The organism is Thioalkalivibrio halophilus, from assembly GCF_001995255.1.
In the GTDB taxonomy this organism is placed as follows: Bacteria; Pseudomonadota; Gammaproteobacteria; order Ectothiorhodospirales; family Ectothiorhodospiraceae; genus Thioalkalivibrio; species Thioalkalivibrio halophilus.
Window position 1 is genome coordinate 1 of sequence record NZ_MUZR01000058.1, and the last position, 54450, is coordinate 54450.

General features: G+C 68.4%; 51 protein-coding genes, 3 tRNA genes, 1 other RNA gene and 1 pseudogene. 13 read left to right on the forward strand and 43 right to left on the reverse strand.

The genetic code is table 11. The features are described 5' to 3' along the window. Positions 1-88: 88 nt before the first annotated feature. The 3 genes from B1A74_RS12185 to B1A74_RS12195 all read right to left on the reverse strand — a co-directional run bounded on the left by B1A74_RS12185 (position 89) and on the right by B1A74_RS12195 (position 395). Positions 89-164: transfer RNA gene (locus B1A74_RS12185), tRNA-Thr, on the reverse strand. 20 nt (positions 165-184) lie between these two features. Continuing rightward, positions 185-258, reverse strand: a tRNA-Gly gene (locus tag B1A74_RS12190). Positions 259-310: 52 nt separating this feature from the next. After that, positions 311-395 (reverse strand) — tRNA-Tyr (locus tag B1A74_RS12195). A gap of 259 nt (positions 396-654) precedes the next feature. On the opposite strand from B1A74_RS12195, the gene pilB reads away from it, so the two are divergent. Genes pilB through zapD form a run of 5 tightly spaced genes read left to right on the forward strand, consistent with a single transcriptional unit; the run spans position 655 to position 5936 of the window. After that, positions 655-2370 (forward strand): type IV-A pilus assembly ATPase PilB, encoded by a 1716-nt coding sequence (pilB, locus tag B1A74_RS12200; protein ID WP_018947357.1) that lies wholly within the window; start codon positions 655-657, stop codon positions 2368-2370. A gap of 19 nt (positions 2371-2389) precedes the next feature. Then, positions 2390-3601: a type II secretion system F family protein gene (locus B1A74_RS12205; protein ID WP_018869890.1), complete on the forward strand. Its 1212-nt coding sequence runs from the start codon at positions 2390-2392 to the stop codon at positions 3599-3601. A 22-nt stretch (positions 3602-3623) separates the two neighbouring features. Beyond that, positions 3624-4490 (forward strand): prepilin peptidase, encoded by an 867-nt coding sequence (locus B1A74_RS12210; protein WP_077244784.1) that lies wholly within the window; start codon positions 3624-3626, stop codon positions 4488-4490. Between the two features lie 8 nt (positions 4491-4498). Beyond that, positions 4499-5110, forward strand: a complete 612-nt coding sequence (coaE, locus tag B1A74_RS12215; RefSeq protein WP_077244785.1) for a dephospho-CoA kinase — start codon at positions 4499-4501, stop codon at positions 5108-5110. Between the two features lie 55 nt (positions 5111-5165). After that, a complete protein-coding gene (gene zapD, locus B1A74_RS12220) occupies positions 5166-5936 on the forward strand; it encodes a cell division protein ZapD (RefSeq protein ID WP_077244786.1) in 771 nt (256 codons plus the stop codon). Positions 5937-5964: 28 nt separating this feature from the next. Here zapD and B1A74_RS12225 read toward each other — a convergent pair whose 3' ends face one another. Genes B1A74_RS12225 through B1A74_RS12240 form a run of 4 tightly spaced genes read right to left on the reverse strand, consistent with a single transcriptional unit; the run spans position 5965 to position 11906 of the window. After that, positions 5965-6951, reverse strand: a complete 987-nt coding sequence (locus B1A74_RS12225) for a Nudix family hydrolase (RefSeq protein WP_167769419.1) — start codon at positions 6949-6951, stop codon at positions 5965-5967. After that, positions 6932-8149, reverse strand: a complete 1218-nt coding sequence (argJ, locus tag B1A74_RS12230; RefSeq protein ID WP_077244787.1) for a bifunctional glutamate N-acetyltransferase/amino-acid acetyltransferase ArgJ — start codon at positions 8147-8149, stop codon at positions 6932-6934. Before argJ ends, B1A74_RS12225 begins: the two co-directional genes overlap by 20 nt. 24 nt (positions 8150-8173) lie before the next feature. Further along, entirely contained in the window at positions 8174-10978 is a 2805-nt protein-coding gene (secA, locus tag B1A74_RS12235) for a preprotein translocase subunit SecA (RefSeq protein ID WP_077244788.1), read from the reverse strand. 58 nt (positions 10979-11036) lie between these two features. After that, entirely contained in the window at positions 11037-11906 is an 870-nt protein-coding gene (locus B1A74_RS12240) for a M23 family metallopeptidase (RefSeq protein ID WP_077244789.1), read from the reverse strand. 51 nt (positions 11907-11957) lie between these two features. Here B1A74_RS12240 and B1A74_RS12245 point away from each other — a divergent pair, with 51 nt between their 5' ends. Continuing rightward, the gene (locus B1A74_RS12245) at positions 11958-12401 is read left to right on the forward strand and encodes a DciA family protein (protein ID WP_018947366.1); all 444 of its coding nucleotides are present in this window, start codon (positions 11958-11960) and stop codon (positions 12399-12401) included. A 6-nt stretch (positions 12402-12407) separates the two neighbouring features. Here the strand turns inward: B1A74_RS12245 and lpxC are convergent, their stop codons facing one another. The 19 genes from lpxC to rsmI all read right to left on the reverse strand — a co-directional run bounded on the left by lpxC (position 12408) and on the right by rsmI (position 32593). Next, positions 12408-13328, reverse strand: coding sequence for a UDP-3-O-acyl-N-acetylglucosamine deacetylase (gene lpxC / locus B1A74_RS12250; protein WP_077244790.1), 921 nt, complete (start codon positions 13326-13328; stop codon positions 12408-12410). A gap of 119 nt (positions 13329-13447) precedes the next feature. Beyond that, positions 13448-14617: a cell division protein FtsZ gene (gene ftsZ / locus B1A74_RS12255; RefSeq protein WP_018947368.1), complete on the reverse strand. Its 1170-nt coding sequence runs from the start codon at positions 14615-14617 to the stop codon at positions 13448-13450. A 77-nt stretch (positions 14618-14694) separates the two neighbouring features. Beyond that, complete coding sequence (ftsA, locus tag B1A74_RS12260) at positions 14695-15930, reverse strand: cell division protein FtsA (protein WP_018869879.1); 1236 nt, start codon at positions 15928-15930, stop codon at positions 14695-14697. 14 nt (positions 15931-15944) lie between these two features. Continuing rightward, positions 15945-16673 carry a cell division protein FtsQ/DivIB gene (locus tag B1A74_RS12265; RefSeq protein WP_208855998.1) on the reverse strand — a complete coding sequence of 243 codons (729 nt, stop codon included), beginning with the start codon at positions 16671-16673 and terminating at the stop codon, positions 15945-15947. 47 nt (positions 16674-16720) lie between these two features. Further along, positions 16721-17671, reverse strand: coding sequence for a D-alanine--D-alanine ligase (locus B1A74_RS12270; protein WP_018947369.1), 951 nt, complete (start codon positions 17669-17671; stop codon positions 16721-16723). Continuing rightward, positions 17668-18642 (reverse strand): UDP-N-acetylmuramate dehydrogenase, encoded by a 975-nt coding sequence (gene murB, locus B1A74_RS12275; RefSeq protein WP_077244792.1) that lies wholly within the window; start codon positions 18640-18642, stop codon positions 17668-17670. The genes B1A74_RS12270 and murB overlap by 4 nt, the downstream gene beginning before the upstream one ends. Then, on the reverse strand, positions 18639-20063 hold the full coding sequence (gene murC / locus B1A74_RS12280; protein ID WP_024328181.1) for a UDP-N-acetylmuramate--L-alanine ligase: 1425 nt from the start codon (positions 20061-20063) through the stop codon (positions 18639-18641). Before murC ends, murB begins: the two co-directional genes overlap by 4 nt. Then, positions 20060-21157: an undecaprenyldiphospho-muramoylpentapeptide beta-N-acetylglucosaminyltransferase gene (gene murG, locus B1A74_RS12285; RefSeq protein WP_077244793.1), complete on the reverse strand. Its 1098-nt coding sequence runs from the start codon at positions 21155-21157 to the stop codon at positions 20060-20062. Before murG ends, murC begins: the two co-directional genes overlap by 4 nt. Further along, positions 21154-22362: a putative lipid II flippase FtsW gene (gene ftsW / locus B1A74_RS12290; protein ID WP_077244794.1), complete on the reverse strand. Its 1209-nt coding sequence runs from the start codon at positions 22360-22362 to the stop codon at positions 21154-21156. The genes murG and ftsW overlap by 4 nt, the downstream gene beginning before the upstream one ends. Further along, a complete protein-coding gene (gene murD / locus B1A74_RS12295; protein ID WP_077244795.1) occupies positions 22359-23711 on the reverse strand; it encodes a UDP-N-acetylmuramoyl-L-alanine--D-glutamate ligase in 1353 nt (450 codons plus the stop codon). Before murD ends, ftsW begins: the two co-directional genes overlap by 4 nt. After that, a complete protein-coding gene (mraY, locus tag B1A74_RS12300; RefSeq protein WP_024328184.1) occupies positions 23711-24793 on the reverse strand; it encodes a phospho-N-acetylmuramoyl-pentapeptide-transferase in 1083 nt (360 codons plus the stop codon). Before mraY ends, murD begins: the two co-directional genes overlap by 1 nt. Beyond that, the gene (locus B1A74_RS12305; RefSeq protein ID WP_077244796.1) at positions 24774-26147 is read right to left on the reverse strand and encodes a UDP-N-acetylmuramoyl-tripeptide--D-alanyl-D-alanine ligase; all 1374 of its coding nucleotides are present in this window, start codon (positions 26145-26147) and stop codon (positions 24774-24776) included. Before B1A74_RS12305 ends, mraY begins: the two co-directional genes overlap by 20 nt. Further along, the gene (locus tag B1A74_RS12310; RefSeq protein WP_018947377.1) at positions 26144-27661 is read right to left on the reverse strand and encodes a UDP-N-acetylmuramoyl-L-alanyl-D-glutamate--2,6-diaminopimelate ligase; all 1518 of its coding nucleotides are present in this window, start codon (positions 27659-27661) and stop codon (positions 26144-26146) included. The genes B1A74_RS12305 and B1A74_RS12310 overlap by 4 nt, the downstream gene beginning before the upstream one ends. Next, positions 27658-29370 carry a peptidoglycan D,D-transpeptidase FtsI family protein gene (locus B1A74_RS12315; protein WP_018947378.1) on the reverse strand — a complete coding sequence of 571 codons (1713 nt, stop codon included), beginning with the start codon at positions 29368-29370 and terminating at the stop codon, positions 27658-27660. The genes B1A74_RS12310 and B1A74_RS12315 overlap by 4 nt, the downstream gene beginning before the upstream one ends. After that, positions 29358-29642 carry a cell division protein FtsL gene (gene ftsL / locus B1A74_RS12320; protein WP_018947379.1) on the reverse strand — a complete coding sequence of 95 codons (285 nt, stop codon included), beginning with the start codon at positions 29640-29642 and terminating at the stop codon, positions 29358-29360. The genes B1A74_RS12315 and ftsL overlap by 13 nt, the downstream gene beginning before the upstream one ends. Then, the gene (rsmH, locus tag B1A74_RS12325; RefSeq protein WP_018947380.1) at positions 29642-30577 is read right to left on the reverse strand and encodes a 16S rRNA (cytosine(1402)-N(4))-methyltransferase RsmH; all 936 of its coding nucleotides are present in this window, start codon (positions 30575-30577) and stop codon (positions 29642-29644) included. Before rsmH ends, ftsL begins: the two co-directional genes overlap by 1 nt. Beyond that, the gene (gene mraZ, locus B1A74_RS12330; protein ID WP_018947381.1) at positions 30577-31017 is read right to left on the reverse strand and encodes a division/cell wall cluster transcriptional repressor MraZ; all 441 of its coding nucleotides are present in this window, start codon (positions 31015-31017) and stop codon (positions 30577-30579) included. The genes rsmH and mraZ overlap by 1 nt, the downstream gene beginning before the upstream one ends. Before the next feature lie 273 nt (positions 31018-31290). Further along, positions 31291-31645: RNase P RNA component class A (gene rnpB / locus B1A74_RS12335), an RNA gene on the reverse strand. 51 nt (positions 31646-31696) lie between these two features. Next, positions 31697-32593, reverse strand: a complete 897-nt coding sequence (rsmI, locus tag B1A74_RS12340) for a 16S rRNA (cytidine(1402)-2'-O)-methyltransferase (protein WP_018947382.1) — start codon at positions 32591-32593, stop codon at positions 31697-31699. A gap of 105 nt (positions 32594-32698) precedes the next feature. Between rsmI and B1A74_RS12345 the strand changes: the two genes are divergently transcribed. From B1A74_RS12345 to B1A74_RS12355, 3 genes are read left to right on the forward strand one after another with little or no spacing between them, the layout of a single operon-like run. Next, positions 32699-34522, forward strand: coding sequence for a penicillin-binding protein activator (locus B1A74_RS12345; protein ID WP_077244797.1), 1824 nt, complete (start codon positions 32699-32701; stop codon positions 34520-34522). Next, positions 34522-34878, forward strand: coding sequence for a YraN family protein (locus B1A74_RS12350; protein ID WP_018947384.1), 357 nt, complete (start codon positions 34522-34524; stop codon positions 34876-34878). Before B1A74_RS12345 ends, B1A74_RS12350 begins: the two co-directional genes overlap by 1 nt. Next, a complete protein-coding gene (locus tag B1A74_RS12355; protein WP_077244798.1) occupies positions 34875-36248 on the forward strand; it encodes an FAD-binding oxidoreductase in 1374 nt (457 codons plus the stop codon). The genes B1A74_RS12350 and B1A74_RS12355 overlap by 4 nt, the downstream gene beginning before the upstream one ends. A gap of 9 nt (positions 36249-36257) precedes the next feature. On the opposite strand, the gene B1A74_RS12360 is transcribed toward B1A74_RS12355, so the two are convergent. From B1A74_RS12360 to B1A74_RS12385, 6 genes are all read right to left on the reverse strand, one after another. Further along, a complete protein-coding gene (locus B1A74_RS12360) occupies positions 36258-36695 on the reverse strand; it encodes a ClpXP protease specificity-enhancing factor (RefSeq protein WP_018947386.1) in 438 nt (145 codons plus the stop codon). Beyond that, positions 36692-37318 (reverse strand): glutathione S-transferase N-terminal domain-containing protein, encoded by a 627-nt coding sequence (locus B1A74_RS12365; RefSeq protein WP_018947387.1) that lies wholly within the window; start codon positions 37316-37318, stop codon positions 36692-36694. The genes B1A74_RS12360 and B1A74_RS12365 overlap by 4 nt, the downstream gene beginning before the upstream one ends. 100 nt (positions 37319-37418) lie before the next feature. Continuing rightward, entirely contained in the window at positions 37419-38162 is a 744-nt protein-coding gene (locus B1A74_RS12370; RefSeq protein ID WP_077244799.1) for a cytochrome c1, read from the reverse strand. Continuing rightward, positions 38162-39571 carry a cytochrome b gene (locus B1A74_RS12375; protein ID WP_019570425.1) on the reverse strand — a complete coding sequence of 470 codons (1410 nt, stop codon included), beginning with the start codon at positions 39569-39571 and terminating at the stop codon, positions 38162-38164. Before B1A74_RS12375 ends, B1A74_RS12370 begins: the two co-directional genes overlap by 1 nt. Then, positions 39571-40176 (reverse strand): ubiquinol-cytochrome c reductase iron-sulfur subunit, encoded by a 606-nt coding sequence (gene petA / locus B1A74_RS12380; protein ID WP_099049996.1) that lies wholly within the window; start codon positions 40174-40176, stop codon positions 39571-39573. Before petA ends, B1A74_RS12375 begins: the two co-directional genes overlap by 1 nt. Positions 40177-40409: 233 nt before the next feature. After that, a complete protein-coding gene (locus B1A74_RS12385; RefSeq protein WP_018947391.1) occupies positions 40410-41156 on the reverse strand; it encodes a Nif3-like dinuclear metal center hexameric protein in 747 nt (248 codons plus the stop codon). Between the two features lie 125 nt (positions 41157-41281). Here B1A74_RS12385 and B1A74_RS12390 point away from each other — a divergent pair, with 125 nt between their 5' ends. Next, a complete protein-coding gene (locus B1A74_RS12390; RefSeq protein WP_077244806.1) occupies positions 41282-42403 on the forward strand; it encodes a trypsin-like peptidase domain-containing protein in 1122 nt (373 codons plus the stop codon). 36 nt (positions 42404-42439) lie between these two features. On the opposite strand, the gene hisC is transcribed toward B1A74_RS12390, so the two are convergent. From hisC to B1A74_RS12445, 11 genes are all read right to left on the reverse strand, one after another. After that, on the reverse strand, positions 42440-43501 hold the full coding sequence (hisC, locus tag B1A74_RS12395) for a histidinol-phosphate transaminase (protein ID WP_244269215.1): 1062 nt from the start codon (positions 43499-43501) through the stop codon (positions 42440-42442). Between the two features lie 32 nt (positions 43502-43533). After that, positions 43534-44838, reverse strand: coding sequence for a histidinol dehydrogenase (hisD, locus tag B1A74_RS12400; RefSeq protein ID WP_018947394.1), 1305 nt, complete (start codon positions 44836-44838; stop codon positions 43534-43536). A 22-nt stretch (positions 44839-44860) separates the two neighbouring features. Next, positions 44861-45928 carry a 3-deoxy-7-phosphoheptulonate synthase gene (locus tag B1A74_RS12405; RefSeq protein ID WP_018947395.1) on the reverse strand — a complete coding sequence of 356 codons (1068 nt, stop codon included), beginning with the start codon at positions 45926-45928 and terminating at the stop codon, positions 44861-44863. A gap of 11 nt (positions 45929-45939) precedes the next feature. Further along, on the reverse strand, positions 45940-46590 hold the full coding sequence (gene hisG / locus B1A74_RS12410; protein ID WP_018947396.1) for an ATP phosphoribosyltransferase: 651 nt from the start codon (positions 46588-46590) through the stop codon (positions 45940-45942). Between the two features lies 1 nt (position 46591). Next, positions 46592-47851 carry a UDP-N-acetylglucosamine 1-carboxyvinyltransferase gene (gene murA, locus B1A74_RS12415; protein ID WP_018947397.1) on the reverse strand — a complete coding sequence of 420 codons (1260 nt, stop codon included), beginning with the start codon at positions 47849-47851 and terminating at the stop codon, positions 46592-46594. Between the two features lie 99 nt (positions 47852-47950). Beyond that, complete coding sequence (locus B1A74_RS12420) at positions 47951-48283, reverse strand: STAS domain-containing protein (RefSeq protein ID WP_018947398.1); 333 nt, start codon at positions 48281-48283, stop codon at positions 47951-47953. Beyond that, the gene (locus B1A74_RS12425) at positions 48280-48972 is read right to left on the reverse strand and encodes an MlaC/ttg2D family ABC transporter substrate-binding protein (protein ID WP_024328193.1); all 693 of its coding nucleotides are present in this window, start codon (positions 48970-48972) and stop codon (positions 48280-48282) included. Before B1A74_RS12425 ends, B1A74_RS12420 begins: the two co-directional genes overlap by 4 nt. Positions 48973-49007: 35 nt before the next feature. Continuing rightward, on the reverse strand, positions 49008-49466 hold the full coding sequence (gene mlaD, locus B1A74_RS12430; RefSeq protein WP_018947400.1) for an outer membrane lipid asymmetry maintenance protein MlaD: 459 nt from the start codon (positions 49464-49466) through the stop codon (positions 49008-49010). Positions 49467-49483: 17 nt separating this feature from the next. After that, complete coding sequence (gene mlaE, locus B1A74_RS12435) at positions 49484-50266, reverse strand: lipid asymmetry maintenance ABC transporter permease subunit MlaE (protein ID WP_018947401.1); 783 nt, start codon at positions 50264-50266, stop codon at positions 49484-49486. Next, positions 50259-51146, reverse strand: coding sequence for an ABC transporter ATP-binding protein (locus B1A74_RS12440; RefSeq protein WP_371180231.1), 888 nt, complete (start codon positions 51144-51146; stop codon positions 50259-50261). Before B1A74_RS12440 ends, mlaE begins: the two co-directional genes overlap by 8 nt. Before the next feature lie 55 nt (positions 51147-51201). Further along, on the reverse strand, positions 51202-51828 hold the full coding sequence (locus tag B1A74_RS12445; RefSeq protein ID WP_077244801.1) for a hypothetical protein: 627 nt from the start codon (positions 51826-51828) through the stop codon (positions 51202-51204). A 99-nt stretch (positions 51829-51927) separates the two neighbouring features. Here B1A74_RS12445 and B1A74_RS12450 point away from each other — a divergent pair, with 99 nt between their 5' ends. The 3 genes and pseudogenes from B1A74_RS12450 to B1A74_RS12460 all read left to right on the forward strand — a co-directional run. Continuing rightward, positions 51928-53013 carry an LLM class flavin-dependent oxidoreductase gene (locus B1A74_RS12450; protein WP_077244802.1) on the forward strand — a complete coding sequence of 362 codons (1086 nt, stop codon included), beginning with the start codon at positions 51928-51930 and terminating at the stop codon, positions 53011-53013. A gap of 4 nt (positions 53014-53017) precedes the next feature. Continuing rightward, on the forward strand, positions 53018-53965 hold the full coding sequence (locus B1A74_RS12455) for an NAD-dependent epimerase/dehydratase family protein (protein ID WP_167769420.1): 948 nt from the start codon (positions 53018-53020) through the stop codon (positions 53963-53965). Positions 53966-53983: 18 nt separating this feature from the next. Then, a pseudogene (locus B1A74_RS12460) lies at positions 53984-54450 on the forward strand (calcium/sodium antiporter); the annotation flags it as partial.

Here is a 54450-nt window from a genome sequence, read left to right on the forward strand (position 1 = left end):
TTCGAACTTTTCCTTGGACATATCTCGCTTCCCCGGATCGTGACGCTGTCGCTACGACGGCAGCACTGACGTTGCTACGTACCAAAAATGGAGCTCATGACCGGACTCGAACCGGTGACCTCTTCCTTACCAAGGAAGTGCTCTACCTGCTGAGCTACATGAGCCTGACCTGCAAGCCAGAATCTGGAGCGGGTGATGGGAATCGAACCCACATCATCAGCTTGGAAGGCTGAGGTTCTACCATTGAACTACACCCGCAGAACCTGGCTTTCTCGCCATCGCCCGCTCGGGTCGCTGGCATGAAACTGGGTGGTGGAGGGAGGAGGATTCGAACCTCCGAAGGCTGTGCCAGCAGATTTACAGTCTGCCCCCGTTGGCCGCTTGGGTATCCCTCCTGAACCAAGCCGTGCATTCTGAGAGACGAATCGAGGCAAGTCAACCCCGCCCGAGACGCCGTTCGCAGAACCGTCGACTGGCCCGCATCGAGGGCGCGGACAGCGAAAAACCTTGTTCCCATCCTTGTAATCCGCCGAATAACCGCTCTAATATCGGGCCAATGTGAGGAACAACCGCAGCGCCAGCTCGGCATGCGTTTCCATTCCGGACCGCGCCACGTACAGTGTGGATCACCCCCAATAACGTCTGCGAACACCCATGGCCAACAGCAACACGACCCCCCGACTGCCGGGGCTGGCAAAACGCCTCGTCGACAACGGGCTGATTGCACAGGACATCGCCCAACAGCTGGTCGAACAGGCGCGGACCCAACAGACCCCACTCATGGCGCTGCTGGCCGACAAGGGCGACGTGCCGGAACCACGACTCGTCGAAGCGGCGGCGGAGGAGTTCGGGCTTCCGGTACTGGACATGGCCGCCTTTGACGAGGAAGTCATTCCGCGCGACCACCTGAACGAGAAGCTGATCCAGAAGCATCATGCCCTGCCTCTGATGCAACGCGGGAATCGGTTGTTCATCGCGGTATCCGATCCCACCAACCTGGTGGCCACCGACGAATTCAAATTCGCCACCGGGATGCCCGTCGATGCGGTGCTGGTCGAACCGAAGAAACTGGACAAGGCCATCGACGACGCACTGAATGCCTCGTCCCAGTTGATGGAAGATCTCGGCGATGACGAGCTCGACAGTCTGAATGTCGAAGCCGATTCCGATACCGAGAGTGCCTCGGATGAAGGTGATGCCGTTGATGACGCCCCGGTAGTTCGGTTCGTCAACAAGCTGCTGATGGACGCGATCAACCGTAAGGCATCGGACATCCACCTGGAACCTTTCGAGAAGGATTTCCGGGTTCGTTTTCGCATTGACGGCGTGCTGCATGAGGTGGCTCACCCGCCGAACTCGCTGGCTCCCCGCATCCTGGCCCGCGTCAAGGTCATGTCGCGCATGGATATCGCCGAACGCCGCATCCCGCAGGACGGGCGCATCAAGCTGAAGCTCTCACGCACCCGCGCGATCGACTTCCGTGTCAGCTCCCTGCCCACGCTGTTCGGCGAAAAAATCGTACTGCGCATCCTCGACCCGAGCTCGGCCTCGATGGGCATCGATCAGCTCGGTTACGAGGAGGAGCAGAAGGCGCAGTACCTGGAGGCCCTCGGGCGCCCGTACGGGATGATCCTGGTGACCGGACCGACCGGCTCCGGCAAGACCGTCTCCCTCTACACCGGTCTGGGCATCCTCAACACGTCGGACCGCAACATCTCCACTGCGGAAGACCCGTCCGAAATCAACATGCCCGGGGTGAACCAGGTCAACATCAACCCCAAGGTCGGACTGACGTTCGCCAGCGCACTGCGCGCCTTCCTGCGCCAAGACCCCGACGTGATCATGGTCGGCGAGATCCGCGACCTGGAAACCGCCGAGATCGCCATCAAGGCCGCTCAGACCGGGCATCTGGTACTCTCCACCCTGCACACCAACGATGCGCCGCAAACCCTGACGCGCCTGGCCAACATGGGGGTGCCGCCGTACAACATCGCCTCGTCCATCCTGCTGATCATCGCGCAGCGACTGGCGCGCCGTCTGTGCCCCAACTGCAAGGCACCCGAGGATCTGCCGGAGGAAACGCTGCGCGACGAGGGCTTTACCGACGAGGAGCTCGAACAGGGCTTCACGGTGTACCGGCCGGTGGGCTGCGATCAGTGCACCAATGGCTACAAGGGCCGGCTCGGGATCTACCAGGTTATGCCGATCTCGGAGGAACTTGAACGGATCATCCTTGAAAATGGCAACAGCACCGAACTCGCCCGCCAGGCCGAAAAAGAAGGCATCAAGGACCTGCGGCGGGCGGGCCTGCACAAGGTCATCGAAGGGCTGACCAGCCTGGAAGAAGTCAACCGCGTGACCATCGACTAGCGGCTAAGGGGGACAGGGAATGGCCGATTCCGGCACGATCTACACTTGGGAAGGCCTCAACAAGAACGGGGACCGCGTCAAGGGCGAAGTGCCCGCGGAGAACGAGACCTCCGCGCGCGCCGAACTGCGCAAGAACGGCGTCAACGTTCTGAAGATCAAGAAGAAGCCGAAACCCCTTCTGGGTGGCGGGCAGAAGAAGATCATCCCCGCCGACATCGCGTATTTCCTGCGCCAGATGACCACCATGCTGCAGTCGGGGGTGCCGCTGGTGCAGGCGTTCGAGATCGTGGGTCGGGGCAACGAAAAGGCCTCGATGCGCGATCTGATCATGCAGATCAAGACCGACGTCGAGGGCGGCGACACCTTCGCCACCGCCCTGTCGAAGCACCCGAAGCACTTCGACGACCTCGTGGTGAATCTGGTCGAGTCCGGCGAGCAGTCCGGGACCCTGGAAACGCTGCTCGACAAGATCGCGACCTACAAGGAAAAGACGGAGGCCCTCAAGGCCAAGATCCGCAAGGCCCTGTTCTATCCGGCGGCGGTCATCGTGGTGGCCATCGTGGTAACGGCGATCCTGCTGATCTACGTGGTGCCGCAGTTCGAATCCCTGTTCCAGGGCTTCGGCGCAGACCTCCCGGTGTTCACCCGCATGGTCATTAACATGTCGGAGTTCGTACAGGCCTGGTGGTGGGCCCTGCTGGGCGGGGCCGTTCTGGCCGGTTTCCTCTTTGTCCAGGCACGCCAGCGTCTCCCGAAATTCGATCGCTTCCTCGACATCGCGATCCTGCGCGCCCCGGCGTTCGGGCCGATCCTGCGCAAGGCTGCGGTGGCGCGTTTCGCCCGCACACTGTCCACCATGTTCGCCGCCGGCGTGCCTTTGGTGGACGCCCTCAATTCGGTCTCCGGCGCCACGGGCAACGCCGTGTATCGCGAAGCGACCGAGCGCATGCGCGATGAGACCGCGGCCGGCGGCCAGCTGCAATGGTCGATGCGCAATACCGCCGTGTTCCCCAACATGGTGGTGCAGATGGTCGCGATCGGCGAGGAATCCGGCTCGCTGGACACCATGCTGGGCAAGGTCGCCGACTTCTACGAAGAAGAAGTCGACAACGCGGTGGACAGCCTGTCCAGCCTGCTCGAGCCGCTGATCATGGTCGTGCTGGGCGTGCTGGTCGGCGGCCTGGTGATCGCCATGTACCTGCCGATCTTCCACATGGGGCAGGTTCTGTGACGGCCATCCGCAGCCGCCGGCCATGAGCGATCTGCTGGCCAATCCGGCGATCGCGATCGCGGTCGCCGCCGTTCTCGGGCTCGTGATCGGCAGCTTCATCAACGTCGTCATTGCGCGGCTGCCGGTGATGCTCGAACGAGAGTGGCAGGCCGAGGCCCGCTACGTCCTGGATGGCGAGGAACCGCCGGCGGATACCACCGCGGAACGTTTCGACCTGATCCGTCCCCGCTCGCGCTGTCCGAACTGCCAGCGCGCCATCCGCGCGATCGAGAACATCCCGCTGTTCAGCTTTGCGTTCCTGCGTGGCCGCTGTCCCGGCTGTGGTGTGCGCATCAGCTGGCAGTATCCGGCGGTGGAACTGCTCACCGGGATTCTGTTCGCAGTCACCGTCTGGTATTTCGGCGCGGGCATCGAAGCCGGCATGGCCCTGATCCTGACGGCCGTCCTGATCGCGGCCGGGGGCGTCGACGCCCGCACCACCCTGCTGCCGGACCAGCTGACGCTGCCGCTGCTGTGGCTTGGCCTGCTGGTCAACAGCTTCGGGCTGTTCACCGATCTGCAGTCCGCGGTGTTCGGGGCCATGGCCGGTTACCTTCTCCTGTGGCTGATCTTCCACGGCTTCCGCCTGCTCACCGGGAAGGAAGGGATGGGCTACGGCGATTTCAAGCTGCTGGCGGCCCTGGGGGCGTGGCTGGGCTGGCAGGCCCTCCCGGTCATTTTGCTCCTCGCGTCTCTGGTGGGCGCGGTGGTCGGGATCGCCCTGATTGCCCTGCGCGGACGCGACCGCAACATCCCCATCCCTTTCGGCCCGTACCTCGCCGCCGCCGGCTGGCTGACGCTGATCACCGGCGACGCATTGCTGCGCATCTATTTCCCTCACGGCCTATAATCGGGGGCATGGAACGGGCGGGCCTGACCGGCGGCATTGGATCCGGGAAAACCCGGGTGGCGGCATTGTTTGCGGAACTGGGGGTACCGGTTCTGGATGCCGACCGCGTCACCCGCGAACTGCAGGAACCCGGCCAGCCCCTGCACGGAGCCATCGTTGAACACTTCGGCCCCGGCGTGCTCGATCCGCGAGGTCACCTTGATCGCCGCGCGCTGGCAGCACGTGTGTTTGCCGACCCGACCGAGCGCGAAGCGCTGGAAGCCATCGTTCACCCGCGAGTCCACCGGGAGATCCACGCCCGCCTCGAGCGCGGCGACACGGATGCCCCGTATGCCCTGATCGTGGTGCCGTTGCTGTTCGAGGCTGGCTGGGAAGACGACTTTGTTCGAGTGATCACCGTCGAATGCACGCCCGAGGAGCAGATCGAGCGCGTCACCCGCCGCGACGACCGGACCCGGGAGGAGGTCGCCGCCATCATGGAGCGTCAGCTCGGGGCCAACGAACGGCGCCGGCGGGCCGATGTCTGGATCGACAACCGGGACACCGTGGACGACCGCCAGCTTCGCGCACAGGTGCTGACCATCGACCGCGAATTGCGCTCCCTCACGTCCGACGGGTAGAAACCATGCCCCCCAATGTTCGATACTGCAGGATCTTCAATCCAATGGCGCCACCGTGACCCGTCCGCTGATCTTCGAACAGCCCCTCCACGAACGGATCCGCCTCCTGCTCCGGCTGGAGGCGCTCACGCAACGTTTCGGTGACGCCCTGCAGGCAGGGCAACCTTACGACCACCACGAAGCCCTGGTTTCTCTGGTCGACATCTATGCGCTGGTCACGCGCGTCGACATCAAGCGCGAGCTGATGGGCGAGATCGAGCGCCAGACGGCCAATCTGCAGCGGCTGGCCGACCAGCCCGGGATCGATTCCAGCCGTTTCCGGAGCACGATGGACGACCAGCGACGCCTGCATTCCGCACTGGAAGAACAGGCCGGAGCCCTGGACGGCGCCGTCCGCGAAAACGAATTCTTCAACAGTGTGCGCCAACGGATGGCCCTGCCCGGTGGCGCCTTCGACTTCGATCTGCCGATCTACCACCACTGGCTGTCACAGCCAGTGGAAGCGCGCACCGAGCTGCTGCGGGAGTGGTTCCGGCCGCTGGAGAGCGTGACCGAGGCCACACAGCACGTGCTGCGCTATATCCGCGGATCCGGCAACGACCGCAGCGTCACCGCGGAGGAGGGATTCCTGGAACAGCCCCTGGACAGCCAGCACGCCTGGCAGATGATTCGGGTCAGCGTGGACCCGCAGCTGGGCATCTACCCCGAGATCTCGGGCGGGCGTCAGCGCTTCACCGTGCGCTTCATGGATCCCGGCGATTTCCGCTCGCGCCCGAATCCGGTGCGCGAGGATGTGACATTCGGCCTTTGCTGCTGCGCCCTGTAGGCAGCCCAGGGCGGCACCGCCCGTGACGTCACTCCCGGCCGCCCGGCGGCTCTCCGAGCAGACCACGGATGGCTGCGATCCCGCAGGCGCCGGCGGCGCGGGCCGGCGCGAGGCTGCCCGCGTCCAGCCCCCCCAGGGCGTAGACCGGCACCGGACTCGCCGCGGTCAGACGTGCCAGACCGTCCCAGCCCAGCGGCGTCGCCCCCGGGTGCGTCCGCGTCGGCCGGACCGGTCCGACCACGGCCAGATCGGGCGCCAGTCCCCTCGCCTCCCGGAGACCCGTGACATCGTGCGCGGACACGCTGATCCGGCCGGCCACCGCGGGGCGCCGGGACAGCGCCCGCCAGCGCCGCTCCGGCAGATGCACCCCGGCCGGCGGTAGCTCGTCCAGCCAGTCCAGCGGCGCGTTCAGGAGCACTTCAGTGCCCAGCGACTGCGCGACCGTCACCAGGTCATGGGCAAAGCGGAGATAGTCGTCCCGTGCCAGCCCCGGCGCACGGACCTGCAACAGCCCCACATCCCCGTGCCGGAGGCGGGCCGCCACACGGTCCACCACGGCGGCGATGCCGTCGGACCCGGCCGGGTCGGGCGTCACCAGAAGGAAATCGGGGAGCTGCAACAGGCGCAGAATCGGGCCGTTGGCGGCCGGGAAATCCGCCGGATCCAGCGCGGTCGCCTCGCGCCAGCGCAGGGCGCAGCCTTCGCACTCCCGGACCTCGCCGCTCCAGTCCGGCACCCGGAACACGTGCAACCTGACGCGGCGGTCGCCGTAGTCATGCTCCAGCCGCAGGCAGGGGATGGCATGGGCCACCTCCAGCGCGGTCTCCTCCCGGATCTCGCGCACCAGGCCCGCGGCCGGGGACTCGTCCGCCTCCAGCTTGCCGCCGGGGAATTCGAGGCGGTCCGGCTGATGCTGCCCGGCCCCGCGTTGACCGACCAGGACCCGGCCCGCCCCGTCCTCGATCACGCCCAGCGCCACATCGAGCGGTGCCGCCTCAGGAGCGGTATTCGGCATTGATGCGCACGTACTCGTGGGAGAAATCGCAGGTGTACTTGCGCGCCCGCGCATCGCCCCGTCCGAGGTCGATGGCGATGGTGATCTCGTCGGCCGCGAAGGCGGCCTGCCCGTCTTCCTCACGGTATTCGGGCGCGCGGCCGCCACCGCGCACGATCGCCAGACCGTTGATGTCGACCGTGACCCCCTCGATCCGGAGATCGCTGACGCCGGCCCGTCCCACGGCCGCGAGGATGCGCCCCCAGTTCGGGTCACTGGCGTACAGCGCGGTCTTCACCAGAGGGGACAACGCGACCGTCTCGGCAACGCGCTCGGCTTCCGCCCGCTCGCATGCGCCCGTCACCTCCACGGTCACGAACTTGGTCGCCCCCTCCCCGTCGCGCACGATCGCGGTCGCCAGTTCCAGACACAGTGACCCCAGCGCCTGCGCGAACGCGGTGCGGTCGGCATCGCCGACCAGACGGACACCGCTGGCCCCGCTGGCCATGCAGACCAGCGCGTCATTGGTCGAGGTATCGCCATCCACGGTAATGGCGTTGAAACTGTCACGGTTCGCCTCGCGCAGCAGCGCGTCCAGCTCGTCCGCATCGGTGGCCAGGTCCGTGCCGACAAAACCCAGCATCGTCGCCATGTCGGGATGGATCATCCCCGATCCCTTCGCCATGCCTGTCAGCCGCACGCACCCTTCGGACAGACGGACGTCGCGGCTCGCGACTTTCGTCACCGTGTCAGTGGTCATGATCGCCCGCGCCGCCCGCAGCCAGCTTTCGCCATCCTCCACGAGTCCGTCGTAGAGCCCCGGCAGGGCCGCCTCCAGCCGCTCCAGCGGAAACGGCTCGCCGATCACCCCGGTGGAAAACGGCAGCACCGCCGAGGCCTCGCAGCCGGCCAGCCGGGCCAGGGCCGTGCAGCTCGCCTCGGCCGCACGCAGCCCGGGCTCACCGGTACCCGCGTTGGCGTTCCCGGCATTGATCAGAAGCCAGCGGGGACGCCCCTCCGCCTGATGCCGTCGGGCGACTTCCACCGGCGCAGCGCGAAAGGCGCTGGTTGTGTACAACGCGGCGACCACTGCGTGTTCGCCACCGTCCATCAGCACCAGGTCATCACGACCGGCATACCGGATGCCGGCCGCCCCGGCTGCCAGACGGATGCCCGGCACGGCCGGCGGCGCCGACGGTTCCTGCAGTCCCACGGCCATCAGCGCGTCTCCCCGGACCGGCCGTCAGAGACGGCCGTGGCAGTGCTTGTATTTCTTGCCGGAACCGCACCAGCAGGGCTCGTTGCGGCCGAGCTTGGGCTCCTCCCGCCGGTACGTCTCGTCACCACCGGCGACCTTGCGCGCGTCATCTTCCGCGGCACCCCCATCGTCCTCGTCCGCGGCCAGCGGACTGTCGGGGTTCTCGTGGCGGAAATTCATGGCTCCGGTGTCCGGTGCCCGGCGTTCCGGCTGCAGCTGTTCGGCGTCCTCGGCGGAGCGCAGCTGGATACGCAGCAGCATCTTGATCACGTCGTGCTTGATGCGCTCCAGCAGCGACTGGAACATCGCGAACGCTTCTTTCTTGTATTCCTGCTTGGGATTTCGGTTGGCATACCCGCGCAGGCCGATCCCCTGGCGCAGATAGTCCATCGCCGCCAGGTGCTCCTTCCACTGCGAATCCAGCACCTGCAGCATCACGTCTCGTTGCAGGCGGTTCATGGTGGCATCGCCCAGCTGTTCGCGCTTGCCGTTGAGGGTCTCGCGCGCCCGCTCGATGATGCGCTCGCGCAGGGGTTCCTCGTGCAGGTCGTCCTCGTCATCCAGCCACTGCTTGACCGGCAGTTCCAGGCCGAATTCGTTGCGCAGCGCCTGCTCCAGCCCTTCCGGATCCCAGATATCCTCGATGCTGCCGGGCGGGATGTATTCGCTGATCTGCGCATTCATCACGTCGGCCACGAGGGCATCAATGGTGTCGCTGATGTCTTCGGTGGTCAGCAGTTCCGCGCGCTGCTCGTAGATGACCTGGCGCTGGTCGTTGGCGACGTCGTCGTATTCCAGCAACTGCTTGCGGATGTCGAAGTTGTGCGCCTCAACCTTGCGCTGGGCGTTCTCGATCGCCCGCGAGACCCATGCGTTTTCGATCGCCTCGCCTTCCTTCATCCCCAGGCGGCTCATCAGCGACTTGACGCGCTCGGAGGCGAACACCCGCATCAGGTTATCCTCCAGCGACAGGAAGAAACGGCTGGAGCCCGGATCCCCCTGGCGCCCGGAGCGTCCGCGCAGCTGGTTGTCGATGCGCCGCGACTCGTGCCGTTCGGAGCCGATGATGTGCAGGCCGCCGGAGGCCAGGACCTCGTCGTGACGCTTCTGCCATGCCTCGCGAATCCGCTCGCGCTGCTCGGTGTCCTCCGGATCCACCTCGGCCAGCTCGGCATCCAGGCTGCCGCCCAGAACGATGTCGGTACCGCGACCGGCCATGTTAGTGGCCAGGGTCACTGCGCCGGGCTGCCCGGCCTGGGCAATGATGTGCGCCTCCCGCTCGTGCTGCTTGGCGTTGAGCACCTCGAACTCGACCCCCTTCTCCTTGAGCGACTTCGCCAGCCGCTCGGAGCTGTCCACCGAGGCCGTGCCGACCAGCACCGGCTGGCCGCGCTCGACGCACCACTGGATCTCCTTCGCGATCGCGTCGTACTTCTCGTCCTGGGTCAGGTACACCAGGTCCTGCATGTCCTCGCGGATCAGCGGCTTGTTCCCGGGGACCACCACGACCTCCAGGCCGTAGATGGTCTGGAACTCGTAGGCTTCGGTATCGGCGGTGCCGGTCATGCCCGCCAGCTTGTCGTACTGGCGGAAATAGTTCTGGAAGGTGATCGAGGCAAGCGTCTGGTTCTCGCGCTGGATCGGCACGCCCTCCTTGGCCTCGATCGCCTGATGCAGCCCCTCGGACCAGCGCCGACCGGTCATGATGCGGCCGGTGAATTCGTCGATGATCTGGACCTGGTTGTCGCGCACCAGATAGTCGACATCCCGATGGAACAGGGCATGCGCGCGCAGCGCCGCGTTCAGATGGTGCAGGACCGCGATCGCGCCGGCGTCGTACAGCGACTGGTCCTCCTCCAGCAGGCCGGCCTCGCGCAGCAGGGCCTCGGCCTTCTCGTGGCCGTCCTCGCTGAGGAAGACCTGTTTGGCCTTCTCGTCAACGAAGTAGTCGCCCTCGCTCTCTTCGTCTTCCTGACGCGTCAGCTGCGGCGGGATCGCATTCATGCGCTCGTACAGCTCGGAGTCCGAGCCGGACGGGCCGGAAATGATCAGGGGCGTGCGCGCCTCGTCGATCAGGATCGAGTCCACCTCGTCGACCAGCGCGTAGTTCAGGCCCCGCTGCACGCGCTGTTCGGCCGAGAAGGCCATGTTGTCGCGCAGATAGTCGAAACCGAACTCGTTGTTCGTGCCATAGGTGATGTCGGCCGCGTAGGCCTCGGTACGGGTGACCGGCCGCAGGCCGTCCATGCCGTCCTCACCCGCCACATGGTCGGGGTCGAACACGAACGAGGAGGCACCGCCCGACTGCCCGCCGGAGGAGTTGATGACGCCGACCGTCAGTCCCAGGGCCTGGTAGAGCCGTCCCATCCAGGCCGCATCGCGGCGGGCGAGATAGTCGTTCACGGTCACCACGTGCACGCCATCACCCGGCAGCGCATTGAGATAGGCCGTCAGGGTCGCGACCAGGGTCTTGCCCTCGCCGGTGCGCATTTCCGCGATCCGTCCGTCGTGCAGGACCATCCCGCCCATCAGCTGGACATCGAAGTGGCGCAGGCCGAGTACGCGGTCGCTCATCGCTCGGCAGACCGCGAAGGCTTCGGGCAGCAGCGCATCCAGGTCCTCGCCCGACTGCAGCCGTCGGCGGAATTCATCGGTCTTGTGCCGCAGTTCTTCCTGCGGCAGATCGTCGATGGCCGGGGCCAGGGCATTGATGCGCTCGGCCTTTTTCGCGTAGCGCTTGATGATGCGGTCGTTGCGACTGCCGAAGAACTTGCGTACGAGCTGCTTCATGGGGATCCGGAAGATTGGCTGAAACCGACCTAGGATAAACGATCCGCGGAGGTCACGCTCAGCGATGGACGTAGTCGGCCGGATTTTCCGACCCGCCGGGACCGTGAACTTCGAAATGGAGGTGGGTATCCGTCGTCCGTCCGGTACTGCCCATACGGGCGATGGGCTGGCCTGCTTCCACCCGTTCCCCGGGATCGACCAGCAACTCCGCATTATGCGCGTAACGGGTCAGCAACCCGTCGGCATGAACGATGTCGACGCTGCGCCCGAACCCACCGTTGGTGTCCGCCCGCACCACGATCCCGTCCGCGGCCGCCCGGATCTCGGAGCCCTCGCGCCCGGCGTAGTCCATGCCGGAATGAAAACGCCGCTCGCCGGTGAACGGATCGTCGCGGTATCCAAAGGCCGAGCTGACCCAGGCCTCGGATTCCACCGGCCGCACGCCGGGGCGCATCCGCTCGTCCCGGGCATCGCCGCGCACCGCCTCGTCCAGGCGCGCGACAGTCGTGTCGCGCTGCCCCAGCAGGTGATCCAGCGCGGCGATGCGACGGTCCATCGCGGCCGCGGAGTCCGGCGGCGCGGGTCCGCCACGACCGCCGGTCTTCGGTTCCAGCGCCTCCGGGTCCAGATCCAGGGCGTCGCCCAGACCGGACATGCGCAGGTCCAGGCGCACCTGGCGGTTTTCCAGCTCGACCAGACGGGACGCCAGCGACTCCACCCCCTCGCGCGCGAGCTCGCGTTCCGCGAGTTCGAGATCGGGCGAGCCCACGGTCGGGAGCACGGGGATTTCGACCACGTCACGCTGCTGCTGGCCCAGCTGATAGCCGGCGGTCACGACCGCGGCCAGCACCCCCAGCAGCACCGGAACCACCAGCCACAGCGGGATCCGGGTACAGACACCGCCCGCTCGTAGTAGCATCAGGTCCATGCAACCTCCGTTGATTCCTGCAAGACCCGACCGGGAGGCGCCATGTCAGCCATGACGCCGCCCCGCATCGGCCGATACATCCGCGCCGCGTGGCAGAGCCACGTCACCCCGGACCGGGCACTGGAACGGGCACTGGCCGGGCTGGTCGGAACGCACGTCGCCAGTGGGCGACTCCAGCTGGTGCGCCACGACACCACCCTGGTGGCAGTCTGCCGCGACCGCGCCCTGTGCACCGAGATGCGCTTCCAGCAGCGCGAGATCCTCAAGACCCTGCAGGCGGCCGGCTACCCCGAAGTGGAGCGCGTGCGGGTCGCCCTGGGCGGTGCGGCCCGCTCTACCGAACCGGAGCCGGTGCGCAGTCGTCCGCCGATCCCGGACAGCGCCCGCCAAACCCTGGAACAGACGGCCGGCGAGGTCGACGATCCCCGCCTGGCGGGAGCACTGCGACGGCTGGCCCGCACCCGTCCCCGCGATTCGGGGAACGATGCGGGGTGACGTCCCTCAGCCGGTGGCGCCCGGCTCCAGCTGCCCGAACGAGATCGGCAGCGGCTCCGCAGGGTCCTCGAAGGTGACCTTTTCCCAGGCCGTCCGGTCCGCGGCCAGCTGACGGATGAGCTGGTTGTTCAGGGCATGACCGGACTTGTGCCCGGTGAAAGCCCCGATCAGGCTGTGGCCCAGCAGGTAGAGATCGCCGACCACGTCGAGGATCTTGTGCTTGACCAGTTCGTTGTCGTAGCGCAGTCCGGTTTCGTTGAGGATCCTGAAATCGTCCAGCACCACGGCGTTGTCGAGGCTGCCACCCAGTGCCAGCTGGTTCGCCCGCAGGGCCTCGATGTCGCGCATGAACCCGAATGTCCGGGCGCGCGAGACTTCCTTCACGAATGAGGTGGACGAGAAATCCAGCTCGGCGCGCTGGCTCCCGTCGGTGAACATGGGGTGTTCAAAGTCGATGCAGAAACCGACCTTGAACCCTTCATAGGGATCGAAGCGCACCCATTTGTCGCCGTCGCGAACCTCCACGCTGCGCTTCACCCGGATGAATTCCTTGGGAGCATCCTGCTCCTTGAGACCCGCGGACTGCAGCAGAAACACGAACGGTCCCGCGCTGCCGTCCATGATCGGGACCTCCGCCGCGCTCACGTCGACGAAGAGATTGTCGATGCCCAGACCGGCCACCGCCGACAGCAGATGTTCCACGGTGGAGACCCGCGCATCGCCGTTGACCAGGGTCGTGGACAGCCGCGTGTCCCCGACGTTCTCGGCCCGTGCCGGGATTTCCACCGGCGGGTCGAGGTCATCGCGGTGAAACACGATTCCGGTATTGGGGGGGGCCGGACGCAGCGTAAGGACCACCTTCTCGCCCGTATGGAGCCCGACTCCGGTCGCCCGGATGCTGTTCTTGAGCGTTCTTTGCCTGATCAACGCACTGCCTCTTCTGCGAGAGCGCATGGAGGGGAGCCCGGGCCCTCCCGGGCTCCGTTCATGCACACAACGAATGCTCCATTATTGCAGGATTCCGCTCCTCCTGCATGTCAAGCCCCTCAATCCGCCTGCTTGCGCAGGAAAGCCGGGATGTCGAGCACATCGATGTTCGACTGCTGGTTACCGCTGCCGTAATCCGTCGCGACCTCGTCCTGGCTCCGGCGCTGACGCTGGTGCGTAGGGCGATCGAAATCCACGTCGGAACCGGCCGCCGCCTGCTGCGGCTGGGCATCCACCACGCGCACCTGCGGGCGTTCGGGCTGCTCGGTCTGCGCGCCCAGGCCGGTGGCCACCAACGTGACCCGCATCTCGTCGCTCATCTCGGGATCGATGACAGTACCCACCACCACGGTGGCGTCCTCGGAGGCCAGCGCCTTCACCGCTTCGCCGACTTCCTCGAATTCGCCGATACCGACATCCATGCCCCCGGTCACGTTGACCAGGATGCCGCGCGCCCCGGAGATGTCGATGTCCTCCAGCAGCGGGCTGGCAATCGCGGCCTCGGCGGCCTGGCGCGCACGGTCTTCGCCGGAACCGGTGCCGGTCCCCATCATCGCCATGCCCATCTCGCGCATCACGTTGCGTACGTCGGCGAAGTCGACGTTGATCAGGCCCGGACGGGTGATCAGCTCGGCGATGCCCTGCACCGCGCCGAACAGCACGTCGTTGGCGGCCTTGAAGGCATCCAGCAGGGTGGTGTTCTTGCCCATCACCGTGAGCAGCTTCTCGTTGGGGATGGTGATCAGGGAGTCCACCTGCTCGGTCAGCGCCTTGATCCCGGACATTGCGACCTGCATGCGCTTCTTGCCCTCGAACGGGAACGGCTTGGTCACCACGGCCACGGTCAGGATGCCCATCTCCTTGGCGATCTGTGCCACCACCGGGGCCGCGCCGGTGCCCGTGCCGCCGCCCATGCCGGCGGTGATGAACACCATGTCCGCGCCGTGCAGCAGGTCCTGCACCCGCTCGCGATCCTCCAGTGCGGCCTCGCGGCCCACCGACGGATCGGCGCCGGCGCCCAGGCCCTTGGTGATGTCCCCGCCCAGCTGCAGCAGGGTCTTGGAATCCAGACTCTTGAGCGCCTGGGCATCGGTATTGGCGCAGATAAAATCCACGCCATCCAGCTGCGAATGAACCATGTGCTGTACGGCGTTGCCGCCGCCGCCACCCACGCCCACGACCTTGATCGTGGCGCTCTGGCTAAAGGTATCCATCAGTTCGAACGTCATGATTGCGTCCTCTTGTTTCGTGTGTACATGTCCTTCCTTCTCGGTAGCCGGAGAGCGGTCCGGCCCTTCGGTCCGGCCTAGAACTGGCCGGTAAACCAGCGCTTCATGCGCGCCCAGATCCCCTGGAACCCGGATTCCACCGGGCGGGCCTCCTGCAGGGCCCGTGACTCGCGGGCATACAGCAGCAGGCCCACCCCGGTGGCATGCACCGGGTTGCGCACCACGTCCAGCAGCCCGGTCACGTGCTGCGGAACACCCAGGCGAACGGGCATGTGGAAGACCTCCTCGGCCAGGTCCACCCCACCTTCCATCCGCGACGACCCGCCGGTCAGCACCACCCCGGCGGCGATCATTTCCTCGGTCCCGGAACGGCGCAGTTCGGCCTGCACCAGTTGCAGAAGCTCCTCGTAACGCGGTTCCACCACCGACGCCAGGGTCTGCCGCGAGAGCCGGCGCGCCTCGCGGTCGCCCACCCCCGGGACCTCGATGGACTCCCCGGGGTCGGCCAGCGAGCGCAGCGCGCAGGCGTATTTCATCTTCAGTTCCTCGGCGTACTGCGTGGGCGTGCGCAGCGCGACCGCGATGTCGTTGGTCACCTGGTCACCGGCGATCGGCAGCACCGCGGTGTGCGCGATCGCGCCGTGGGAGAACACCGCGATATCGGTGGTGCCGCCCCCGACATCCACCAGGCAGACCCCCAGGTCCTTCTCGTCCTCGGTCAGCACCGAATACGACGACGCCAGCTGTTCGAGGATGATGTCGTCCACCCGCAGGCCGCAGCGCTCCACGCACTTCACGATGTTCTGCGCCGCCGACACCGCGCCGGTGACCAGATGGACCTTCGCCTCCAGGCGCACGCCGGACATCCCCACCGGTTCGCGGATGCCCTCCTGCTCGTCGATGATGTATTCCTGCGGGAGCACGTGGAGGATGCGCTGGTCGGCGGGGATCGCGATGGCCCGCGCGGCGTCGATGACCCGCTCGACGTCGCCCGGCCCCACCTCGCCGTCCTTGATGGCCACCACGCCGGTCGAGTTGTAGCTCTTCACGTGACTCCCGGCGATACCGGTGTACACCGAGTGGATCTCGCAGCCGGCCATCAGCTCGGCCTCCTCCACCGCGCGCTGGATCGACTGCACGGTGGACTCGATGTTGACCACCACGCCCTTCTTCAGTCCGCGCGAGGGCGACGAGCCGATGCCGATGATCTCGATCTCGCCATCGTCCTTCAGCTCGCCGACGATGGCCTCGATCTTCGAGGTCCCGACATCCAGCCCGACGATCAGACCCGATTCCGCCTTCTTTGCCATCATCTCCCCGCGTCCTTTCACTGTGTCCCGGGATCGCCGGCGGCGCCCCCGTCTTCTTCGGCCCAGGCCACCGCCATGCCATGCGGATAGCGCAGGTCCCAGCGTTCCACCGGCGCGTCACGGCGCTCGCGCACGACGTTGGCCGCCCGTACCAGAGCATTCAGGCGGGCCGCCTCGGCGTCCCGCCCCATCAGGATCCGGCCCCCGGACTCCAGACGGATGGTCCAGTCATGCCGACGCCCCTCGGCTACGCCGGCCACTTCCAGGCCGGCATCCGCCAGACGTGCCGACACCTCGAGGTAACGGCGCATCAGCACCACCTGGCGCCCGTCCTGCCCCTCCAGCGCGGGCAGGTAGTCCCACTCGGCCTGATCCACCGGCCCGAACACCCGGCCATGCCGGTCGACCAGCTGCTCCTCGCCCCAGCGCGCCACCGGTACCGGTTCGCGCACCTCGACCACCAGCGTCCCCGGCCATTGCCGGCGCAGCTGCACGCCATCGATCCAGGGCTCGGCCACCAGCGAACGTTCCAGCGCCGCCAGATCGGCGGTAATGAACCCCGGCGCGTGGCGACGCGCGAGTTCACGCACCCTCTCCACGTCGGCGTAGCGCGGCTCGCCGGCGATCTCGATGCTCTCCACCGGCACCAGCGCGTCCGGCTCGAACCGGGTCGTCGCCAGCAGGACCAGCACGATCGCCGCGGCCAGCGCCATTCCGGCCAGCAGACGCAGGGCCGGACCGGACACGCTGCGCAGCCGCGCGAAGCGCGCTGCCGGCGGGGTGCGCCGGCGATTCATCGCAGCCCTCCGCACTGGAAACTGGAGTCCAGGATGCGCAGGCACAGGGTGTCGAAATCGATCCCCGCCTCGGCCGCCGCCTTGGGCACCAGGCTGTGATCCGTCATGCCGGGCACGGTGTTGATCTCGATCAGATGGTTGTCGCCGTGCTCGTCCTGCAGGATGTCGACCCGTCCCCAGCCGCAGGCTTCCAGCGCGGCAAACGCACCCAGCGCCAGTGACTGCAATTCCAGCAACGAGCTTTCATCCAGCGGCGGCGGGCAGACATACCCGGTGCGGTCCGACTCGTATTTCGCGTGGTAGTCGTAGAACCCGCCGTCGGCACGGATCTCGACCACCGGAAGCGGCTGGTTGTCGAGGATGGCCACGGTGTATTCGTGGCCCTCGATCCACTGTTCGGCGAAGACCTGCCCGGGCTGGCTGCGCGCCGCCTCCCAGGCGGCCGGGAGATCGGCCGCCCGATCCACCCGGGTAATGCCCAGGCTCGAGCCCCCGCGGGCCGGCTTCACGATCAGGGGCAGCCCCAGCGCCTCGGCCACCGCATCCGGGTCGAACCCCGGGTTCAGCAACCGGTAGGGCGCACTGGGCAGGTTGCTCCCGGTCCACAGTCGCTTGCAGGCCAGCTTGTCCATCCCCAGGGCGGAACCCAGCACGCCGGTGCCGGTGTAAGGCATGCCGGCCAGGTCCAGGCAGCCCTGCAGGGCCCCGTCCTCGCCACACTCTCCATGCAGCGCGATGAAGACCCGGTCGAACCCCTCCAGGGGGAGGTGCAAATGCCCCATGTGCGCCCGCGTGAGATCGACCGGATGCGCATCCACGCCCTGACGTCGCAGGGCCGCCAGCACGGCGTTGCCGCTGGCCAGCGAGACCTCGCGCTCGCCGGACCAGCCGCCCATCAATACCGCCACCCGGCCATAGTCGCGGGGCTCTGCGTCGTTACGATTCATGCCGTTCCCTCGCTGTCGTCGCCCGGGTCGATGAAGCGGCCCAGGATGCGTACCTCCGGCTCCAGGCGGACGCCGAACCGCTGCTCCACCGTATTGCGCACGGTGTCGATCAGGCGCTCGATATCTTCCGCCCGCGCCGTACCGTCGTGGGTGATGAAATTGGCATGCACCGGCGAGACCTCGGCCGCGCCGGCGCGCAGGCCCTTGAGCCCGGCGGCCTCGATCAGGCGTGCAGCGTGATCGCCTTCCGGATTGCGGAACACCGAACCGCACGACGGCTGACCCAGCGGCTGTTTCGCCGAGCGTTCGCGCAGCAGTTCGCGGATGCGCCGGGTACCGGCCTCCGGGTCGCCCGGGCTCAGACGCAGAGTCGCCCCGGTGAACCACAGGCGCTCGCGCGGATCGAGCCCCTGGACCCGGCGGTAACCCACCCGGAACGCATCCGGGCGGCGGGTTTCCAGGCGACCCTCACGATCGATCACCTCCACCGATTCCACCAGGGGCCAGGTCTCGCCGCCCCAGGCCCCGGCGTTCATCTGCAGGGCGCCGCCCACGGTGCCGGGGATGCCGGCAAGGAACTCCGCCCCCACCAGGCCCTCGCGGGCACAGAAGCGCGCAGCCTGGGCACAGGCCAGCCCGCCGCCCAGGAACACCCGGTCGCCGTCCAGGCGTTTCCGCTCGGCCAGAACGCCCTGCAGATGCACCACCAGCCCGGCAATGCCGCCGTCGCGCACCAGGACGTTGCTGCCGAGGCCAAGAAAGGTGATCGGAAGGTCCGGCGCGAGGCGGGCGACCTGCGCCAGCAGGTTCGCGAGATCCTCGCGGTCCGCCGGGCGGAACAGCCAGTCGGCGTGCCCGCCGGCACGCCATGAGGTCAGCGGCGCCAGCGGTGCCCGCGCCTGCAGTTCGCCGCGTGGCTGCAGCTCGTGCAGATGACGCGCCGCGGCCAGGGCAGGGTCCAGCGGTGTCATGCGCCACCTCCGGTTAGCTCTTGCGGCAGCAGGGCCGCCAGGCGACCGATGTCGCCCGCCCCCTGAGCGATGATCACGTCATCCGCCTGCAGCAGCCCCTCCAGCACGCCGGCCACGTCCGCGGCCTGTTCCACGAAAATCGGCTCGACCTGGCCGCGCAGACGGATGGCCCGCGCCAGGCTGCGCCCGTCTGCGCTCGCGATCGGCGCCTCGCCCGCGGCATACACCTCCAGCAGGATCAGCACGTCGGTCTCCGACAGCGCCTCCACGAAGTCCTCGAACAGGTCGCGGGTGCGGGTGTAGCGATGCGGCTGAAACACGGTGATCCGCCGGCGACCGGGCCAGGCATCCCGCGCCGCGGCCTGGGTCGCGGCGATCTCGCGCGGGTGATGACCGTAATCGTCGACCAGCGTCACCGGCCCGGCCGGCCCCGCCCACTCGTGGACCTGGAACCGCCGCCCGATGCCCTGGAAGCGTTCGAGCGCCGTGGCGATCGCCTCGCGCGGGGCCTCCAGCTCCCAGGCCACGGCCGCCGCGGCCAGGGCATTGAGCACGTTGTGGCGCCCCGGGAGATTCAGGGTGACCGGGAACGGCTCACCGGCCTCCGGCAGTTGCAGGCGGAAATGCGTCTGCACGCCTTCCTGGCGCACATCGAGGGCACGCACGTCGGCCTCGGCATCGATCGCGTAGGTCAGCCGCGGGCGTTCCAGCTCCGGCATCAGCTCGCGCACCTGCGGGTCATCGGCGCACAGGATCGCCAGCCCGTAGAAGGGCAGGTGGTGCAGGAACTCGAGAAAGGTCTCGTGCAGCTGGCGAAAATCATTGCCATAGGTCCCCAGGTGATCGGCATCGATGTTGGTCACGATCGCGAGCAGCGGCTGCAGATGCAGGAACGAGGCATCGCTCTCGTCGGCCTCGGCCACCAGGTAGTCACCGGCGCCCAGGCTCGAGTGGCTGGCGGTGGAATTGAGCCGCCCGCCGATCACGAAGGTCGGATCCATGCCCGCCTCCGCCAGCACGCTGGCCACCAGACTGGTCGTGGTGGTCTTGCCATGGGTCCCGGCGACCGCAATCCCGAAGCGGAAACGCATCAGTTCCGCCAGCATCTCGGCACGCCGCACGATCGGGATACCGCGCTCGCGCGCCGCGGCGACCTCGGGATTGGACGGATCGATGGCCGAAGACACCACCAGCACGTCGGCCTCGGCCACGTTCTCCGGCCGGTGCTCGCCGACCACGCGCACGCCCATCTCCACCAGGCGGTCGATCATCGGCGAGCGGCCCAGGTCCGAACCGGAGACCCGGTAACCCAGCTGATGCAGCACCTCCGCGATGCCGCTCATCCCGGAGCCGCCGATCCCCACGCAGTGGATCCGGCGGATGCGGCGCATCGCATGTTCCGGCAGGCGCGCGTGGCTCATGATCCCTCCCCCGCGGGGCCCGGCCCCGCCAGTTCCACACAGACATCGGCGAGGCGCGCGGCACTGTCGGGGCAGGCCAGCGCCCGCGCGCGTTCGGCACGGTCGCGCAGGGTCTCGCGGTCCAGCGAGCCCAGCAGCTTCGCCAGCGCCTGCGGCTCCAGCTCGGCATCGCGGAAACGCCAGGCCGCCCCGGCGTCCACCAGGGCCTCGGCATTCGCATACTGGTGATCGTCCACCGCATGCGGATACGGCACGAACACCGCGGCCACACCGGCGGCCGCCACTTCGGCTACGGTCAGCGCTCCGGCGCGACAGATCACCAGATCCGCCTCGGCCCAGGCCGCCTCCATGTCCGCGATAAACTCGGTGACCGTGGCTTCCACCCCGGCGTCGGCATACGCCGCGCGGGCTTCTTCCAGGGTGCGTGAGCCGGCCTGGTGCAGGACCTGCGGGCGCTGCTCCGACGGCAGCAGGCCGAGCGCGGCGGGCACCGCGTGATTCAGCGAACGCGCGCCCAGGCTGCCCCCCAGGACCAGCACATTGAGCGGCCCGCCGCGTGCGGCGTAGCGCTCGCCCGGGGCGGGCAGGGCCGCGATCGCGGAGCGCACGGGATTGCCAACCCGCGTGGCGCGCACCCCGGGCGGGAACGCACCGTCGAAACCGGCGAACACGCGGTCGGCGACCTTCGCCAGCCAGCGATTGGTCAGGCCGGCCACCGCATTCTGTTCGTGAATCACCAGGGGGCGTCCCAGGGCCGCGGCCATCAGCCCGCCGGGTCCCGCGGCAAACCCGCCGAAACCGATCACCGCATGCGGGCGAATGCGCCGGAGCAGCAACAGGGCCGCCCACAACGACAGCCCCAGGCGCCAGGGGGCGAAGGCCAGCCCGAGCAGCCCCTTGCCACGCAGGCCCGTGATCGGGAGGGTATGCAGGTCAATCCCGGCCTGCGGCACCAGGCGCGCCTCCACGCCCGCACGAGTCCCCAGCCAGACCGCCTCGACCCCGCGCTCGCGCAGGGCCTCGGCCACCGCCAGCCCGGGGAAGACATGGCCGCCGGTACCGCCGGCCATGATCAGCACGCGCGGGGCCGTCATGCCGCACCTCCGCTCTGCCGGGCGGCGCGCGAACGCCGGCGAGGCACCGGGGCCGGCGCCGGGGTCCGCGCCTCGCGGGCCACCCGCAGTACCAGACCGACCGCAATCATACTGACGATCAGCGAACTGCCGCCGTAGGACAAAAACGGCAGGGTCATCCCCTTGGTCGGCAGCAGCCCCATGTTCACGCCCATGTTCAGGGCCGCCTGCAGGCCCAGCCAGATCGCCACGCCGAAGCTCAGATGGGCACCGAAGGCATGACCGCTGCGCTGGGCCTCCAGGCCGATGCGCAGGCAGCGCCAGACCAGTCCTGCGAACAGTGCGATCAGCACCAGCACGCCGAAGAAACCGAACTCCTCGGCGAACACCGCGAACAGGAAATCGTTATGCGCCTCCGGCAGGTAGAACAGCTTCTGCACGCTGCCGCCCAGCCCCGACCCGGTCACCCCGCCGGAGCCGATCGCGATCAGCGACTGGGTCAGCTGAAAACCGCTCGCGAACGGGTCCTGCCACGGGTCCATGAAGGCCGTCAGGCGAGCCATGCGGTAAGGCGCCGCAACCGCGGCGACCGCCATGCCCGCCGCGATCGTGCCCCCCAGCGCGAGGAACTGCGACAGGCGAGCGCCGGCGAGGAACAGCATGCCCATGCCGATCGCCAGCATGATCGCGGCCCCGCCGAAATCCGGCTGCAGCAACAGCAGGACGGTACCGGCCCCCAGCACCACCAGCGGACGCACGAACCCGGCCAGCTGCAGGCGCAGGGTGGAATAATGACGCACGATGTAGCCCGCCAGGTACATCACCACCAGCAGCTTGGCCAGCTCGGCCACCTGCAGGTTGAACGCTCCGATCGGGATCCAGCGGGTTGCCCCGTTGACCGTGCGTCCGACGCCGGGCAGCAGGACCACCACCAGGATCAGCAGGAACAGCGCCAGCAGCCACGGGCCAGCGCGTTCCCAGCGCGCCAGCGGCACGTTCCATGCCGCCACCGCGGCCATCGTACCCAGCGCGGCAAACAACACCTGGCGCTGCAGAAAGTGCCAGGCATTGCCGAAATCACGCGCGCCCATCTCCATGGAGGCCGAAGCGACCATCACCAGCCCCAGCGCGACCAGCGCCGCGGTCAACGCCAGCAGCGGCAGGTCCACCTCCTGCTGCAGGCGCCGGACCATGGGCGAAGTCGGCTGGCTGACCGGGGCGCTCATGCGGCCAGCTCCCGCACGGCCCGGGCGAAGTCATCACCCCGGGCGCGATAGTCCGGATACATGTCCAGGCTGGCGCAGGCGGGCGACAGCAACACGGTGTCACCCGGCTGCGCCCATTCCGCGGCATGCGCCACCGCCGCATCCATGTCGTCGACCCGCTGCACTGGCACCACCGGGGCGAGGGCACGCGCGATCAACGGCGCGTCCTCGCCCAGCAGCACCGCGCCGCGCACCTTGCCGGCCAGTTGATCGGCCAGCGGGGCAAAATCCTGCCCCTTGGCCTGCCCGCCCGCGATCAGGACCAGCGGCCCGGGCGTGCCGCGCAGTGCGGCCAGGGTGGCACCGAGGTTGGTGCCCTTGGAATCGTTGATCCAGTCCACGCCGTCGACCGAGGCGATCCACTGCGAGCGATGCGGCAGCCCCGGGAAATCGGCCAGCGCCGCCAGGGCCCGCGCCCGGCGCCCCGCCGAGTCCAGCCACGGCCAGACCAGGCCCAGTGCGGCCAGGGCGTTGGCCCAGTTGTGCTGGCCGCGCATGCGCAGGCGCGCGGTCTCCAGCAGGGCCTGGCCGCCGCGACACAGTTGCGGTCCCTCCCCGTGACCGCCGACACACACGCCCCAGTCGGCGTCCGCCGCCGGCGCGCCCAGACCGAAGGTCTCGCGCGCCATGCCCGGCGGGGTGGTCAGCTCCGCCACCATCGGGTCGTCACGATTGAGCAGTCCGCGCCGCGCGCCGCGGAACACCCGCTGCTTGGCGCGCAGGTAGGCGGCCATGTCGGGATGGCGATCGAGGTGATCCGGCGACAGGTTGAGCACTACGGCAGCAGCGGGCGCAAGCTCGTGACACCGTTCCAGCTGGAAGCTGGACAGCTCCAGCACGAACACCTCCGGGTCACGTTCCAGCAGGTCCAGCGCCGGGGTCCCGTAGTTGCCCCCCACCGCCACCGCGTAGCCGGCCGCATCCAGCAGCTCGCCGACCAGCGCGGTCACCGTGCTCTTGCCGTTGGAACCGGTGATCGCGATCACCGGGGCTCCGGCCTCGCGGGCGAACAGGTCGATATCCCCGGTGACTTCGGCGCCGGCCTCACTGGCGGCGGCGATCACCGGGTGCTCCAGGGCCACCCCGGGCGAGACGATCAGGCGACGCACCCCGCTCGCATCCAGGCCGTCCAGCGGGCCGACCCAACGCTCGTTCAGGATCCGCGCCAGTTCGGGATCGTCACAGGCCGGCGGCTCGCGACGGGTATCGGTGACCGCGAACGACATCCCGCGCGCGAGCAGGTAACGCGCCACCGACTGCCCGGTGGCGCCCAGCCCGACGATCAGGTTGTCGCTTCGCACCCGTTCCATCAGCGCACCTTCAGGGTCGCCAGACCGATGAGGACGAACACCACGGTCAGGATCCAGAAACGCACGATCACGCGCGGCTCCGGCCAGCCCTTGAGTTCGAAGTGGTGATGCAGCGGCGCCATGCGGAACATCCGCCGTCCGGTCAGCTTGAACGAGGCGACCTGCAGCATGACCGAGACGGTCTCCAGCACGAACACGCCGCCCATGATCAGCAGCACGATCTCCTGGCGGGTCAAGATCGCCATCATCCCCAGCGCCGCGCCCAGGGCGAGGGCCCCGACATCGCCCATGAACACCTGCGCGGGATAGGTGTTGAACCACAGGAAGCCGAGCCCCGCCCCCACCAGCGAGGCGGCGAAGATGCCCACCTCGCCAACCCCGGGGACCGCGGGAATGCCGAGATAGTCGGCGAACACCGCATGGCCCGCGGCATAGGCGAAGATGCCCAGCGCACCGGCCACCAGCACCGCCGGCATGATGGCCAGCCCGTCGAGCCCGTCGGTCAGGTTGACCGCATTGGACGAGCCCACCACCACCAGCCACACCAGCGGGATGAACAGCCAGCCCAGACTGAATTCGATGTCCTTGAACACCGGCAGATAGAAGGTGGTTTCCACCGGATCCTGGGCCGTGAGCATGATCACCCCGGCGGCCACCAGGGCGAACAGGGTCTGCCACAGCAGCTTGGATTTCGCCGACAGCCCCTGGCTGTTGCCGTAACGCAGCTTGAGGTAGTCATCCCAGCCGCCGACGGCGCCGAAGGCCAGCGTGGTCAGCAGCACGATCCAGACGAAACGATTCGTCAGGTCGCTCCACAGCAGGGTGGCCACCGCCACGGCCACCAGGATCAGCGCACCGCCCATGGTGGGCGTGCCGGCCTTGCTCAGGTGCGATTCGGGGCCGTCCTCGCGGATGTTCTGGCCCACCTTGCCCAGGGTCAGACGGCGAATCACCGAGGGACCGATCAGGAGCGCGATCGCCAGCGCCGTGACCACCCCGAGGATGGCGCGCAGGGTCAGGTACTGGAAGACCGTGAACCCGGTATGGAACTGGGCGAGATATTCAGTCAGTGCGAACAGCATCCGCCGCCTCCGGGTTCAGGGGCTGCGCGTCCAGCGCCTCCACGATGGATTCCATGTGCTGGCTGCGCGAACCCTTGACCAGCACGGTGGTTCGCTCGTCCAGCAACCCCTGCAGACGCGCGACCAGTGCGGCATGATCGGGGAACCACTCGCCCTGCTCGCCGAAGGCATCAGCGGTTTCGCGGCCCAGCTCGCCGAGCGCCAGGCAGAAATCGATCCCCATTGCTCGGGCCTCCCGCCCGGTGGCCACGTGCAGGGCCGCTGCATCGCCGCCCAGCTCGCCCATTTCCCCCAGCACCAGGATGCGCCGACCGGGCACCGCCGCCAGCACCTCCAGACCGGCCCGCAGAGAATCGGGGTTGGCGTTGTAGCTGTCGTCCCAGATGCGGGCACCGCCTGCGTGCTGCAGTGCCTGCAGGCGGCCGGCCACCGGGCGCCAGTCGCTCAGTCCCTGCGCGATGATGTCGATCGCGGCGCCCGCGGCATTGGCGGCGGCAGCGGCCGCCACGGCATTCGCCGCGACATGGCGGCCGGGACCGGCAAGGCGGATCTCGCGGCTGGCACCGAGGATCGTGAGGCGCAGGCGATCCGGGGCGACCCACACGCCCTCGACCTCGCCGCCCCCCTCGAGGGAGAAGCGCTGCAGATGATGATGCTCGTTGAGCGACAGCCAGTAGTCGGCGAACGGGTCGTCCAGATTCACCACCGCGGTCCCGCCCTGGGCCGGCAGGCCCGAGTAGATCTCGGCCTTGGCGTGGGCCACGCCTTCCAGGCTGCCGAAGCCTTCGAGGTGCGCATGACCGGCGTTGGTGATCATGGCGACGTGCGGCTGAGTCCATGCGGCCATGCGGCCGATCTCGCCGGCGTGGTTGGCGCCCAGTTCGATCACCGCGAAATCGGTATCCTCCGGCATCGCCAGCAGGGTCAGCGGTGTCCCGATCTCGTTGTTCAGGTTGCCTTCGGTGGCATGCACCCGCCCCATGCGCGCGAGGATCGAGCGCAGCATCTCGCGGGTGGTGGTTTTGCCGTTGGAGCCGGTCAGCGCGATCACCCGCGCGCGGCACCGCCTGCGCCAGGTCGCGGCCAGCCGCCCCAGGGCCTCGCCGGTGTCGGGCACCACCACCTGGGTCTGCGGCAGGTCTTCGCGGGCGCGGCGGACCAGCAGCACCGGTGCCGGCAAGTCGGCGTGCAGATGGTCATGGGCATCAAAGTTCGGACCGCGCAGGGCGACGAACAGCCCGCCTTCACGCGGGGTACGCGTGTCGCTGAACACGCCGGTGAATGCCACCCCGGCGTCCCCCTGCAGGCGCCCGCCCACGGCGGTCGCCAGTTCTCCGGCCGTCATCCGGATCATCGCTCCCCCTCCCCGGAAATCCCCTCGCGCGCCAGCCGGGCGGCCAGCTCGCGATCACTGAATGGATGAAACCGGTCACCGATCTGCTGGGTGGTTTCGTGCCCCTTGCCCGCCAGCAGCACGATGTCGCCCGGCCCGGCATCGGCGACCGCGGTACGCACCGCGGCTTCGCGGTCGCCCATCTCGCGGCAGCGCGCGGGATCGTCACAGCCCTGCAGCACCGCCTGGCGGATGGCCGCCGCATCCTCGTGGCGCGGATTGTCATCGGTCACGATCACCCGGTCCGCGGCACGCATGGCCACGCGCCCCATCGCCGGACGCTTGCCCCGGTCGCGATCGCCGCCGCAGCCGAAGACCACAAAGAGGCGGCCACGCACGTGCGGACGCAACGCACTCAATGCGGCCTCCAGGGCCTGCGCGGTGTGGGCGTAATCGACCACCAGCTGGGCTCCGCCCGGCAGATCGTGGCGCTCCATGCGGCCGGGGACCCCGGGCAGCTCGGCCACCGCGTCCGCGGCGGCCTCCCAGGCATGTCCGAGGGCATGCAGGGCGGCCAGAGTGGCCAGCAGGTTCTCGACCTGAAACCGTCCGTACAGCCGCGACCGCACCGGCACGCGCCGCCCGTCGGCAACGAGGACGAAGTGCAGTCCCTCCGGGCCGGCCTGGATGGCCTCGGCGCGCGCCATCGCTGCGGAAGACTCCAGCCCCCAGGTGACGTCGGTGATGCCCTCGGGCACCGGACGGCGCAGGAGCTCGTGACCAAGCTCGTCATCGGCGTTGATCACCCGCGTGCACAGTCCCGGGCGGTCGAACAGCGTGGCCTTGGCCTCGGCATATGCGGCCTGGCTGCCATGGAAGTCCAGATGATCCGTGCCCAGGCGGGTCAGCACCGCGACGCGCACCGGGACCCCGTCCAGACGCCCCTGGACGAGCCCGTGCGAAGAGGCCTCCAGCGCCGCGGCTTCGCAGCCTTCGCGCGCCAGCCCGGCCAGATGCCGGTGGAGCTCGAGCACGCCCGGGGTCGTGTGCCCGGCCGGGTGCAGCTGCCCCGGACGCCCGACGCCCAGGGTGCCGACCAGGCCGGCCGGGGTACCCAGACGTTCGAGTGCCGCTGCGATCAGATGTGTCACCGAGGTCTTGCCATCGGTGCCGGTCACCGCGACGATCGGCGCGGCCTCCGGCCAGGCACCGAATACCCGCTGCGCCATGGCTGGCAGCAGAGCACGCAGCCCCGGAACATGAACGCAGGGCGCGCCAGGCGAGGCGGCGGAGGGGCCCGCATCGGCCTCGTCCCACAGGATCACGCCGGCGCCGCGCGCCGCGGCATCCTCGGCGTGGGCCAGACCGTGCTCGCGGGTTCCCCGGAGGGCCACGAACCCGGCGCCCGGGGTCACCGCGCGGCTGTCCTGCACAAGGTCGGTCACGACCAGCGGGCCGTGACCATCCAGAGCCTCGGGGAACTGCGCGTGCAGATCCACCCCGGCCACCCGTGGATCGGTCGCCGCGGCGGTCATGGCTGCGCCTCCTCGCCGGTGGCGAGCTGCATCGGGATCTCGGGCATCGCGTCCGGACGCACGTTGTACATGCGCAGGGCCGAGGCGGTGACCTCGCGGAACACCGGCGCCGCCACCGCCCCGCCGTAATGCACGTCGGCGGGTTCGTCCACGACCACCGCCATGACGAACCGTGGCTCGGATGCCGGGACCAGACCGACGAAACTGGAGTAGTAACGGTCCTCGGCATAACCGCCGCGCACCGCCTTGCGCGCGGTGCCGGTCTTGCCGGCGACCCGATATCCGTCGATCACGGCCTGGCGCGCGGTGCCCTCGCTGCCCACGGTGTGTTCCATCATCGCGCGCAGGCGTCCGGCGGTGTCCGCGGTCATCACCCGTTGCGGCTCGCGGGCATCATCCGCGGTCTCGACCAGGCGCACCGGCAGGCGACGCCCGTCATTGGCAAAGGCCGTATAGCCGGCAGCCAGCTGCAGCGGCGTGACCGCGAGCCCGTAACCGTAACCGAGCGTGGCCTGCTCGACCTCGCGCCAGGCGGTGAAGTCGCGCAGGGTGCCACGCGCCTCGCCCGGAAAATGCAGGCCGGTTGCCTGTCCGAAACCGGCGCGGTGCAGCGTCTGCCAGAAATCGGCCGGCTCGGTGTCCAGGGCGAGACGCGTTGCGCCCACGTTGGAGGACCGCGCGATCAGCGTAGTCAGGTCGATGGTGCCGTAGTCGCGCAGATCGCGGACCGTCAGACGCCCCACCTGCATGGTGCCGGGCGCGGTGTCCAGGGTCACGTGTGGGTCGACCGCATCGGCATCCAGGGCCGCCGCGACGGTAAACGGCTTGATGACCGAGCCGGGTTCGAACGCGTCCACGACCGCCCGGTTGCGAGCGCGGTCGGAGCGGATTGAACTGCGATTGTTGGGGTTGAAACCGGGCTGATTGACCATTGCGAGGATGTCGCCGCTGCGCGCATCCAGCAGCACGGCCGATCCGCCGCGCGCATCGTGACGCTGCACCGCAGCCTTGAGTTCGCGGTAGGCGAGGAACTGCAGCCGCGCGTCCAGCGTCAGCTGCAGGGGATTGCCTTCACGCGCCGGACGGATGCTGGCAACGTCGCGGATGGTGCGACCATGCCGGTCGCGCAACACCCGTTTGGCGCCCGGCTGCCCCGAGAGCCAGTAGTCGAACGCGAGCTCGACCCCTTCCTGGCCCTGGTCGTCGATGTCGGTGTAGCCCAGCACATGCGCTACCGCCTCACCATGCGGATAGTAACGGCGGAACTCGCGCGTCAGGGACACTCCGGGCACGCGCAGGGCGGCCACGGCTTCGGCCCGCGCCGGCAGCATGTGCCGACGCAGATAGACGAACTCGCGGTCGGCGCGGCTCTCGATCCGCTCCGCCAGGATCTCGCGGTCCATATCCAGGGCCGCGGCCAGCTCGCCCCAGCGCTCGCGCGCCTCCAGCAGCGCCCCCGGATGCGCCCACACGGTCTGCACCGGTGCGGAGATCGCCAGCGGTTCGCCATGGCGATCGGTGATCGCACCGCGGTGGGCGGTCTCGGTCAGCGTGCGCACCTGACGCGCCTCCCCCTGGGCGGACAGGAACTCGCTCTTGAACATCTGCAGATCGGCGGCGCGCAGTACCAGCGCGATCAGCACCAGGACCAGCAGGACGACCAGCGTCCGCAGCCGACCCATTGAGATTTCGCGTTTCAGCGCACCCATGCGTCCCTCCCGATCACCACGAGGCGATCCGCATCGGGGCGCGACATGCCAAGTTCCTCGCGCGCGTGACGCTCGATACGCCCGGGCGTCGCCCAGGTAGACTGCTCGATCTGCAGCCGGGTCCATTCCAGGTTGAGCCGGTCGCGCTCGGCCAGCACCGCCTGCTGCTCGACAAACGCCTGACGCGCCTCGTGGCGCGCCACCACCACGCCAATCGCCGACGCAAACGCGCCCACCGACAGCGCGACGATCGCGAGCCCGCGCCAGACCATCAGTTGCGCTCCGCCACGCGCAGCACGGCCGAGCGTGCCCGCGGATTGCGTTGCTGTTCCCCGGCGTCGGCCCGCACCGGCTTGCCCAGCGGGCGCAGCGGGGGCGCTTCGACCTCCGGCATGACCGGCAGCCCGCGCGGGATGCGCGGCGCATCGTCACGGTCCCCGCGGAAGGCCCGCTTGACCATGCGGTCCTCCAGCGAATGGAAGGCAATAACCACCAGGCGCGCCCCGGACGGCAGAACCTCGGGGATGGTTTCAAGCCAGGTCTCCAGCTCCCGCAGCTCCGCGTTCACGAAGATGCGCAGGGCCTGGAAGGTTCGCGTCGCGGGGTGCTTGCCGGGTTCGCGGCGCGGCACCGCGCCACGCACCAGATCCGCCAGACGCGCAGTGCGAGTGATCGGACCCTCGGCACGGGCGCGCACGATCGCGCGGGCGATGCGCCGCGAGAAACGCTCCTCGCCGTACTGGTAGATCACGTCCGCGATCTCCTTTTCCTCCGCGCGCGCCAGCCAGTCGGCCGCGCTTTCACCGGACGACGGGTCCATTCGCATGTCCAGCGGGCCGTCATGCTGGAAACTGAAACCGCGCGCGGCATCGTCCAGCTGCGGCGATGACACCCCGAGATCGAGGAACACGCCATCCGGCCGGCGATCGGGGTAGCGCTGCCGCAGCACCTCGGCCATGGACGAGAAAGGCGCCGACTCGAACGCGAAACGCGGGTCCCCCAGAAACGAAGAGGCGGCCTCGGCCGCCTCGGGATCCCGGTCCATCGCCAGCAGGCGACCGTCCGGCCCCAGACGGTCAAGCAAGGCGCGGCTGTGCCCGCCCCGTCCGAAAGTACCGTCCACGTAAAAACCATCAGCGCGCACCGCCAGCCCCTCGAGCACGGTGTCCAGCATGACCGGGACATGGGCCTGTCGCTGTTCCTGCATCACAGCGAGATCGACTCGAGTTCATTTGCATCGATGCCTTCATCGAACATCTCCTCGCAGCGCTGATCCCACGTAGCCTGGTCCCAGATCTCGAACTTCTTGCCCTGCCCCAGCAGGGCGACCTGCTTGTCCATGCCGGCGAACTTGCGCAGCGGCTGCGGCAACAGCAGACGACCGTTGCCGTCGAGCTCGCAGTCGGAGGCATGACCGACCAGAAGCCGCTGCAGCCGGACTACGGCTGGCTTGAGATTGGGGCGCGACATCAGGTTCTGCTCGACCCGTTCCCATTCGGGCCGCGGGTACATCAGGAGACAGCGATCGGGATGAACGGTCACCACCAGCTGGCCATCACAGGACGCCACAAGCTCGTCGCGATAGCGCGCCGGCATGGCGAGGCGCCCCTTCGCATCCAGATTGAGCTGACTGACGCCTCGGAACATGGCCGTGTACGGTGGATTCCCACCTTCTCCCACTTTTTCCCACTTCAATCCACTATAGGTACACCCCTGTTGAGGGTCAAGGAAAAACGGGCTTGCCAGAGAAAAATAAGCCTTGCATCACAGAGACTTATGAGCCTCTGCACAAGAGATACAGGAACGGGGAAAGATACGTTCAAAACCAGATGCCTGGCTCGAACTCTTGAGAAATCACTTGATCATTTCGCGAGCGCCCGGCCGGGGCACGCGAGAGACGCGGGGACAATGGTGGGGAAAAGTGGGAGCCGGCCTGTAAGCCGGGTTCTGTCGAGAACGATCATTCATCTGGGACGTCCGTCACCAGACGCCTCAAGCAGCCTACCCGGGTGCGATGCGGGCCACACCATGCACCCCTATTTGGCCTTGCTCCGGACGGGGTTTACCGTGCCACGGACTGTTACCAGCCGTGCGGTGCGCTCTTACCGCACCATTTCACCCTTGCCTGTGCCCGGACGAGCCGGGCCATCGGCGGTATGTTTTCTGCTGCACTTTCCGTCGGCTCGCGCCGCCCAGGTGTTACCTGGCGTCCTGCCCTGCGGAGCCCGGACTTTCCTCCACGCCACACGGACGCAGCGACCGCCCGGCCGACTCCCGCCTCCCTTTTACCCGCGCCCTGCTCCGGATGCAAGGATATCCGAGGCAGTCAGGCGGGATCATCGCCCTCTTCGCGGTCCGCCTGCTGCAGTTCCAGCGCGCGGGCGTAGAGCCGATTGCGCGGCAGCCCGGTGGCGTCCGCCAGCAGGCGCGCGGCCCGCTTGACCGGAAGCTCGGCGACCAGGCCGGCAAGCAGCCGTTCCTGTTCACCCGACAGCGCGTCGCCGTCTTCGTCGACGGCCGGCGCCGGGGCCAGCACCAGCACGAATTCGCCGCGCGTACGCCAGGCATCCGCCTCCAGCCATTCGGGCAGGCGGCCGGCCGGACCGTAATAATGTTCCTCGTATTGCTTGGTCAGCTCGCGCCCCAGGAACACGGAGCGGTCCGGGGCCTGCGCCGCCAGCTCCCGGGCCGCCGCAAGGATGCGATGCGCGGACTCGAACACGATGCCGGTCTGCGGACGCGCCAGCAGTTCGGCCAGGCGTCTTTCGCGCGCGCCGGCGGCGTGCGGCAGGAAACCGTCAAAACAGAACCGGTCGCTCGGCATCCCCGAGACCGCCAGCGCGGCCAGGGGGGCGCTCGGGCCGGGCACGGCGCGCAGGGCATGGCCGGCTTCGCGGGCCCCGCGGACCAGGCGAAACCCGGGATCCGACACCAGCGGGGTGCCCGCATCCGAGATCAGCGCCACATCTTCGCCCGCGGCCAGCTGCGCGAGCAGGCCCGCGACGCGCTGTTCTTCGTTGTGTTCGTGCAGACTGACCAGCGGCGTGTCGATGCCCAGCGGCGCCAGCAGCGCGCGGCTGTGACGCGTATCCTCCGCCGCGATGCGCGAGACATGCGACAATACATCCCGGGCGCGCTGCCCCAGATCGGCCCGGTTGCCGATCGGGGTGGCCACCACCCACAGGGTTCCGCCCTGCGTTGACACTGTTTCGCGCGCTTCCAATACTGACTCCTTATCGCCAATCCGATGTCTGCCGTGAACCGACTCCCGCTCCCCCTCCGCCCGTTACACCGCTCCGTGCCGGGCCCGGGCCTGACGCGCCCGCTCATGGTACTGCTGGCGGCCGGCCTGATGGCCGCCTGCGCTGCGCCGCAACCGGATCCCGCGGCGACACCGGACCCGGACCCCGAAATCCCGGCCGAGATCGAACTGGCCCCCGAGCCGCTGGCCGAGCATCGGCTCGAGCGGATCGAGGCGTTGCCGGACGAGCAGGCCGAGCCGGAGGAATTGCGGGCCGCAATCGACGCGGTGCTGGCGCTGGACCCGGTCCCGGAACCGCTGCTGGAACGCGCGGAGGCGGCCTGGAACCGCTTGCCCGACGCGAAGCCACGCCCGCTTGCCGACCGCGTGCGCGGCGGCTGGCTGGCCTGGCACCGCGGGGAGGCCGACCTCGCGGCCGAGCGCCTGGGGGCCGACGATCCGGATGATCCGACACGCACCCCGGAATTCCATCGGCGCGGCATGGAGCTGCATGCCCGGCTGCTGGAATGGGAACAGCAATGGTATCAGGCCCTGAATGTGCGCTTTCGGCTGGATCCGCTGCTGACCCTGGAACCCGATCTGCAGACCGCCAACCATGAGCGGATCTGGGGCCTGATGGCCGCCCTGCGCCCGACCCAGCGGGAACGACTCGGGCGCGAGAACATCGTCGGGGCCGATGGCTGGCACGATCTGTTCCGGGGACTGGGCCGGGCGGACGATGCCGCTGCGGCGGAAACGTTCGCCCGACGCTGGCAGCAAGCCTTCCCCCGGCATCCCGCGAACAGCCATCTCCCGGAACTGCTCGCCGCGTCACCCGCCAGCGCGGATCCGGCCGGAGATACGGTGGTCCTGCTGCCATTGTCGGGCAATCTGGCCGGCCTGGGAGAGGCGGTTCTCGACGGCATCACCCGGGCACATTATGCCGACGGCCAGGGGCAGCTCCGGGTGCGCGACACCCGGGGCGATCCACGCCAGGCCGTTGCGCTTTACCGGGATGCAGTACTCGAAGGTGCCGATCACATTATCGGCCCGCTGCAGCGCGATGCCGTCGCCGCGGTCGCCGACCTCGAGGAACATCGGCCCGGGGTGCTCCTCAACCGCACCGCCAACGCCCTGCCGCGCGGCGTGACCGCACTGGCGCTGGATCCCGAGGCCGACGCCCGTGCCGTTGCCGACCGCGCGGCTCGCACCGGCTGGGGCGCCGGCCTCGGCATCATCGCCGAGGGGGCCTTCGGTGATCGCCTGGCATCCGCATGGTCACTGGCCGCCGAGGAACACGGGGCATCCCCACGGGAGGTGGCGCGAGTGGACACCCGTGCCGGGGACCTCAACGACCGCATCGCCGCCCACGTCGGGATTGATCGCAGTCGCGAGCGCATTGCGTCGGTGTCCCGGCGCCTCGGACTCGGTCTTGAAGGCGACCCGCAGATTCGCGCCGATGTCGGTTACATCTTCGTCGCGGGCAGCGCTGCCGACGTACGCCGCATCGCGCCGCATCTGCACTTCCACCAGGCGTCGCGCCTGCCGATGATGTCCACGCCACATGTCTATCCGGGCCGCCCCGACGCCTCGCGCGACCGCGATCTCAACGGGATCGCATTTCCGGATGCGCCCGGTCTGTTCAGTGAAATCGCCGCGCTCGGGAACACCGGAGCCGAGCCGCTGCGGGAACAATCCGGGCTGCCGCGCTTCTATGCCCTGGGCATGGACGCCCGGCGCCTGGCCGTACGCGCCGACACTAGCTACGCGGCCCCGCATACGACGCTCGTCGGTACCGCCGGCGAGTGGCAACTCAACCCGTTGACCGGTGACTGGCAGCGGACGCCGGCCTGGGCGCGGTTCGTTCGTGGTGAACCCCGGCGGCTGGACGCCGCGACTCCCTCGGACTGATGTTCCGTCCGGGAGAATCCGGCCAGCAGGCCGAACAACGCGCCGCGCGCTATCTCCAGGATCGCGGGCTGCGCCTGGTGGCCAGCAATGTCCGGCGGCCCTGGGGCGAGCTGGACCTGGTTCTGCGTGAGGGGGACACCGTGGTCTTCGTCGAGGTCCGCATGCGCAGCAATCAGGATTACGGAGGCGGACTGGAGAGCGTCGACCGGCGCAAGCGCCGCAAGCTGGTGCGCATGGCGGAAACCTGGATGCTGGAGGAAGACTGGAACGGCCCGGCGCGCTTCGACGTGGTGGCGCTGGACGGTGATGGCGGGGTGGAATGGATCGTGGACGCGATCCGGGCGGACGACTCATGAGCGATCTGGCGCGCGAGATCGAACGTCTGCTGCCGCCGGAGGACCGCCTGCTGGACCCGGCGGACTGCTGGGCCTATGGCGCCGACAATTCGCGCCTGCACGCCGCGCCCGAAGCCGTGGCGTTCGCCCGCGACAGTCAGACCGTCGTGGAACTTGTACGCCTGTGCCGGCGCCTCGGGGCGCCGCTGGTGGCGCGCGGCCGGGGCACGGGCACAACCGGCGCGGCGGTTCCCGACCGCGGCGGACTGGTGCTGTCACTGGAGCGCATGAACCGCATCGTGGATGTGGATCCCGCGAATCGGTGGCTGATTGCCGAACCCGGGGTCACCAACGCCGAGATTCAGGCCGCGGCAGGCGAACACGGGTTCTTCTGGCCCCCCGATCCGACCAGTGCCGCGTATTGCACCCTGGGAGGGAATCTTGCCTACAACTCGGCCGGGCCGCACGCGGTGAAGTACGGTACACCGCGCGACAATACGCTGGGTCTGGAGGCCGTCGCAGGCACCGGGGAGCACTTTCGCACCGGCGTACGCACCAACAAGGGCGTGGTCGGCTACGACCTCACCCGCCTGCTGATCGGCTCGGAGGGAACTCTGGGGATCATCACCCAAGCGACCCTCAAGTTGACACCCCGTCCGGAGTGCACCCGCCTGCTGCAGGCGGTCTACCCGACCATCGATGCGGCGGCCCGGGCAGTCGCAAGACTGATGGCGCGCGCGGAGTCGCCTTCGGCGCTGGAGTTCATGGATCGCTCGGCTATCGGGATGATCCGCGGTTATGGCGGGGTGGAACTGCCGGAAGCCGCCGGAGCCATCCTGATGATCGAGTCCGACGGTCCTGCCGAGATCATCGAGACCCGGACCGACGGAATCCGCCGGACGGCCGCCGAAGGGGCCCTGAGCGTGGATGTCGCCGACACACCCGAGGCGATGGACCGTCTCTGGCAGGTACGCAAGGCCCTGTCACCGGCGCTGCGGACCATTGCCCCGAAGAAGATCAACGAAGATGTCGTGGTGCCGGTATCGCGGATCCCCGCCCTCATCCGCGGCCTCGAGGAGCTGGCCGAGCGGCATGCCATCCGCATCGTCAATTTCGGCCACGCCGGCAACGGCAACATCCACGTGAATCTGCTGGTCAATCCGGACGACCCGGAAGAGATGCAACGGGCCGAAGTGTGTCTGGATGAAGTGTTCCGCCTCGTCCTGTCGCTCGACGGCAGCCTGTCGGGGGAACATGGTGTGGGACTGGTCAAGCGACCGTTCGTGGATCGCGAACTGGATCCGGCCGCACTGACGCTGATGGAAGGGGTGCGGGCGGTGTTCGATCCGGACGGGATCCTCAATCCGGGGAAGGCGCCGCCCGCGCCCTGACGACCGCCCTTACTTGACCACGGTCAGGGACGGGCCGCCCTTGCGCCGGGGCGCCTCGTCGCCACCCTCGCCGCCATCACCCGTGTCATCACCGTCATCCGGCGGCCCGTCTCCGGGACCGGGGTCCGGATCCGGCCCGGGCTCGCTACCGAACATCATCCCCTGGCCGTTCTCGCGCGCGTAGATGGCCATCACCGCGGTCTGCGGCACGAAGACATCCATCGGACTGCCGGCGAACCGCGCCGAGAACGACACGTACTCGTCGCCCAGCTCCAGACCCTGCACGGCCGTGGGGCCCACATTCAGGGTGATCTTGCCCTGCTCGACGAACGCGTCCGGCACGGCCGTGCCGTCGACCGTGGCATCCACCAGCAGGTGCGGTGTCATGCCGTTGTCGGTGATCCAGTCCCACAGGGCACGCAGCAGATAGGGGCGGGAAGAAGTCAAAGACGCAGCTCCCGTTCGGCTTCGGTGAGGCTGATGGAGAAGGATTCGCGCCGGCACACCCGTTCGGCATAGTCCTGGATCGCCTGCGGCAGGCTTTCCAGTTCGATGCCCACGGCCGGCAGCCGCCAGATGACCGGGGCGATGGCCGCATCCACGATACTGAACTCGTCGCTCAGGAAGTACGGCTTGAGTTCAAAGATCTCGCCGGACGCGATGAAGCTCTCCTTGAGCACCTTGCGGGCCTTGCTGACCCCGGAACCCGAAGCCTTCGCGAGGTTGTCCAGTCCCTCGTACCAGTCGCGCTCGACGCGATAGAGCGCCAGACGCGCGGCCGCGCGGGAGACCGGATCCACCGGCATCAGGGGCGGATGCGGGAAGCGTTCGTCGAGATACTCGGTGATGACATGGGTCCCGTACAGGGCCAGATCCCGGTCCACCAGGGTGGGGACCTCGTTGTACGGGTTCAGGTCGGAGAGATCTTCGGGCATGTCGTCGGGCCCGAGATTGATCACGTCCACCGCGATGTCCTTCTCGGCGAGGATGATGCGCACCCGGTGACAGCGCACGCAGTCGTGTGCAGAAAACAGCGTCATAACGGAACGGCGGTTGGCGACCAGCGCCATGGCATTCTCCCTAGCCCGGCATGGGGTTCCGCCGGGTCGACGGTACAGGATGCCGGCGCACCCCGGGCATCCGGGGTGCGCCGACTACGGCTCGTCCCGCCTAGTGTACGTCCTTCCAGTATTCCTTTTTCAAGAAGTACGCCAGCACGGTGAAGAAGGCGAGGAAGATCATCACGAATACCCCGATACGCTGGCGCTCCAGCTGCACGGGTTCGCCGATGTACGACAGGTAGGTGACGATGTCGCGCACCGCTCGATCGTATTCGGTCGGACTCATGCTGCCGCTCTCGACCAGTTCCAGGCGTTCGTTGCCATCCTCGTCCTCGACCAGCTCCTGCCAGCCCTGCTTGTGCCACAGGACATGCGGCATGCCGACATTGTCGAAGACGGCGTTGTTGGCGCCCAGCGGACGGGACTCGTCGCGGTAGAACGACTTGAGGAAGGTATACAGCCAGTCCTCGCCGTGGATGCGGGCGGTCAGGGTCAGATCCGGCGGGACGACGCCGAAGGCTTCTTCGGCATAGTCGTCTTCCATGGCGATCTCCATCAGCGAACCGACACCCACCGGATCACCCTCTTCGTCGGTGACGAAGACGAAGTGCTCTTCCATGTGCTCTTCGGTCAGGCCGATGCCTTTGCCCACCCGGTTGTAACGCTCGTATTTGGTCGAGTGGCATCCCATGCAGTTGTCCGCGAACAGGCGGGCACCCCGCTGCAGCGCGTTCTGATTGGAGACGTCCACGTTGGCCGACATCAGGTCGCCATCGTAGCCGGCGGCGGAAGCCGCCGGCATCGTCAGCAGGGCCGCAAGGCCCACGAAGGTTGCAGCAATCAGCTTTTTCATCACGAAGTCACCCTTTGCGGAACGGCACGGTCACGGCCCAGTCCACGTGCGAACACGGGGGCCACCATGGTCACGAACAGATAAACGGTCGGGATGAGCCAGCCCCACATGATCAGGGAGGCCTCGTCCGGATCGAAGCGGACCACGTCGTAGAACGTGTAGATCGCGACCAGCACCAGGAACGCCAGGATGCTGAAGCCGGCCGAACGCTCCCGCGACAGGAACCACAGCAGGAAGAAGAACAGGAAGTACACCTGAGCGAAGCGCAGGCTCATGTCGCTGACCGCGGTGGTGGCCTGCTGCAGGCCGAGCCAGCCGAGGATCACGAACGCCACCACGAACACCGCCAGGTTGAACTTGGCCGCGAACGAGCGATAGCGCATCGACTTCACGGGGTTGCGATCCAGCCACGGGATGACGAACAGGATCACCACCGCGGCACCCATCGCGACCACGCCCAGGAACGGGTCCGGAATCGAACGCAGCACCGAGTACATCGAGGTGAAGTACCAGACCGGCGGGATCAGGTCGGGGGTCACCAGCGGATCGGACGGGATGAAGTTGTCCGCCTTGAGGAAGTAGCCCCCGCCCTCGGGCGCGAAGAACACGATGGCGAAGAAGACGATCAGGAACACGCCCACGCCCACGATGTCCTTCACCGTGTAGTACGGGTGGAACGGGATGCCGTCCTTCGGGAGGCCGTTCTCGTCCTTGTGGGCCTTGATCTCGACGCCGTCGGGGTTGTTCGAGCCCACCTCGTGCAGCGCGATGATGTGCGCGGCCACCAGCAGGATCAGCACCAGCGGCAGGGCCACCACGTGCAGCGCGAAGAAGCGGTTCAGCGTGGCGTCCGACAGCAGAAAGTCACCGCGGATCCAGGTCACCAGTTCCGGCCCGATGTACGGGATGGTCTGGAACAGGTTCACGATCACCTGCGCGCCCCAGTAGGACATCTGGCCCCACGGCAGCAGATAGCCGGCGAAGGCCTCGGCCATCAGCACGACATAGATCAGCATGCCGAAGATCCAGATCAGCTCGCGTGGCTTCTTGTAGGAGCCGTACAGGAGCGCCCGGAACATGTGCAGATAGACCACGACGAAGAACATCGAGGCGCCGGTGGAATGCATGTAGCGGATGAGCCAGCCCCATTCCACGTCACGCATAATGTACTCGACGGACGAGAAGGCGAGCTCCGCGTCCGGCTTGTAGAACATGGTCAGGAAGATGCCGGTGACGATCTGAATGACCAGCACCAGCAGGGCCAGCGAGCCGAAGAAATACCAGAAGTTGAAGTTCTTCGGCGCGTAATACTTGGCCAGGTGGTCGTTCCACATCTGGGACAGGGGGAAGCGTGCATCCACCCAGCCCAGGAAGCCGCCCTGGATCTTTTCGTCCGGATTACTGGCCATCAGACGGTCCCTCCTTCTTCGTCGTCTTCGCCCACCAGGATCACGTCGTCCGTGAGGTACTTGTACGGCGGGATCACGAGATTGGTGGCCGCCGGCATGTTGGAGTAGACGCGTCCGGCCATGTCGAAGCGGGAACCGTGGCAGCCGCACAGCCAGCCGCCCTGCCAGGCGGCCCCCATCTCGGGATCACCGATTTCCGGACGATAGGTCGGCGAGCATCCCAGATGGGTGCAGATGCCGATCACGACCAGGAACTCGGGATCGATCGAACGATGTTCGTTCTGGGCGTAAGGAGGCTGCTGCTCCTCGACTTCGGAGTTCGGGTCGCGCAGACGGTCCGTGATCCTGGACAGCCCTTCGATCATCTCGTCCGTGCGCCGGACCACCCAGACGGGCTGGCCGCGCCATTCGACGGAGATGCGCTGGCCCGGTTCGATCTCGCCGAGGGCGACCTCGACCGGAGCCCCGGCCGCCTGGGCGCGCGCACTCGGCTGCAGGGACGCCAGCATCGGTGCGGCTACTGCAGCCACACCGGCCCCGCCCACGACCGAAGTCGCGGCGACGAGGAACCGGCGACGGCCTCGATTTACGCCTTGGTTTGCCATGCTTGTCTCTCCAAACAACGTGTTGAAAGCGTGATGCGAGGATGCACCCGCCGGGCGCAGCCTGCTCGAAGGAGCCTTGTGGCTCTCTTGTTCGGACCCGACGGGCGGGCAGGAAAATCGTAATAGAATTCCCGAACACGCTAATAAGGTCAAGTACGACGCGGATCGTCGCGGCGTCGCAGGATCCGAGGCGCCCGCCGGCAGCAGACGGCTGCGGCCCGCGGCGCAGGGTATCAGGCCGGGTTGTCGAGATCGAGGAATTCGTGGGTCAGGTCGAACGTCCGCGCGCACCATTCGCCCAGCGCCCGCGGTCCGCCCCGCTCCGTCGCGTGGTGGCCGGCGGCCAGGTAGTGCACGCCCAGCTCGCGCGCCTCGTGCGTGGTCTGCTCGGAGATCTCGCCGCTGATGTAGGCATCGGCGCCCAGCTCGGCGGCGCGGGGCAGCAACGACTGGGCGCCCCCGCTGCACCAGGCCACGCGACGGACGGGGTGTTCGCCAGCGGTGACGAGCAGGGGCTCGCGCCCGAGGGCAGTAGCGATGCGACTGGCAAGCCCCGGGGCCGAGAGCGGCTCGTCCGGCGCGCCGACCAGGCCCACGCCGTCGTCGCGCAGCGTACCGTCGGCCACCAGCCCCAGGTCGCGTGCCAGGGAGGCGTTGTTTCCTACCTCCGGATGGGCGTCCAGGGGTAGATGGTAGGCGACGAGGTTCATCCCGCTCTCCAGCAGACGGCGGATCCGGCGTTGCTTCATGCCGGTGATGACCTGCGGCTCGCCTTTCCAGAAATAGCCGTGATGCACCAGCAGGACATCGGCGCCGCGCTCGGCGGCGGCCTCGATGGTGGCAGCGGAGGCGGTCACGGCACTGACCACGTGGCGCACCTCGGTGCGGCCCTCGACCTGCAGGCCATTGGGGCAGTAATCGGTAAACCGGGCAGGCTCGAGTTTGGCGTCGAGGCCCGCAAGCAGCTCGTCACGATGCATGGGAGGGACTCCGGTTCCGGCCGGGCCGACGACCCGGGCAAGGGGTTGGGACTGGGGGTGTCAGGATCACATGATCCGCGCGGGCAGGCGTGCACATGGACCAGTGTTTCCTTAAGCTGCCCCATATGGTGAATTTTTCTCGCTTCTTCCTGCAAGCTGCGGCGACCGGCGTCCTGATCGCGGTGGCGATCGCGGTGTTCTTCCCGGACTGGCTCGGTACCGGCGAGGACGGCACGACGGTGGACCGGGTGGCAACGCCGGCCGAGGATGCCACAGCCGCGCCCGCTTCCTATGCGCCGGCCGTGGAACGCTCGGCCCCGGCCGTGGTGAACATCATGGCCTCGCGCACCGTGGAGCCGGACCCGGGCATGCTGCTGGAGGAATTCTTCGGCCGCCGGGTCCCGCCGCCCGGCGAACGCGAGGAATCCAGCCTGGGCTCGGGCGTGATCATGACCGGGCAGGGGCACATACTGACCAACCATCACGTGATCGAAGAAGCCGAGGCGATCGCGGTGGTCCTGCCCGATGATCGGGCGCTGCCCGCGGAGATCATCGGGATCGATCCGGACACCGACCTGGCGGTGCTGCGGGTGGAGACCGAGGAGCCGCCGGTCGCCCCCCTCGGACGGTCCAGCGATCTGCGGGTGGGCGATGTGGTCCTCGCCATCGGCAATCCGTTCGGGGTGGGCCAGACCGTGACCCAGGGCATCGTGTCGGCCACCGGCCGCAACCGTCTGGGCATCAACACCTTCGAGGATTTCATCCAGACCGACGCCGCCATCAATCCCGGCAATTCGGGCGGGGCGCTGATCAATGCGCACGGCGAGCTGGTGGGGATCAACACCGCGATCTTTTCCCGCTCCGGCGGCTCCCACGGGATCGGCTTTGCGATCCCGGCGGATCTGGCCCGTGACGTGATGACCCAGATCATCGAACAGGGCTACGTAACGCGCGGCTGGCTGGGGATCGAAGTCCAGTCCCTGAGCCCGGACCTCGCCCGCTCGTTCGGTATCGACGATGCCCTGGGGGTGCTGGTCGCCGGTGTGCTGCGCGAAGGACCCGCCGCACAGGCCGGCATCGAGCCCGGGGACGTGATTACTCACCTCAACGGTGACCGGGTGGAATCCCCGCGCGATGCCCTCGACATCATCGCCCGCACGGCGCCGGGCGAGTCGCTGGGCATCCGCATCGAGCGCGCCGACGACCGCCAAGATCTGACCGCGGAGGTCGCCCAGCGCCCCATCTGACGCCGGCCACGCGCCCGCCCCCGGGGCGGCGCCGCCTCAGCGCCGCGCCAGCGCGGCCTCCAGCGCCTCGAGAAAACGGTCGTTGTCTTCCGGACGGCCCACGGTGACCCGCAGGTGGTCGGCCAGCAACGGATGCGCACGGCCCACGTCCTTGATCAGCACGCCCCGCTCGCGTAGCCCGGCGAACACCGCCGCACCCTGCCCCTCCCCGACCCGGAAGAGGACGAAATTGGCCTGCGACGGCACCACCGAGGTGACGCCGGCCAGCGCCTCCAGGGCCTGCAGCAGGCGCTCGCGCTCGGCCACGATCGCGCGCGCCTGGCCGTCCAGTACGTCACGATGATCCAGGGCAAAGCGGACGCTGCGCTGCGTCAGGGTGTTGATATTGTAGGGCAGACGCAGCCGGTCCAGCGCATCGATCCAGGCAGGCTCCGCCGCCAGGTAGCCCAGCCGGGTACCCGCCAGGCCGAGCTTTGACACCGTCCGCATCACCAGCAGGCCTGCGGTACCCCCGGCCTGTGGCATGAAGCTGTGTCCGGCGAACGGCGCGTAGGCCTCGTCCACCACGGTGATGCCGGGATTGGCTTCGATCACCGCCTGCACCGTCGCGGGGTCTTCCAGACGACCGGTCGGATTATTGGGATGGGCCAGGAACACGATCGCCGGCTGCTCCTCGCGGATCGCCGCCAGCAGGGCATCCAGGTCGAGGGCAAAGTCGGGCCGCAGGGACACGCCGCGGAAGGGCACACCCAGCGCGCGCGCCAGCACGCCGTACATCACGAATCCGGGCTCGGGCGCAATCACCGGCCGCCCGCTGCCGGCCACTGCCTGGATCAGAATCTGGATCAGCTCGTCGGAGCCGTTGCCGAACATCAGTCCGGCGCCCTCGGGCACCGCCTCAACCGCACGCACGCGCGCCGCCAGATCGCGCGCCGCGGCATCCGGGTAGCGATTGAGCTCGGGCTCGCTCAGGGCTTCCAGCCAGGCGGCCTCCAGCTCGCCCGGCCAGGGCCACGGATTTTCCATCGCGTCCAGCTTGAGCAGCCCCGTGGCATCCGCCACCGCGTAGGCCGGCTGCGCCAGAACCTCCGGGCGCATCAGGTCTTCCGGCCGGTCGTGGCGGCCCGCGCTCACGATTCCCGCCGCAGTTCCGCGGAACGTGCGTGCGCGGTCAGCCCCTCGCCATGGGCCAGTTCCGCAGCGGTGCGCCCCAGCCGCGCCGCGCCTTCGGGCGAACACTGGATGATGCTGGAGCGTTTCTGGAAGTCGTAGACCCCCAGCGGTGACGAGAAACGCGCGGTGCGCGAGGTCGGCAGAACGTGGTTGGGCCCGGCGCAGTAGTCGCCCAGGGCTTCGGAGGTATGACGGCCCATGAACACCGCGCCGGCGTGCCGCAGCCCGGCGTCCAGCGCCGCCTGCGGGTCAGCCAGCGAGAGCTCCAGGTGTTCGGGGGCGACCCGATTGGCCACCGCAACCGCATCGTCGAGGTCGCGCGCGGCGATCAACGCGCCCCGATTCTGCAGACTCGTGCGAATGATGTCGGCACGCGGCATTTCCTCCAGCAGGCGGTCCATGGCCTCGTTCACCCGATCGAGAAAGGCATGGTCCCAGGACACCAGGATCGACTGGGCCTGCTCGTCGTGCTCCGCCTGGGAGAACAGGTCGGCCGCGATCCACTCGGGATCGGTCTCGCCGTCGCAGACCACCAGGATCTCCGACGGACCGGCGATCATGTCGATCCCGACGGTACCGAAGACCTCGCGCTTGGCCGCGGCGACAAAGATGTTGCCGGGGCCGACGATCTTGTCCACCGCCGGGATGGTCGCGGTCCCGTAGGCCAGCGCCCCTACCGCCTGGGCACCGCCCACGGTGAACACCCGGTCGACACCGGCGACCGCCGCGGCTGCCAGGACCAGGTCGTTCAGCTCGCCGTCCGGCGCCGGCACCACCATGATCAGCTGGCCGACACCGGCCACCCGGGCGGGCACCGCATTCATCAGCACCGAGGATGGATAGGCGGCCTTGCCGCCCGGCACATACAGCCCCACCGAGTCCAGCGGGGTCACCCGCTGCCCCAGCACCGTGCCGTCGGCGTCGGTGAACTGCCAGTCCTGCATCGACTGGTGTCGGGCGTATTCGCCGATGCGTTCGGCGGCGGTCTCCAGCGCCTCGCGCTGCGCCGCGGGTATCGCCTCCAGCGCCGCCTGCAGGCGTTGCTGCGGGACTTCCAGCCCGGCGACCGAGTCGCGCTCCAGGCGGTCGAAGCGCTCGGTATAGCGCAGCACCGCGGCGTCCCCCTCGGCCTTCACCGCATCGAGGATCTCGCGCACCGCGTCGCGCACCCCGGCCTCCTCGCCGGACTCCCAGGCGAGCAGGCGCTCCAGTTCGGTTGCGAATCCGGTGTCCCGCGTGTCGAGTCGCTTGATCGAAGGCATGGCGTGTCCTCGTGCCCGGGCGTCAGGCCGGGGTGTTGTGCTTGCGGCGCGCGCGCACGGCTTCCGCCAGCCCGCGCAAGGTGGCCTCGGAGTCATCCCAGCCCATGCAGGCGTCGGTGATGCTCTGGCCGTAGTTCAGCGGCTGCCCCGGGAGGATATCCTGGCGCCCGCCGAGGAGATGGCTTTCCAGCATCACCCCGATGATCCGGCGATCCCCCCCGGCGATCTGCTCGCCCAGCACCCGCGCGACCTCCATCTGCTGCGCCGGGTCCTTGCGCGAGTTGGCGTGGCTGCAGTCCACCATCACCTGTTCGGGCAGCTCGGCCATCTGCAGCTCCCGGCACGCCTGGTCGATGCTTTCGGCATCGTAATTGGGCTGCCTGCCACCGCGCAGGATGATGTGGCAATCGTCGTTACCGGCGGTGGAGAAGATCGCCGAACGCCCGGCCTTGGTGACCGACAGGAAGTGGTGCGGCCGCGACGCCGAACGGATCGCGTCGATCGCCACCCGCAGACTGCCGTCGGTGGAATTCTTGAAGCCCACCGGGCACGACAGCCCGGAGGCCAGCTCGCGATGCACCTGGCTCTCGGTGGTACGGGCGCCGATCGCGCCCCAGGCGACCAGGTCGGCAATGTACTGCGGGCTGATCAGGTCGAGGTACTCGGTGGCCGCGGGCATGCCCTTGACCGCCAGATCGCGCAGCAGCCCGCGTGCCACGCGCAGCCCCTTGTTGATGTGGAAGCTGCCGTCCAGATCCGGATCGTTGATCAGGCCCTTCCATCCCACCGTGGTACGCGGTTTCTCGAAATACACCCGCATCACGATGTTCAGCGCATCGGAGAGTTCGTCGCGCAGGGGCTTGAGGCGGTCGGCATAGTCCAGCGCGGCATCCACGTCGTGGATCGAGCAGGGGCCCACGATCACCTGCAGGCGGTCGTCCTCGCCATGCAGGATCCGATGGCAGGCCTGGCGGGCCTCGTACACCGTGTCGGATGCCGCATCGGTGATCGGCAGTTCGTCGCGCACGGTGTCCGGAGCGGACACCTCCTGGATGTCACGGATCCTGAGGTCGTCGGTATCGGCGGTCATGGCAGTCTCGGTTACGTCGTCGCGGGCGTCACGGCCTCGCGCAGGTTCTCAATGAGATTTTGAATCAGTCCATGTCTCATCTTCATGGCTGCCTGATTCACGATCAACCGGGAACTGATGGGGGCAATCTCCTCCAGCGGCTCCAGGCCGTTGGCGCGCAGCGTATTGCCGGTATCCACCAGATCCACGATGTAGTCGGCCAGACCCACCAGCGGCGCCAGCTCCATCGAGCCGTAGAGCTTGACGATCTCCACCTGGCGTCCCTGGCTGGCGAAATAATTACGCGCGATGTTCACGAACTTGGTCGCGATCCGCAGGCGCGTGCCCGGGTCCGGCTGCTGCCCCGGGTGGCCGGCCAGCATCATGCGGCAGCGCGCGATGCCCAGGTCGAGCGGCTCGTACAGCCCGGCGGCCCCGTGCTCCATCAGCACGTCCTTTCCCGCCACTCCCACCGCGGCGGCACCGTGCTGTACGTAGGTCGGCACGTCGGTGGTCCGCACCACCACGATCTTCACGTCCTCGCGCGTGGTGTCGAGGATCAGCTTGCGCGTCTTGTCCGGATCCTCCAGCGGCTCGATCCCCGCCTGTGCCAGCAGCGGCAGGGTATCCTCGAGGATGCGCCCCTTGGACAGGGCAATGGTCAGGGTATTGGCGTCCATCATGTCAGGCAGGCTCCCGGCGAATCGTTGCGCCGATCTGGCTCAGTTTTTCCTCGATGCATTCATAACCGCGATCGATATGGTAGATGCGCTCCACGGCGGTCTCCCCCTCGGCGACCAGACCGGCGAGGATCAGGCTGGCCGAGGCGCGCAGGTCGGTGGCCATCACCGGCGCACCGACCAGCTGCTCCACGCCCTCGACGATCGCGGTGTTCCCCTCGATGGTGATCCGGGCGCCCATACGCTGCAGTTCCAGCGCGTGCATGAAGCGGTTCTCGAACACCGTCTCCACCACCGAACCGGTCCCCTCGGCCACTGTGTTCATGGCCATCATCTGCGCCTGCATATCGGTCGGGAACGCGGGAAACGGCGCAGTCCGCAGATTCACCGCCCGCGGGCGACGCCCCCGCATGTCCAGATCGATCCAGTCCGAACCGGTCTCCACCCGGGCACCCGCCTCGTCCAGCTTGGCCAGTACCGCGTCGAGCAGCGACGGCCGGGTGTTGCGGGTGCGCACATGCCCACGGGTCATGGCGGCCCCGACCAGGAAGGTCCCGGTCTCGATGCGATCGGGCATCACGTCGTAATCGCAGCCATGCAGGCGTTCCACGCCTTCGACCCGGATGGTGTCGGTCCCGGCACCGCGGATTTTCGCCCCCATCGCGGTGAGGCAGTCCGCCAGGTCCACCACCTCGGGCTCGCGGGCGGCATTTTCGATCAGCGTCTCCCCCTCGGCCAGGGTCGCCGCCATCAGCAGGTTCTCGGTGCCGGTGACGGTGACCTGGTCGAACACCACCCGCGCGCCCTGCAGGCGTCCGGCCCGCGCATGGATGTAGCCACCATCGACGTCGATCTCGGCACCCAGCGCCTCCAGCCCGCGCAGATGCAGATTCACCGGCCGCGAGCCGATCGCGCAGCCGCCGGGCAGGGACACCTCGGCCTCGCCGAAGCGCGCCAGCAGCGGCCCCAGCACCAGGATGGACGCACGCATCGTCTTGACCAGATCGTAGGGCGCAACACACTGGGTCAGGGTGGTGGGATCCACCTCGATGCGCATGCGCTCGTTCACCGTGAGGCTCACGCCCATGCGCCCCAGCAGCTCCATGGTGGTGGTCACGTCCTGCAGGTGCGGCACGTTGCCGATCACCATGGGGCTGTCGGCCAGCAGCGTCGCCGACAGGATGGGGAGTACCGCGTTCTTGGCGCCGGAGACCCAGACCTGACCGTCCAGGGGCTCGCCGCCGGTGATGATGAGCTTGTCCATGTATTGCCCGGTTCGCAAGCCGGGCCAGGAGCGGACCGGCAAAACCCGCAATGATAACGAAACTGCGTCGCCGGCGCGCGGCGCCCCGCCCCGGGCCAGTCAGTGGCAGCCGGGCGGATCCGCCGCCTTCGCCGCGGATTCGCTGATCACGCCCCGCAGGTCGTACAGTTCCAGCAGGGGCTCCAGCCGTGCGGGCACCGGCTCGAACACCAGGAAATGCCCCCTGTGCCGGGCCTGGCGCCACAGAGTCACCAGAAATGCCAGACCGGCACTGTCGATGCGCCCGGTGTCGCCCAGCGCCACCCGGGCATGTTCGGGCAGGCCCTGCCACAACGGGCGCACCTGGCGCTCCAGCCCCGGCACGGTCACGAAGGTCAGATGACCGCGCAGGACCAGGCCCGCGTCATCGGCGGTAATCCGGGCGTCGCTCACCGGTCCTCCGCGGCGTCGGTCTCCTCGGCCACGTCGTCCACCGCCTCCTCGATCAGCTCCTCGTCACCATCCTCCAGGCGTGCGATCAGCTCCTCGAGCCCGTTGTTGGCGATCTCGTCCCCGAAGCGGCTGCGGAAATTGCCGACGAAGGACAGCCCCTCGGCCTCCACATCGAACACCTTCCATTCGCCGTTGACCGGGCGCAGGCGGTAATTGACCTGCAGATTGGACTGCCCGGAGCCCATCACGATCTCGCTGGCCACCACCGCCATGCGGTCGTCCTCGCGCGAGCGCCGTTCGATGATGCGCACCTCCTTGTCCAGGTGATCCGCCAGCTGCACCCCGTAGACCTGCAGCAGGGTGGTCGTGAACGCCTCGGTGAAACGCTCACGCTGCTCGTCGGACGCATCACGCCAGTGGCGCGCCAGCACCAGCCGCGCCATCCCGTCCACGTCGACATGCGGCAGCACGTACTCGCGCAGCACCTCGATCACGAACTCGGGCTCCTCCTGCGCGCGATCTTCATTCTCGCGCAGGACCTTGTAAACCTCGTCCACCGAGCGCTCCATCATCTGCGCCGGGCTTTCGGCCTGGGCGGCCGGGGCCAGCGTCGCCAGCAGCAGGGCCGTCGCGGCCAGCCATGCCGGCGCGGTACGCGGGGAACGAACGAAATTCGGCAACAAACGCATGGCACACTCCCTCGGTATTGGGTGGCCAGGATGACTCAGTCATCCCCCATGTTGGTCATGAACCGGCCGATCAGGTTCTCGAGGACCACGGCCGACTGGGTGAACAGGATCCGGTCACCGTCCTGCAGGGTATCGTAGTCGCCACCCGGCTCCAGCGCGACGTACTGTTCGCCCAGCAGTCCTGCGGTATGGATACTCGCCTGGGTGTCCGCCGGCAAATAGTCGTGTTCCGAACGGATGGCCAGAGTCACCTTCGCCTCGAAGGCCTCGGGGTCGTAGCGGATGTCGGCCACGCGCCCGACCCGCACCCCGGAGATGTTGACCGGCGCGCGCACCTTCAGCCCGCCCACGTTGGAGAAGTAGGCGGTCACCTCGTAGGTGTCGCCGTCGCGGTAATCGGTAATGTTGCTGACCTGCACCGCCAGATAGAACAGCGCCGCCACGCCCAGGAGCACGAACACCCCGACGGCCAGCTCGACGAAACGCATCTTCATGGTTGCTTCTCCACTCCTCAGTTCCCGCCGAACATCAGCCCGGTCAGGATGAAATCGAGCCCCAGTACCGCCAGCGAGGAGACCACCACGGTCTGCGTGGTCGCGCGCGAGATGCCTTCCGAGGTCGGCGTGGCATCCATGCCCTGGAACACCGCGATCCAGCTGACCACGAAGCCGAACACGATGCTCTTGATGACCCCCGACATGACGTCCTCGTTCCAGTCGGTCACCGCCTGCATCTGCGAGAAGTACGCACCGCTGTCCACGCCCAGCAGACCCACCCCGACGATGTAACCGCCCATGACGCCCACCGCGCTGAACATCGCGGCGAGCAGCGGCATGGAGAGGAACCCGGCGACGAAGCGCGGCGCAAACACCCGGCGGTAGGGGTTCACCGCCATCATCTCCATCGCCGAGAGCTGCTCGGTGGTCTTCATCAGGCCGAGTTCGGCGGTCAGCGCGGAGCCGGCGCGTCCGGCGAACAACAGCGCGGTCACCACCGGGCCCAGCTCGCGCACCAGTGACAGCGCGACCACGCCGCCCAGGGCCTCGGCGGCACCGAAGTCCACCAGGGTGATGTAGCCCTGATACGCCAGCACCATGCCCACGAACAGCCCGGCAACCACCACGATAAGCACCGAGCGCACACCCACCGAGTAGACCTGCCACACGGTCAGGCCGAAGCGCCGCACCACGGCATCCAGCGCGGCGAAGATCCGCAGCAGGAACATCGAGGCCCGCCCCAGCACCGCCAGCGCATCCAGGCTGAAGCGCCCGACCGACGCGATCGCGTCAATCATGGTTGCGCCCTCCCGCGTCCAGCAGATCGTCCTGATACGAGGCCCCGGGGTAATGGAACGGCACCGGACCATCCGGCCGGCCTTCCAGGAACTGGGCGGACCAGTCGGAGGCCCGCGCCTGCAGCGCATCCGGCGGCCCGGCATCCACCGCGCGCCCCTCGGCGATCAGCACCACGTGATCGGAGATGCTCATGGCCTCATTCACGTCGTGCGACACCAGCACGCTGGTGAGCCCGAGACTGTGGTTGGTGCGCCGGATCAGGGTCACGATCTGGCCCATGGTGATGGGATCCAGGCCGGTGAACGGCTCGTCGTACATGATCAGTTCCGGATCCAGCGCCAGTGCCCGTGCCAGCGCCACGCGCCGGGCCATGCCGCCGGACAGCTCGGCCGGGTCCATGTCGCGCGCCGCGCGCAGACCGACCGCCTCCAGCTTCATCAGCACCAGGGTCCGCAGGATATCCTCGGGCAGCTCGGTGTGCTCGCGCAGCGGGAAGGCCACATTCTCGAACACCGACAGATCGGTCAGCAGGGCCCCGGTCTGGAACAGCAGCCCCATGCGCTTGCGCACCGCGTACAGCCGGCGTGTGGAAAGCCGCCCGATCTCCTCGCCATCGACCAGGATGCGTCCCGCATCCGGTCGCAGCTGGCCGCCGATCAGCCGCAGCAGCGTAGTCTTGCCGCTGCCGCTGGGGCCCATCACGGTCGTCACGCGCCCGCGCGGCACCTCCAGCGAAAGACCATCGAAGATGGGCTTCCGGCCACGACGGAAATGCAGGTCCTCCACCACGATGTGCGGCGTTTCGGCGGATGCGGACTGGCTCACATTCGAGTCTCCCGGGATGCGGACGCGGCGTCCCTCGCGGCGCGGCGCATGCATGGACGCCGGAGTCTGGCCCCGGCCGCACGGTGCGTCAAACCACCGTGTACATTGATCAGTGTTTCCCCAACAGTTTCGCGATGGTGCGCACACCGTCGAGCACGCCCGGCGAGGCCTCGAGGAACACCGGCACCGCCCCTGCGGGGCTGCATCCGGCCACGGCTTCCACCAGCACGCGCCAGTCGGCGGGATCCGGATCGCCCGCAGGACGCAGACGCCAGAACCCCGGCCCCTCTCCGGCATGGAGCTGCGGGTACCAGATCGCCTCGTCCACCCCGGGCAACCCCACGGATTCGCCCGGACCTGTCGCCTGCAGGCGTTGCAGGCCCGCGCCCCGCAGCCCGGCAACCGCCGCCTCGACGGCCGCCCCCGGCTCGAACGCGACCCCCTCGAGACGCTCGCCGAGGGTCGCGGCGAGGCGGGCCAGAGCGGCGGTCCCCGCCTCCGCGGGCACGTCCGCGGGCCAGCTGACGGTCACGCGCAGGTTGAGCGGCACGGCGTCGTCCCAGTCCCCGAACGGGGCGGAGAGCGCCCCGTCGGCCCCTAGCACCCCGGGCACGAACACCCGCGAGCGAAAATGGCCGAGATAGGCCAGTTGCCAGTCCAGCGGCAGACTGGCCGGGAAATACCCGTCCCAGGCCGGCGTACCCGGCCGGGCGACCGCGGCCGGCTGAAGCTGCACGCGTTTCCCTTCGGTTGCCGCGTCCGTTGGATCTCCTGCCGTCATGCCCCTCCCCCGTTGCGACTTGCCAGCACCCCGGTGGCGCGGCACAGTTTCCCGATGCACTTCGACCTCTTCCACGAGATCTCGGTCCCCGAATTCCTCGGTGTCGACGAACACCGCGCGATCGAGGATACCCTGGCACTGTGGGATCTCGCCGACACCCTCGGATTCAACACCGCGTGGCTGGTGGAACACCACCTGATGCCGGAGTTCTCGCATTCCACCGCGCCGGATCTGGTGCTCGCCGCAGCCAGCCAGCGCACCCGGAACCTGCGCCTGGGCCTGGGGGTCGTGCCCCTGCCCTATCACCACCCGCTACGAGTGGCACAGCGCGTCGGCATGCTCGACCAGCTTTCCGGCGGCCGCCTGGAGCTGGGCATCGGCCGCGGCTTCTCGCCGCCGGAATATGCCACATTCGGCGCCGAGATGAGCGAGGGCCGCGCCCGGGTGGATGCCGGCCTGGATGCCCTGCGCCAGGCCTTCGCCACCGGCCGCATCACCCAGCACGGGCCCTTCCACCACCTCGACGACGTCCCGGTGATGCCGGCACCGCTGCAGGACCCGCACCCGCCGCTGTGGACCGCCGCGGTCAGTCCCGAGTCGTTCACCTGGGCGGCGGAACAGGGCATCGGTGCGCTGGCCGGCCCGTTCAAGCCGTGGCAGATGATCCGCGAGGACATCCGCCTGTATCGCGAGGGCTGGGCCCATGCCGCCGGCGACACCCCGCACCCGCCCCGGGTCGGCATGACCCTCGGCGTGCTGTGCCTGCCGGACGGCAAGCGTGCCCGACGCGAGGCCAAGCCCGCGTTCGAATGGTTCTACCGCAACATGTTCCGGCAGACCCTGCCGGTGCTGGAACGCCTGATCGAGGGCTACGACTACTACCGCTCGCTGGGCCGCTTCCGCCACCTGGTCAAGGCCGGGATCAACCTGAAGATCCTCGACATGCTGGGCATGACGCTGGTCGGCACCCCCGAGGAATGCCGCGAGCGCATCGAGGCCCTGCGCGAGGCGGGCGTGGATCACCTGCTGCTGGCTTTCGGCGCCGGGGCCGTGCCGCGCGAACTGGCGGAGGAGTCCATGCGCTGCTTCGCCGAAGAGGTCATGCCGGAATTCCTCGATGGCCCCGCCCCGACCCGATAACCGCATGCGCGTTGCCGTCACCGGCGCAGCCGGTCGCATCGGCCGGGTCCTGCTGCCCGAACTGCTGCACACCCCGGAGGTGGAGCGGATCATTGCCCTGGATCGCGAACCGGCGGACTTCCCCGGGGCCGCGACCCTGCCGGCGGACCGCTACGACCTGCGCCAGAAGGATTTGGCGCAACTGACGCCCGAAGACCTCACCGGTGCCGATACCCTGGTGCATCTGGCCTTCCAGCTGATGGGCGGCCACGGCGGGCGCCGCCGCCACGATCGCGAATGGGTGCGCCGACAGAACGTGGAACTGTCGCGGTCGGTCTTCGCGACCGCCGCACAGGCCGGTGTGCGCCATGTAGTGTTCCTCTCCAGCGCCGCGGTCTACGGCCCGTGGCCGGACTCGCCCGCCCCCCTGGACGAGGACCAGCCGCTGCGCCCGCGCTTCCCCTACGCCGAGGACAAGGTCGCCACCGAACAGGCCCTGGAGGCCACGGGGCGCGACTATCCCGATCTGGTCTCCACCGTCCTGCGGCCGCCCGCGGTAGTCGGGCCGCATGCCCACCCGCTGCTGCAGCGGATCGCCCGCAGCCGCCTTCACCCGGCCGGGATCGACGCGCCGGTGCAGATCCTGTGGGAAGAAGACGCCGCGCGGGCAATCGCCGCCGCGGTCACCCGCCGCGCCCCGGGCTGCTTCAACCTGGGCACCGAACCGGTGTGGTCGCTGCGTGCCATGGCCCGTTACGGTCGGCGCCTGACCCTGCCGGTACCCGCCGGCCTCATTCGCAGACTGCACCCGCTGGCCTGGCGCCTGAGCGCACGGGCCGGTGATCCGGGCTGGGTGCGCGGGCTCGACGGCCCGCTGGTCCTGGACTGCACGCGCGCACGCCGGGAACTCGACTGGCAACCCCGGGTCACGACCCCGGAGTGCCTCGAGCGCCTGCGGGTCGGCAATCGATAGGGGGCGACCGGACCGCGCATGCTGCTGCCGCTGCTCGCCGTCGTCGGTGGTCTCGTGCTGCTCGCCGCCAGTGCCGATCGCTTCGTGTTCGGCGCCGCCGGCCTGGCGCGCGGGCTCGGGGTCTCGCCGGTGCTGATCGGCCTTACCGTAGTCGCCTTCGGCACTTCGGCCCCGGAGATCATCGTCTCGCTGCTGGCCAGCCTGCAGGGAGCACCGGGGCTGGCGGTGGGCAACGCGATCGGCTCGAACATCGCCAACCTGGGACTGGTACTCGGGCTGGCCGCCCTGATCGCCCCGATCATCGCCGGTCACGGGCTGGTACGACGCGAACTGCCACTGTTGCTGCTGGCCACGCTCGGTGTGCTGTTGCTGCTGCTGGACGGCCGGCTGGCGCGGGCGGAAGGGGTGATCATGCTGGCCGGCCTGATCGCGGTCGTGGTCTGGATGATCCGCGCGGCCCGCCACCCCGGCACGCCCCCGGAGTC

Bases quoted from the DNA above. Each gene is read 5' to 3' on its own strand.
- pilB (WP_018947357.1), top strand. From the start codon at position 655: ATGGCCAACAGCAACACGACCCCCCGACTGCCGGGGCTGGCAAAACGC.
- B1A74_RS12205 (WP_018869890.1), top strand. From the start codon at position 2,390: ATGGCCGATTCCGGCACGATCTACACTTGGGAAGGCCTCAACAAGAAC.
- B1A74_RS12210 (WP_077244784.1), top strand. From the start codon at position 3,624: ATGAGCGATCTGCTGGCCAATCCGGCGATCGCGATCGCGGTCGCCGCC.
- coaE (WP_077244785.1), top strand. From the start codon at position 4,499: ATGGAACGGGCGGGCCTGACCGGCGGCATTGGATCCGGGAAAACCCGG.
- B1A74_RS12225 (WP_167769419.1), bottom strand. From the start codon at position 6,951: ATGCCGAATACCGCTCCTGAGGCGGCACCGCTCGATGTGGCGCTGGGC.
- argJ (WP_077244787.1), bottom strand. From the start codon at position 8,149: ATGGCCGTGGGACTGCAGGAACCGTCGGCGCCGCCGGCCGTGCCGGGC.
- secA (WP_077244788.1), bottom strand. From the start codon at position 10,978: ATGAAGCAGCTCGTACGCAAGTTCTTCGGCAGTCGCAACGACCGCATC.
- B1A74_RS12240 (WP_077244789.1), bottom strand. From the start codon at position 11,906: ATGGACCTGATGCTACTACGAGCGGGCGGTGTCTGTACCCGGATCCCG.
- B1A74_RS12245 (WP_018947366.1), top strand. From the start codon at position 11,958: ATGACGCCGCCCCGCATCGGCCGATACATCCGCGCCGCGTGGCAGAGC.
- ftsZ (WP_018947368.1), bottom strand. From the start codon at position 14,617: ATGACGTTCGAACTGATGGATACCTTTAGCCAGAGCGCCACGATCAAG.
- ftsA (WP_018869879.1), bottom strand. From the start codon at position 15,930: ATGATGGCAAAGAAGGCGGAATCGGGTCTGATCGTCGGGCTGGATGTC.
- B1A74_RS12270 (WP_018947369.1), bottom strand. From the start codon at position 17,671: ATGAATCGTAACGACGCAGAGCCCCGCGACTATGGCCGGGTGGCGGTA.
- murB (WP_077244792.1), bottom strand. From the start codon at position 18,642: ATGACACCGCTGGACCCTGCCCTGGCCGCGGCGCGTCATCTGCACGAG.
- murC (WP_024328181.1), bottom strand. From the start codon at position 20,063: ATGAGCCACGCGCGCCTGCCGGAACATGCGATGCGCCGCATCCGCCGG.
- murG (WP_077244793.1), bottom strand. From the start codon at position 21,157: ATGACGGCCCCGCGCGTGCTGATCATGGCCGGCGGTACCGGCGGCCAT.
- ftsW (WP_077244794.1), bottom strand. From the start codon at position 22,362: ATGAGCGCCCCGGTCAGCCAGCCGACTTCGCCCATGGTCCGGCGCCTG.
- murD (WP_077244795.1), bottom strand. From the start codon at position 23,711: ATGGAACGGGTGCGAAGCGACAACCTGATCGTCGGGCTGGGCGCCACC.
- mraY (WP_024328184.1), bottom strand. From the start codon at position 24,793: ATGCTGTTCGCACTGACTGAATATCTCGCCCAGTTCCATACCGGGTTC.
- B1A74_RS12305 (WP_077244796.1), bottom strand. From the start codon at position 26,147: ATGATCCGGATGACGGCCGGAGAACTGGCGACCGCCGTGGGCGGGCGC.
- B1A74_RS12310 (WP_018947377.1), bottom strand. From the start codon at position 27,661: ATGACCGCCGCGGCGACCGATCCACGGGTGGCCGGGGTGGATCTGCAC.
- B1A74_RS12315 (WP_018947378.1), bottom strand. From the start codon at position 29,370: ATGGGTGCGCTGAAACGCGAAATCTCAATGGGTCGGCTGCGGACGCTG.
- ftsL (WP_018947379.1), bottom strand. From the start codon at position 29,642: ATGGTCTGGCGCGGGCTCGCGATCGTCGCGCTGTCGGTGGGCGCGTTT.
- rsmH (WP_018947380.1), bottom strand. From the start codon at position 30,577: ATGCAGGAACAGCGACAGGCCCATGTCCCGGTCATGCTGGACACCGTG.
- mraZ (WP_018947381.1), bottom strand. From the start codon at position 31,017: ATGTTCCGAGGCGTCAGTCAGCTCAATCTGGATGCGAAGGGGCGCCTC.
- B1A74_RS12345 (WP_077244797.1), top strand. From the start codon at position 32,699: ATGGTACTGCTGGCGGCCGGCCTGATGGCCGCCTGCGCTGCGCCGCAA.
- B1A74_RS12350 (WP_018947384.1), top strand. From the start codon at position 34,522: ATGTTCCGTCCGGGAGAATCCGGCCAGCAGGCCGAACAACGCGCCGCG.
- B1A74_RS12355 (WP_077244798.1), top strand. From the start codon at position 34,875: ATGAGCGATCTGGCGCGCGAGATCGAACGTCTGCTGCCGCCGGAGGAC.
- B1A74_RS12365 (WP_018947387.1), bottom strand. From the start codon at position 37,318: ATGGCGCTGGTCGCCAACCGCCGTTCCGTTATGACGCTGTTTTCTGCA.
- B1A74_RS12370 (WP_077244799.1), bottom strand. From the start codon at position 38,162: ATGAAAAAGCTGATTGCTGCAACCTTCGTGGGCCTTGCGGCCCTGCTG.
- B1A74_RS12375 (WP_019570425.1), bottom strand. From the start codon at position 39,571: ATGGCCAGTAATCCGGACGAAAAGATCCAGGGCGGCTTCCTGGGCTGG.
- petA (WP_099049996.1), bottom strand. From the start codon at position 40,176: ATGGCAAACCAAGGCGTAAATCGAGGCCGTCGCCGGTTCCTCGTCGCC.
- B1A74_RS12385 (WP_018947391.1), bottom strand. From the start codon at position 41,156: ATGCATCGTGACGAGCTGCTTGCGGGCCTCGACGCCAAACTCGAGCCT.
- B1A74_RS12390 (WP_077244806.1), top strand. From the start codon at position 41,282: ATGGTGAATTTTTCTCGCTTCTTCCTGCAAGCTGCGGCGACCGGCGTC.
- hisC (WP_244269215.1), bottom strand. From the start codon at position 43,501: ATGCGCCCGGAGGTTCTGGCGCAGCCGGCCTACGCGGTGGCGGATGCC.
- hisD (WP_018947394.1), bottom strand. From the start codon at position 44,838: ATGCCTTCGATCAAGCGACTCGACACGCGGGACACCGGATTCGCAACC.
- B1A74_RS12405 (WP_018947395.1), bottom strand. From the start codon at position 45,928: ATGACCGCCGATACCGACGACCTCAGGATCCGTGACATCCAGGAGGTG.
- hisG (WP_018947396.1), bottom strand. From the start codon at position 46,590: ATGATGGACGCCAATACCCTGACCATTGCCCTGTCCAAGGGGCGCATC.
- murA (WP_018947397.1), bottom strand. From the start codon at position 47,851: ATGGACAAGCTCATCATCACCGGCGGCGAGCCCCTGGACGGTCAGGTC.
- B1A74_RS12425 (WP_024328193.1), bottom strand. From the start codon at position 48,972: ATGCGTTTGTTGCCGAATTTCGTTCGTTCCCCGCGTACCGCGCCGGCA.
- mlaD (WP_018947400.1), bottom strand. From the start codon at position 49,466: ATGAAGATGCGTTTCGTCGAGCTGGCCGTCGGGGTGTTCGTGCTCCTG.
- mlaE (WP_018947401.1), bottom strand. From the start codon at position 50,266: ATGATTGACGCGATCGCGTCGGTCGGGCGCTTCAGCCTGGATGCGCTG.
- B1A74_RS12440 (WP_371180231.1), bottom strand. From the start codon at position 51,146: ATGCATGCGCCGCGCCGCGAGGGACGCCGCGTCCGCATCCCGGGAGAC.
- B1A74_RS12450 (WP_077244802.1), top strand. From the start codon at position 51,928: ATGCACTTCGACCTCTTCCACGAGATCTCGGTCCCCGAATTCCTCGGT.
- B1A74_RS12455 (WP_167769420.1), top strand. From the start codon at position 53,018: ATGCGCGTTGCCGTCACCGGCGCAGCCGGTCGCATCGGCCGGGTCCTG.